Source organism: Fluviirhizobium alvei, from assembly GCF_030551875.1.
Classification (GTDB): domain Bacteria; phylum Pseudomonadota; class Alphaproteobacteria; order Rhizobiales; family Rhizobiaceae; genus Rhizobium_E; species Rhizobium_E alvei.
This window is the reverse complement of record NZ_JAUOZU010000022.1, coordinates 1-56821: the sequence shown is the minus strand read 5'-3', so window position 1 is coordinate 56821 and position 56821 is coordinate 1. Positions and strand designations below refer to the sequence as shown.

The 56821-nt window shown below is 61.3% G+C and carries 53 protein-coding genes (1 of these 53 cut by a window edge); 29 read left to right on the top strand and 24 right to left on the bottom strand.

Annotation, left to right across the window (positions count from 1 at the left end; translation table 11 throughout):
• Window positions 1-295, top strand: partial view of an AraC-like ligand-binding domain-containing protein gene (locus Q4481_RS23140; protein ID WP_304378790.1) — the 3' portion only. The gene continues 674 nt to the left of window position 1, outside the view; the window shows 295 of its 969 coding nt (coding positions 675-969); its start codon lies off the left edge, out of view; its stop codon occupies window positions 293-295.
• 57 nt (window positions 296-352) lie between these two features.
• Here the strand turns inward: Q4481_RS23140 and Q4481_RS23135 are convergent, their stop codons facing one another.
• From Q4481_RS23135 to Q4481_RS23115, 5 genes are read right to left on the bottom strand one after another with little or no spacing between them, the layout of a single operon-like run.
• Window positions 353-1324: a 5-oxoprolinase subunit C family protein gene (locus tag Q4481_RS23135; RefSeq protein ID WP_304378789.1), complete on the bottom strand. Its 972-nt coding sequence runs from the start codon at window positions 1322-1324 to the stop codon at window positions 353-355.
• Entirely contained in the window at window positions 1321-2190 is an 870-nt protein-coding gene (locus Q4481_RS23130; protein WP_304378788.1) for a 5-oxoprolinase subunit B family protein, read from the bottom strand. The genes Q4481_RS23135 and Q4481_RS23130 overlap by 4 nt, the downstream gene beginning before the upstream one ends.
• Entirely contained in the window at window positions 2187-3572 is a 1386-nt protein-coding gene (locus tag Q4481_RS23125; RefSeq protein WP_304378787.1) for an acetyl-CoA carboxylase biotin carboxylase subunit, read from the bottom strand. The genes Q4481_RS23130 and Q4481_RS23125 overlap by 4 nt, the downstream gene beginning before the upstream one ends.
• Window positions 3573-3576: 4 nt before the next feature.
• The gene (locus Q4481_RS23120) at window positions 3577-3813 is read right to left on the bottom strand and encodes an acetyl-CoA carboxylase (protein WP_304378786.1); all 237 of its coding nucleotides are present in this window, start codon (window positions 3811-3813) and stop codon (window positions 3577-3579) included.
• Between the two features lie 28 nt (window positions 3814-3841).
• Window positions 3842-4555: a LamB/YcsF family protein gene (locus Q4481_RS23115; protein WP_304378785.1), complete on the bottom strand. Its 714-nt coding sequence runs from the start codon at window positions 4553-4555 to the stop codon at window positions 3842-3844.
• A gap of 121 nt (window positions 4556-4676) precedes the next feature.
• On the opposite strand from Q4481_RS23115, the gene Q4481_RS23110 reads away from it, so the two are divergent.
• Window positions 4677-5591, top strand: coding sequence for a LysR family transcriptional regulator (locus Q4481_RS23110; protein WP_304378784.1), 915 nt, complete (start codon window positions 4677-4679; stop codon window positions 5589-5591).
• 11 nt (window positions 5592-5602) lie between these two features.
• On the opposite strand, the gene Q4481_RS23105 is transcribed toward Q4481_RS23110, so the two are convergent.
• A complete protein-coding gene (locus Q4481_RS23105; RefSeq protein ID WP_304378783.1) occupies window positions 5603-5998 on the bottom strand; it encodes a nuclear transport factor 2 family protein in 396 nt (131 codons plus the stop codon).
• Between the two features lie 69 nt (window positions 5999-6067).
• Window positions 6068-6973: a LysR family transcriptional regulator gene (locus Q4481_RS23100; protein ID WP_304378782.1), complete on the bottom strand. Its 906-nt coding sequence runs from the start codon at window positions 6971-6973 to the stop codon at window positions 6068-6070.
• A 98-nt stretch (window positions 6974-7071) separates the two neighbouring features.
• On the opposite strand from Q4481_RS23100, the gene hglS reads away from it, so the two are divergent.
• The 4 genes from hglS (at window position 7072) to Q4481_RS23080 (ending at window position 12981) form a co-directional block, all read left to right on the top strand.
• Window positions 7072-8454 (top strand): 2-oxoadipate dioxygenase/decarboxylase HglS, encoded by a 1383-nt coding sequence (hglS, locus tag Q4481_RS23095; protein ID WP_304378781.1) that lies wholly within the window; start codon window positions 7072-7074, stop codon window positions 8452-8454.
• 2 nt (window positions 8455-8456) lie between these two features.
• Window positions 8457-9875: an FAD-binding oxidoreductase gene (locus Q4481_RS23090; protein WP_304378780.1), complete on the top strand. Its 1419-nt coding sequence runs from the start codon at window positions 8457-8459 to the stop codon at window positions 9873-9875.
• Between the two features lie 132 nt (window positions 9876-10007).
• The gene (amaB, locus tag Q4481_RS23085) at window positions 10008-11543 is read left to right on the top strand and encodes an L-piperidine-6-carboxylate dehydrogenase (RefSeq protein ID WP_304378779.1); all 1536 of its coding nucleotides are present in this window, start codon (window positions 10008-10010) and stop codon (window positions 11541-11543) included.
• A 172-nt stretch (window positions 11544-11715) separates the two neighbouring features.
• On the top strand, window positions 11716-12981 hold the full coding sequence (locus tag Q4481_RS23080) for an NAD(P)/FAD-dependent oxidoreductase (RefSeq protein ID WP_304378778.1): 1266 nt from the start codon (window positions 11716-11718) through the stop codon (window positions 12979-12981).
• 110 nt (window positions 12982-13091) lie between these two features.
• Here the strand turns inward: Q4481_RS23080 and Q4481_RS23075 are convergent, their stop codons facing one another.
• Window positions 13092-13736 (bottom strand): TetR/AcrR family transcriptional regulator, encoded by a 645-nt coding sequence (locus Q4481_RS23075; protein WP_304378777.1) that lies wholly within the window; start codon window positions 13734-13736, stop codon window positions 13092-13094.
• 124 nt (window positions 13737-13860) lie between these two features.
• On the opposite strand from Q4481_RS23075, the gene Q4481_RS23070 reads away from it, so the two are divergent.
• The 12 genes from Q4481_RS23070 to Q4481_RS23015 all read left to right on the top strand — a co-directional run bounded on the left by Q4481_RS23070 (window position 13861) and on the right by Q4481_RS23015 (window position 28155).
• Window positions 13861-15054: an efflux RND transporter periplasmic adaptor subunit gene (locus Q4481_RS23070; RefSeq protein WP_304378776.1), complete on the top strand. Its 1194-nt coding sequence runs from the start codon at window positions 13861-13863 to the stop codon at window positions 15052-15054.
• Window positions 15051-18185 carry an efflux RND transporter permease subunit gene (locus Q4481_RS23065; RefSeq protein ID WP_304378775.1) on the top strand — a complete coding sequence of 1045 codons (3135 nt, stop codon included), beginning with the start codon at window positions 15051-15053 and terminating at the stop codon, window positions 18183-18185. Before Q4481_RS23070 ends, Q4481_RS23065 begins: the two co-directional genes overlap by 4 nt.
• A 261-nt stretch (window positions 18186-18446) precedes the next feature.
• Window positions 18447-19286, top strand: coding sequence for a GntR family transcriptional regulator (locus Q4481_RS23060; protein WP_304378774.1), 840 nt, complete (start codon window positions 18447-18449; stop codon window positions 19284-19286).
• Entirely contained in the window at window positions 19207-20238 is a 1032-nt protein-coding gene (locus tag Q4481_RS23055; protein WP_304378773.1) for a BMP family lipoprotein, read from the top strand. Before Q4481_RS23060 ends, Q4481_RS23055 begins: the two co-directional genes overlap by 80 nt.
• Window positions 20239-20254: 16 nt before the next feature.
• Window positions 20255-21796, top strand: coding sequence for an ABC transporter ATP-binding protein (locus Q4481_RS23050; protein ID WP_304378772.1), 1542 nt, complete (start codon window positions 20255-20257; stop codon window positions 21794-21796).
• A 32-nt stretch (window positions 21797-21828) separates the two neighbouring features.
• A complete protein-coding gene (locus Q4481_RS23045; RefSeq protein ID WP_304378771.1) occupies window positions 21829-22845 on the top strand; it encodes an ABC transporter permease in 1017 nt (338 codons plus the stop codon).
• A complete protein-coding gene (locus Q4481_RS23040; RefSeq protein ID WP_304378770.1) occupies window positions 22842-23738 on the top strand; it encodes an ABC transporter permease in 897 nt (298 codons plus the stop codon). Before Q4481_RS23045 ends, Q4481_RS23040 begins: the two co-directional genes overlap by 4 nt.
• Window positions 23735-24298 (top strand): cysteine hydrolase family protein, encoded by a 564-nt coding sequence (locus Q4481_RS23035; RefSeq protein ID WP_304378769.1) that lies wholly within the window; start codon window positions 23735-23737, stop codon window positions 24296-24298. The genes Q4481_RS23040 and Q4481_RS23035 overlap by 4 nt, the downstream gene beginning before the upstream one ends.
• Window positions 24295-25161, top strand: coding sequence for a carbohydrate kinase family protein (locus Q4481_RS23030; RefSeq protein WP_304378768.1), 867 nt, complete (start codon window positions 24295-24297; stop codon window positions 25159-25161). Before Q4481_RS23035 ends, Q4481_RS23030 begins: the two co-directional genes overlap by 4 nt.
• Window positions 25162-25166: 5 nt before the next feature.
• Window positions 25167-25928, top strand: a complete 762-nt coding sequence (locus Q4481_RS23025) for a nucleoside phosphorylase (protein WP_304378767.1) — start codon at window positions 25167-25169, stop codon at window positions 25926-25928.
• Window positions 25929-25939: 11 nt separating this feature from the next.
• Window positions 25940-26707: a sugar isomerase domain-containing protein gene (locus Q4481_RS23020; protein ID WP_304378766.1), complete on the top strand. Its 768-nt coding sequence runs from the start codon at window positions 25940-25942 to the stop codon at window positions 26705-26707.
• A 2-nt stretch (window positions 26708-26709) separates the two neighbouring features.
• Window positions 26710-28155, top strand: coding sequence for an aldehyde dehydrogenase family protein (locus tag Q4481_RS23015; RefSeq protein WP_304378765.1), 1446 nt, complete (start codon window positions 26710-26712; stop codon window positions 28153-28155).
• A 62-nt stretch (window positions 28156-28217) separates the two neighbouring features.
• On the opposite strand, the gene Q4481_RS23010 is transcribed toward Q4481_RS23015, so the two are convergent.
• From Q4481_RS23010 to Q4481_RS22990, 5 genes are all read right to left on the bottom strand, one after another.
• Window positions 28218-29270 carry an MBL fold metallo-hydrolase gene (locus Q4481_RS23010; RefSeq protein WP_304378764.1) on the bottom strand — a complete coding sequence of 351 codons (1053 nt, stop codon included), beginning with the start codon at window positions 29268-29270 and terminating at the stop codon, window positions 28218-28220.
• A gap of 172 nt (window positions 29271-29442) precedes the next feature.
• Complete coding sequence (locus Q4481_RS23005) at window positions 29443-30831, bottom strand: NAD(P)/FAD-dependent oxidoreductase (RefSeq protein WP_304378763.1); 1389 nt, start codon at window positions 30829-30831, stop codon at window positions 29443-29445.
• A gap of 106 nt (window positions 30832-30937) precedes the next feature.
• Complete coding sequence (locus Q4481_RS23000) at window positions 30938-31717, bottom strand: AraC family transcriptional regulator (protein ID WP_304378762.1); 780 nt, start codon at window positions 31715-31717, stop codon at window positions 30938-30940.
• 132 nt (window positions 31718-31849) lie between these two features.
• Window positions 31850-33007, bottom strand: coding sequence for an iron-containing alcohol dehydrogenase (locus Q4481_RS22995; protein ID WP_304378761.1), 1158 nt, complete (start codon window positions 33005-33007; stop codon window positions 31850-31852).
• A gap of 295 nt (window positions 33008-33302) precedes the next feature.
• Window positions 33303-34043 carry a FadR/GntR family transcriptional regulator gene (locus Q4481_RS22990; protein ID WP_304378760.1) on the bottom strand — a complete coding sequence of 247 codons (741 nt, stop codon included), beginning with the start codon at window positions 34041-34043 and terminating at the stop codon, window positions 33303-33305.
• A gap of 169 nt (window positions 34044-34212) precedes the next feature.
• On the opposite strand from Q4481_RS22990, the gene Q4481_RS22985 reads away from it, so the two are divergent.
• From Q4481_RS22985 to Q4481_RS22970, 4 genes are read left to right on the top strand one after another with little or no spacing between them, the layout of a single operon-like run.
• On the top strand, window positions 34213-36039 hold the full coding sequence (locus Q4481_RS22985; RefSeq protein ID WP_304378759.1) for an acyl-CoA dehydrogenase: 1827 nt from the start codon (window positions 34213-34215) through the stop codon (window positions 36037-36039).
• 30 nt (window positions 36040-36069) lie between these two features.
• Entirely contained in the window at window positions 36070-36576 is a 507-nt protein-coding gene (locus Q4481_RS22980; protein ID WP_304378758.1) for a MaoC family dehydratase, read from the top strand.
• Entirely contained in the window at window positions 36573-37463 is an 891-nt protein-coding gene (locus Q4481_RS22975; RefSeq protein ID WP_304378757.1) for an SDR family NAD(P)-dependent oxidoreductase, read from the top strand. Before Q4481_RS22980 ends, Q4481_RS22975 begins: the two co-directional genes overlap by 4 nt.
• 13 nt (window positions 37464-37476) lie before the next feature.
• Complete coding sequence (locus Q4481_RS22970; RefSeq protein ID WP_304378756.1) at window positions 37477-38679, top strand: acetyl-CoA C-acyltransferase; 1203 nt, start codon at window positions 37477-37479, stop codon at window positions 38677-38679.
• A 63-nt stretch (window positions 38680-38742) separates the two neighbouring features.
• On the opposite strand, the gene Q4481_RS22965 is transcribed toward Q4481_RS22970, so the two are convergent.
• Genes Q4481_RS22965 through mtnK form a run of 5 tightly spaced genes read right to left on the bottom strand, consistent with a single transcriptional unit; the run spans window position 38743 to window position 44153 of the window.
• Entirely contained in the window at window positions 38743-39858 is a 1116-nt protein-coding gene (locus Q4481_RS22965) for a RuBisCO large subunit C-terminal-like domain-containing protein (protein ID WP_304378755.1), read from the bottom strand.
• Window positions 39858-40859: a transketolase family protein gene (locus tag Q4481_RS22960; RefSeq protein ID WP_304378754.1), complete on the bottom strand. Its 1002-nt coding sequence runs from the start codon at window positions 40857-40859 to the stop codon at window positions 39858-39860. Before Q4481_RS22960 ends, Q4481_RS22965 begins: the two co-directional genes overlap by 1 nt.
• On the bottom strand, window positions 40852-41799 hold the full coding sequence (locus tag Q4481_RS22955) for a transketolase (protein ID WP_304378753.1): 948 nt from the start codon (window positions 41797-41799) through the stop codon (window positions 40852-40854). Before Q4481_RS22955 ends, Q4481_RS22960 begins: the two co-directional genes overlap by 8 nt.
• Before the next feature lie 3 nt (window positions 41800-41802).
• Window positions 41803-42897, bottom strand: a complete 1095-nt coding sequence (mtnA, locus tag Q4481_RS22950) for an S-methyl-5-thioribose-1-phosphate isomerase (RefSeq protein WP_304378752.1) — start codon at window positions 42895-42897, stop codon at window positions 41803-41805.
• Complete coding sequence (gene mtnK / locus Q4481_RS22945) at window positions 42894-44153, bottom strand: S-methyl-5-thioribose kinase (RefSeq protein ID WP_304378751.1); 1260 nt, start codon at window positions 44151-44153, stop codon at window positions 42894-42896. The genes mtnA and mtnK overlap by 4 nt, the downstream gene beginning before the upstream one ends.
• A 139-nt stretch (window positions 44154-44292) precedes the next feature.
• Here mtnK and Q4481_RS22940 point away from each other — a divergent pair, with 139 nt between their 5' ends.
• From Q4481_RS22940 to Q4481_RS22930, 3 genes are read left to right on the top strand one after another with little or no spacing between them, the layout of a single operon-like run.
• Window positions 44293-45822 carry a sugar ABC transporter ATP-binding protein gene (locus Q4481_RS22940; protein WP_304378750.1) on the top strand — a complete coding sequence of 510 codons (1530 nt, stop codon included), beginning with the start codon at window positions 44293-44295 and terminating at the stop codon, window positions 45820-45822.
• 5 nt (window positions 45823-45827) lie between these two features.
• Window positions 45828-46847: an ABC transporter permease gene (locus tag Q4481_RS22935; RefSeq protein ID WP_304378749.1), complete on the top strand. Its 1020-nt coding sequence runs from the start codon at window positions 45828-45830 to the stop codon at window positions 46845-46847.
• 56 nt (window positions 46848-46903) lie between these two features.
• Window positions 46904-47953, top strand: a complete 1050-nt coding sequence (locus Q4481_RS22930; RefSeq protein ID WP_304378748.1) for a substrate-binding domain-containing protein — start codon at window positions 46904-46906, stop codon at window positions 47951-47953.
• 131 nt (window positions 47954-48084) lie between these two features.
• Here the strand turns inward: Q4481_RS22930 and Q4481_RS22925 are convergent, their stop codons facing one another.
• Window positions 48085-48768: a class I SAM-dependent methyltransferase gene (locus Q4481_RS22925; protein WP_304378747.1), complete on the bottom strand. Its 684-nt coding sequence runs from the start codon at window positions 48766-48768 to the stop codon at window positions 48085-48087.
• Between the two features lie 114 nt (window positions 48769-48882).
• On the opposite strand from Q4481_RS22925, the gene Q4481_RS22920 reads away from it, so the two are divergent.
• Entirely contained in the window at window positions 48883-49284 is a 402-nt protein-coding gene (locus tag Q4481_RS22920) for an Rrf2 family transcriptional regulator (protein WP_304378746.1), read from the top strand.
• A 132-nt stretch (window positions 49285-49416) separates the two neighbouring features.
• Here Q4481_RS22920 and Q4481_RS22915 read toward each other — a convergent pair whose 3' ends face one another.
• On the bottom strand, window positions 49417-50124 hold the full coding sequence (locus Q4481_RS22915; RefSeq protein ID WP_377353627.1) for an SDR family oxidoreductase: 708 nt from the start codon (window positions 50122-50124) through the stop codon (window positions 49417-49419).
• 96 nt (window positions 50125-50220) lie between these two features.
• On the opposite strand from Q4481_RS22915, the gene Q4481_RS22910 reads away from it, so the two are divergent.
• The 3 genes from Q4481_RS22910 (at window position 50221) to Q4481_RS22900 (ending at window position 51731) form a co-directional block, all read left to right on the top strand.
• Complete coding sequence (locus Q4481_RS22910; RefSeq protein WP_304378744.1) at window positions 50221-50850, top strand: TetR/AcrR family transcriptional regulator; 630 nt, start codon at window positions 50221-50223, stop codon at window positions 50848-50850.
• A 222-nt stretch (window positions 50851-51072) separates the two neighbouring features.
• Window positions 51073-51318, top strand: a complete 246-nt coding sequence (locus Q4481_RS22905) for a type II toxin-antitoxin system VapB family antitoxin (protein WP_304378743.1) — start codon at window positions 51073-51075, stop codon at window positions 51316-51318.
• The gene (locus Q4481_RS22900) at window positions 51318-51731 is read left to right on the top strand and encodes a type II toxin-antitoxin system VapC family toxin (protein WP_304378742.1); all 414 of its coding nucleotides are present in this window, start codon (window positions 51318-51320) and stop codon (window positions 51729-51731) included. Before Q4481_RS22905 ends, Q4481_RS22900 begins: the two co-directional genes overlap by 1 nt.
• 277 nt (window positions 51732-52008) lie before the next feature.
• Here Q4481_RS22900 and Q4481_RS22895 read toward each other — a convergent pair whose 3' ends face one another.
• From Q4481_RS22895 to Q4481_RS22880, 4 genes are all read right to left on the bottom strand, one after another.
• Window positions 52009-54063: a bifunctional aldolase/short-chain dehydrogenase gene (locus tag Q4481_RS22895; RefSeq protein ID WP_304378741.1), complete on the bottom strand. Its 2055-nt coding sequence runs from the start codon at window positions 54061-54063 to the stop codon at window positions 52009-52011.
• Between the two features lie 60 nt (window positions 54064-54123).
• A complete protein-coding gene (locus Q4481_RS22890; RefSeq protein WP_304378799.1) occupies window positions 54124-55044 on the bottom strand; it encodes a sugar-binding transcriptional regulator in 921 nt (306 codons plus the stop codon).
• A gap of 154 nt (window positions 55045-55198) precedes the next feature.
• On the bottom strand, window positions 55199-56221 hold the full coding sequence (locus Q4481_RS22885) for an LLM class flavin-dependent oxidoreductase (protein ID WP_304378740.1): 1023 nt from the start codon (window positions 56219-56221) through the stop codon (window positions 55199-55201).
• Window positions 56222-56440: 219 nt separating this feature from the next.
• A partial coding sequence (locus Q4481_RS22880; protein ID WP_304378739.1) for a hypothetical protein occupies window positions 56441-56821 on the bottom strand: 381 nt, incomplete at its 5' end.

Here is a 56821-nt window from a genome sequence, read left to right as displayed (position 1 = left end):
TGCCGAGCTTGATCCCGAAACGGTGGCGCGCGCCTGCGGCCTGTCCGTCCGTTACCTGCATGAACTGTTCCGCGACACCAACCAGACGCTGGGCAGCTGGGTACGCGACCAGCGACTGATGGCGTGCCGGTCGGCGTTGGCCGATCCTTCCAACAGGCAGACGGTGGCGGAAATCGCCTATCGTTTCGGTTTCAGTGACCATGCCCAGTTCTCGCGTGCATTCAAGGCGCACTACAGCATCACGCCCAAGGAATTCCGGGATCAGACGCGCGCACGAATGCGCACGGCAAACTGATGCTTGCTTGCGATCCCGTCAGGCAGAGGCCACGCCATCGGCGTGGCCATTTTGGTTTCAGACCAGTGCCTCACGTATGCGGTCGATCAGCGCCGCACGTTCGCGGCGGGCGGCAAGAGCCTCATCCATCGTGACTTCGACGAACTTGGCCGGCGTATGCGGCTGCAACTGCCCGATCAGGTCCATGTCGGCGGAAATCACCGCACCGACCATGAAATAGCCGCCGCCAGAGACGGCATCGCGATGGAGCACGATCGGCTCGGTGCCGCTCGGAACCTGGATCGATCCGTAGGGATAGCAGGCATCGACGATGTTGGACGGGTCCGATCCGGCTCCGAAAGGCGGTTCGCGTGGCACAAACTCGAGCGGCTTGCCGCCGCGGAAACGGTAACCGATCCGGTCGGCTTCCGGCGCCACCTTCCAGGTATCTTCAAGGAACTGTTTGCCGGCGGCTTCGGTTATGCGGTGCCAGTAGAGGCCCGGCAGCATCCTCAGTTCAGCCGGCGCCCCCGGCGCGCGTCTCAGGGCTTCCGGAACGGTGCGACCGGCGGCGGCACCCTTGCCGTCGCCCAGAAGCAGCACATCGCCTGCCGCAAGCTTGCGCCCTTCATGGCCGCCGAGGGCGCCCAGCGTGTAGGTCGAACGCGAACCGAGAACGACCGGCACATCGATGCCGCCGGAGATCGCCACATAGGCACGGGCCCCCTTCTTCAGAAAGGCGAAGGAGAGCGTGTCGCCGGCCTTGACGGTGAAGGATGTCCAGGTCGGGCGCTCCTCGCCATTGACCTTCGGCGGTAGTTCGGCGCCGGTGACGGCTACAGTGGCGGCCTTGCGAAACTCGATTTCCGGACCCATGAAGACGACTTCGAGAAGTGCATCACTCTCGTCGTTGCCGACAAGCAGGTTGGCGGCGCGGGCGGCGAGCCGGTCCATGGCGCCCGAGATCGGAATGCCGATGTGATAGTAGCCGGGGCGGCCGAGATCCTGCACGGTGGTGGACAGGCCAGGTGTGATGATCCGGATGCTCATTTCAGCGCCCCCATCAGTTTGGTGTTGTAGCCATCCATGTCTGCCTGGAATTCCGTGAGCGAGAAGGGCACTTCGCGGATAGTCGGCGCAAACTTGCCCTGGTCGACATCGGCGACGGTCGCGTCATATTCATCGCGGCCGATCGGCTTCCACTTGACGATGTCACCCGGCTTGAACAGGCACATGAAGTCGCGGAGATACTTGATCGTCTGGTTGGGATCGTAGATCGGCATCGGCGTGATGCCGAACATCTGGTAGCCGCCGGCACCGCGCACCGAATAGATGCAGCCGAAGCAGCCGCCATGGCCGACGGTGAGGCGCGGCGTATCGGTGCGGGGACGCAGATATTTCGGCGACTGGATCTGCCGCGAGCGGTCGACCATCTGGTAGAGGAACGGCAGGCCGGCGACGAAGCCGACCATCGAGACGAACCAGGGCGCACCCGAATGCGCCTTGATGAAGCCGTCGACGCCGTCGAGATTGTTGATGCGGGCGGTATATTCGATATCGGTGGAGCTCGGATCCTGATGGCGTTCGCGGAAACGCATCAGCGTCTCATGGGTCCAGGGATCGTTGTAATAGACCGGGATCTCGATGATGCGCGTCTTGATCGAGGATTCGCCGCTGGCGGCCGAGGCTTCGATCGATTTCAGTTCGCGCAGCATGTCGTCAGGCGAAATGACATCCGGATTGAACTTGATCTGGAAGGAGGCATTGGCCGGGCAGATCTCGGTGACGCCCTTGATCTGCGCTTCCTTGACCGCCGTGGTGATGGAAAGCGATTTGAAGAAGGCTTCGAGTGACATTTCCTCGTCGCATTCGACGAAGATATGCTCGTCACCCCCAAAGGAGTAGCGTGTCTTCATGAACCTGTTCCCTCTTGTTCTTGCATTTTTGCAGCATTGATTTCCAGCCAGGGCTCCAACCAGCGCGTGTGCACGGCGCCCGCCCGGACATCCGGATCCGCGGCCAGCAGGGCAAAGAGCGGCTTGGTCGTCTTCATGCCGCCGACTTCAAGTTCGCCAAGTGCCCGTTTCAGCCGCTCGATCGCCGCTCCGCGCGTCTCGTCCCAGACGATCAGCTTGCCGAGCAGGGAATCGTAGAAGGGCGGAACCGTGTATCCCTGATAGAGCATCGTATCGAAGCGAGTGCCGGCGCCACCCGGCACCGAGAGCTGGCTGATCGTGCCGGGCCCCGGCTGGAAGTTCTTCGCCGGGTCCTCGGCATTGATGCGAACCTCGATCGCGGCGCCCTTGAGCCGAACGTCTTCCTGGCGGAGCGCCAGCTTGGCGCCGCCGGCGATCTTGATCATCTCGCGCACCAGATCGATGCCGGTCACCATTTCGGTGACGGGATGCTCGACCTGGATGCGGGTGTTCATCTCGATGAAGTAGAACTCGCCCGACTGGTCGTCATAGAGATATTCGATCGTGCCGGCGCCGCGATAATGCACCGCCTTTGCCAGAGCCACTGCGGAAGCGCAGAGCTTTTCGCGGATATCGGCGGGCAGGGTGGCGGAGGGCGCTTCCTCCCAGACCTTCTGGCGACGTCGCTGCAGCGAGCATTCGCGCTCATAGCAATGGATGGCATTGTCGCCATCGGCAAGGATCTGCACCTCGATATGGCGGGCGCGCTGGATGACCTTTTCGACATAGAGGCCGCCATCGCCGAATGCGGCCTTGGCTTCCGCACTTGCCTGCGCCATCAGATGTTCAAATTCCTCCGGCGTTGCGGCAATGCGGATGCCGCGCCCACCACCGCCGGCAGCGGCCTTGATCATCAGCGGAAAGCCAATGCGGGCAGCGACTTCGCGTGCTTCCTCGGCACTGTCGATGCGGCCATCCGAACCGGGCACGCAAGGGACGCCTGCGGCCAGGGCTGCGGTCCGCGCCATGGCCTTGTCGCCCATGGTGCGGATCTGCTCGCCGGTGGGGCCGACGAAGATCAGGCCCGCAGCTTCCACAGCATCGGCAAAGCCGGCATTTTCGGCCAGGAAACCATAGCCGGGGTGGATGGCATCCGCACCCGTCGCTTTGGCAGCGGCAAGAATGGCATCGATGTTGAGATAGGATTTGGCGGCATGGGGTGGGCCGATATTGACGGCCTCGTCGGCCATCTTCACGGCCAGCATTTCGGTATCGGCGGCGCTGTGGACCTGCACTGTCTCGATGCCGAGTTCGCGCGCTGCACGGATGATGCGGACTGCAATCTCACCCCGGTTGGCAATCAGAAGCTTCCGGATTGCCATCGGCCTATTCCAGTTCGGCAAGCGGCTGGCCGGCCATCACCGGTTCTTCGTCGTCGGCGGCAAAGGCCTTGATCGTGCCCGCCTGATCGGCATGAACCTCGTTGAAGCTCTTCATCACCTCGATCAGGCCGATGACATCGCCAACGGCGACCGGATCGCCGACATTCTTGTAAGGTGCGGCATCGGGCGAGGGCTTGCGGTAGAATGTGCCGGGCAGCGGGGAGAGAAGTTGCTTGGACATGATGGACCCCTTTTTGGTTTTCGTTCGTTCAGTTCTTGAGGACGTTACGCACCGCGCTCGCGATCTCGACGGCATTCGGCGTATCCGAATGGACGCAGATCGTATCCGCCTTGACCTCGATGTCGACGCCTCCCACGCTTTTCACCAGCCCCTCCGTCACAGCTCTGCGGCAGATTTCGGCGGCTTTGGCCGCATCCTTCGCCTCATGCTCGCGGGTGATGATCAGCCCCCCCTGATCGTTGTAATCGAGATCGGCATAGAACTCGGCCATGAACGTGTGGCCGCGCTCGGTATAGATCGTCTCGTGCAGCGTATTGATCATGCCGACCAGCGGCACGCGGAACACGTCTGCTGCATCGCACACGGCATGGGCGACATCCTCCATGCGCGCCGACATGCCGTAGAGCGAGCCGTGCGGCTTGATATGGTTGAGCGTCAGCCCCTCGGCATCGAGGAAGCCCTTGAGCGCGCCGACCTGATAGATGATGCAGTTAGCCAGTTCCTCGCGGCCGATCTTCATTTCACGGCGGCCAAAGCCCTGCAAATCAGGCAATGACGGGTGCGCACCGACGCGGACGCCATGCTTTCGGGCAAGCCGGACGGTGGAGCGCATATGGTTGAAATCCGAAGCGTGAAAGCCGCAGGCCACATTGGCAATATCGATCAGGGGCATCAGACCTTCGTCATCGCCCATCTTGTAAAGGCCAAAAGCTTCGCCCATGTCGCAATTGAGAATTGCCACAGTCAACCTCCGCAGATTTTAGGTTCCCGCCGTATTTTTTTCGGCTTTTTTTGGAGCTTGCCGCAAGTGCGAAACATAGTAAAATATGAAGAACTAATCACGCGTATCAAAAAAACAGATAATGCCCCTTTCGATCAAACAGGTCCGCTACTTCATCGCAACCGCTGATTCCGGCCAGGTTTCCCAGGCCGCGATCGCGCTCAATGTGTCGCAATCAGCGGTTACTGCCGCCATCAAGCAGCTCGAGGACAATCTCGGCGTCAGCCTGTTCCGGCGGCTCGCCACCGGCATGGTGCTGACGGCCGAAGGCACCCGATTTCTCTATCATGCGCGCAACGTCATGGCGGCCGTCAACTCGGCGGAACGGGCGCCGCTGACCGAAGATACCGCCCATACGGGTACGGTCAGGGTCGGTGTCACCTACACCGTGCTGGGCTACTTCCTGCCGCGGCTTCATGCGCGCTTTGCCCGTACCTATCCCAAGATCAATGTCGAATTGCAGGAGTTGCCGCGCCATCTGCTCGAAGAACGGTTGAACGATGGTTCGCTCGATATGGCGGTGATGCTGGTGTCCAACCTGAGGGACAAGACGCATCTGGCGTTTGAAACTTTGCTGCGGTCGCGAAGACGCTTGTGGCTGCCGGCCGAGCATCCGCTGCTTTCCAAGGAAACCATCACGCTCGAGGATGTCGCCAACGAACCCTATGTGATGCTGACCGTCGATGAGGCGAGCGAAACGGCGGGCCGTTACTGGCACAATGTCGGGCTCGAACCGCGGGTAATTTTCAAGACATCCTCGGTCGAGGCCGTACGCAGTTTCGTTGCCGATGGGGTCGGCATCACCATCCTGTCCGATATGGTCTATCGCCCCTGGTCGCTCGATGGCCAGCGGATCGAACTTCGCAATGTCGTTGCCGATATCCCGACCATGGATATCGGAGTGACCTGGAATAGGTCGATCCCCCAGTCGCAAGCCACACGGACCTTCTCGGAATTTCTCAGCCTGTCCTTCGGCGGTGGTATGGCAGGAACCTGACGGGGTCGGGTTCAATCGGCTATCAACTCGAAATCCCAGACCTTGGAGACGATCTTCCAGTCGTCGCCCGCCTTCACCAGCACCAGTTCGTCGGTGAACATGCGGTCGAAGAAGCGTTCCCGCACGCGGACATGGGCGGTCGTCGGCGTCGGAATGTCGATCGACAGGATCTGTTCGTCGCGTGGCGCCTTGCTTGCAGCCGGGGCAGCGCGATTGGCCACGATCCTGAGATAATCGGGGATCTCGATCACGGTTACGCTGCCGTCCGGCTGATCCTTCGGCACGGTATAGAGCCGCGCCATAGGGTGGAAAATCGCGGCAAACAGCGCGCTGTCGCCTACGTAGAGCGCCTGGAAATAGTCTGCAATCACGCTTGAGATTGCGGCCTTGTCATCGATCTGCGCCATGAATGGGTCCTCCCGCTTCTGTCTATACGCCCCGGCCGCCCCCAGACAAGCCGTCCGGTCAGGCGGATTTCAAGCGCGGGGCCGGCTGACCTGTCCGAGCAGCCACTGCTGGAACGCCATGGCGACATGGTTGTGCTGGCGGTCTTCGGGCATGACCACGTAATAGCCGAATTCCGTCGCCATCGGCAGGCCAAGCACCGGCACCAGTGCACCGCTGCGCATATCCTCTTCGATCAGGTAGGACGGAAGAAGGGCGACACCCATGCCGGCAAGTACGGCACCGATCACCATCGAGAACTGGTCGAAGCGGTTGCCGCGAAAACTATTGTCCACCTTGAGCCCCTGCGCCGAAAACCATTGCGACCAGAGGCGCGGCCGCGTCGTCAGATGCAGAAGCGGCGCGCCAAGCAGATCGGACGGGTTTTCGATCCTGAGATTTGCCGCCACCGACGCATTGGCCACGGGCAACACGATCTCGCTGCAGAGAAAGGTGGAGATAGCCTTCGCCCAGGTCGGCTGGCCATAATGGATGGCGAGGTCGAGCCCCTCTTCGTGGAAATCGAACGTATCGGAACGCGATTCGACATGCAGTGCCACCGATGGCCGTTCGGCCAGAAAACCCGGCAGGCGCGGCATCAGCCAGCGTGAGCCGAAGGTCGGCAGCGTGGCAATGCTGAGCGATTCCTCCTTCTCTGCCGAAGCGACGGCACGTATCATCAGCTGTTCGGACTGGGCGAGCAACCGGCGAACTTCCGGCAGCAACCGCTTGCCGGCATCCGACAGCAGCACCCGCTGCCGCACCCGTTCGAACAGAAGCAGGCCCGTCTGCTGTTCGAGATCGCGGATCTGACGGCTGATCGCGCTCTGGGTCAGGTTCAGTTCTTCTGCTGCGCGCGTGAAATTGCCATGGCGGGCCGCACATTCGAATGCTTGCAGATTGGCGAGGTCCGGCACCAGGCTTCGACGCATGTTCATTCCATTTCCGCATCAACTTAGGTGATGTTGTCATGAGACAAGCCGATATTCAAGCGATATGGTGCAAATCAGGAATGAACTTGAGAAAAGAGACAGACGTGGCTGACGTTTTCCGCTCCCCCGACCAGATCCGCTCCGCCTTTTCCGCCGCCATGTCGGACATGTACCGCACCGAAGTGCCGGCCTATGGCACGCTGATGGAGCTGGTTTCGACCGTCAATGAAGAGACGCTTGCTGCAAACCCGGCGCTGCATGAGCGGCTGGATGCGACGGACTCGCTCAGCCGTATTACCGAGGAGCGCCATGGTGCGATCCGGCTCGGCCTGCCGCGCGAGCTTGCCATGATGCGGCGTGTCTTTGCCGTCATGGGCATGTTCCCGGTCGGTTATTACGATCTGTCGACGGCCGGGGTACCGGTGCATTCCACCGCCTTCCGCCCGGTTGGCGATGAGAGCCTGAAGCGCAACCCGTTCCGCGTCTTCACCTCGCTTCTCCGTCTCGATCTGATTGCCGATGCCGGATTGCGCGAGGAGGCGCGTGCCGTTCTCGAAGCGCGCGAGATCTTCACGCCGGGTGCCGTCGCTCTCGTTGAAAAAGCAGAGCGTGACGGCGGTCTCAAAGCCGACGATGCCGACCGGTTCGTCACGGAAGTGCTCGAAACCTTCCGCTGGCATGATCAGGCAATTGTCAGCGCCGACATGTACAAGCGGCTGCATGCCGCCCACCGGCTGGTCGCCGATGTCGTGTCCTTCAAGGGTCCGCATATCAACCACCTGACACCGCGCACCCTCGATATCGATCTGGTCCAGGCCCGGATGCCCGCCTATGGCATCGCGCCGAAGGCGATCGTCGAAGGACCGCCGACGCGCCAGTGCCCGATCCTGCTGCGCCAGACCTCATTCAAGGCGCTTGAAGAAGCCGTGTCTTTCAAGGCTGAGGACGGTTCCTGGCAGGAGGGATCCCATACTGCCCGTTTCGGCGAGATCGAGCAGCGCGGTATTGCGCTGACGCCAAAGGGCCGTGCCCTCTACGACCGGCTCCTGGATCAAACGCGCGCGCGCATCGTACCGGCCGCTGACGGTTCCAACGCAAGCGCCTATGAAGCGGCACTGGCCGAAGTCTTTGCGGCCTTTCCGGATGGCTGGAACGAAATCCGCAAGGCGGGGCTCGGTTATTTCAGCTATTCTCTCACCGGCAAGAAGGGCAGGGCCACGGATATCGAGACGGCGATCGCCGAAGGCCTCGTCCAGTTCGATCCGCTGGTTTACGAAGATTTCCTGCCGGTCAGCGCGGCCGGCATCTTCCAGTCCAACCTCGGCGACGATGCGACGCAGGAATTTACGGCGAGCCCCAACCAGGTCATGTTCGAGCGCGATCTCGGTGCTTCGGTGCTCGATGAGTTCGCCCATTATGCCGGCATTGAGAAAGCCTCGATCGACGATTGCCTGATGGCGCTGGGGCGCCTGGCTGCTGCGGAGTGACAATGATCGAACCTCGCCACCGCGAAGCGCTGGAAACGTTGCTGGGTCCGAAGGCTGTGCTTTCAGACCCGAGCGACATGCAGTCCTATGCGACTGGCGCCCGCTACGATCGCGGTCAGGCAGCACTCGTCCTGCGCCCGGCTTCCGTTGCCGACCTTTCGGCGGCGGTAGCCTATTGCGTCCAGAACGGGTTGGCGCTGGTGCCGCAATCCGGCAATACCGGTCTTGTTTCCGGTTCGACGCCGGATCAGAGCGGCGCCCAGCTGGTCGTCAGTCTCGATCGGCTCACGGAGACCTTCGAGCTCGATCTCGACAATCGCTCGCTGAAGTTGAGCGCCGGTCTACGCCTGTCGGACATCAACCGCCGGCTTGAGCCGCACGGGTTGTTCTTCCCCATCGATCTCGGGGCCGATCCCTGCATCGGCGGCATGGTGGCGACCAATACAGGTGGATCGCGCTTCCTGCGCTATGGCGATGTACGGAGCAACGTGCTTGGGCTGACCGTGGTGCTGGCCGACGAGGCCGGCACGGTGCTCGAACTCGGCGGCAGCCTGCGCAAGAACAATACCGGCGTCGATTTCAAGCAGATCTTCATCGGCACCTCCGGTGCCTTCGGCATCGTGGCCGAATGCACGATCAATCTCGAACGGCTGCCGGCCCAGACGGCGACAGCCTATCTCGTGCCGGCGAGCGGGGCCCATGTGATGCCGCTGCTCCGGGCCATGGAAGAGCGGCTGGGTTCCTATCTTTCGGCATTCGAAGGCATGTCGCGCAATGCGGTTGCCGCAACATTCTCGCATGTGCCGTCGCTGCGCAATCCGTTCCAGAACGGCAACATTCCCGATTATGTCATCCTCGCCGAAGTCAGCCGCAGCTGGCAGCCACGCGAGGGCGAACAGAGCCTTGATGCCGTGCTCGAAAGCGTGCTGGCCGAGGTCTTCGAAACGGACGATGCACCGCTTGCCGATGCCTTCGTTGGTCCCGCTGCCGAAATGTGGTCGCTCCGCCATGCGCTCTCGGAAGGCGTCAAGCATAGCGGCCGGCTGATTGCCTTCGACCTTTCCTTCCGGCGCGGCGATATCATGGCCTTTTGCGACCATATGAAGGCGGAAATGCCGGCGCAGTTCCCGGGCGTCACCATCTGCGATTTCGGCCATATCGGCGATGGCGGTGTCCATTTCAACCTCGTCATCGATCCTGATGGACCGGATGCGAAGGATGTCGCCTTCGAGGGTCAGCTGCGCGATTATGTGTTTAAGGTGGCCGTCGAACGGTTTGGCGGCAGTTTCAGCGCCGAACACGGGATCGGCCGCAAGAACCAGACCTATTACGACCACTATACGCCCACCCGGATTCGTGAGATGGCATCGGGCCTGAAGGCCATCACATCTCCCGGCCCGCTGGGCGCCATGCGCTTCTAGTGCAATTCCAGCAAAAGTGTGAAGCGGTTTTGCGTCCGGAATTGCGTGAAAACAAAGAGATAGAGGATTGAAGGCGACTCTGTTTTCGCCGGAAATGCTCAAGAATTCGACCGAACAGGACAGGAGTTTTACATGACAAATGCAGCCAACAAGGTGGATGTCGCGGCCGAAGCCGCAGCAATCCTCGCAAAGCTCGGCGTCGACAAGGCGCTCTATACCGGTGGCGACATGGCCTCCTTCTCGCCGGTCAGCGGCGAACAGATCGGGGCGCTGAAGACCGTTTCGGCTGCGGACGCCGCCAAGGTCATCGAAACGGCTGACAAGGCATTCCGCGCCTGGCGGCTGGTGCCGGCACCCAAGCGCGGTGAACTCGTCCGTCTGCTCGGCGAAGAATTGCGCGCCGCCAAGGCCGATCTCGGCCGTCTCGTGTCGATCGAAGCCGGCAAGATTGCCTCCGAAGGCCTCGGCGAAGTGCAGGAAATGATCGATATCTGCGATTTCGCCGTCGGTCTCTCGCGCCAGCTTTACGGCCTGACCATCGCCACCGAACGCCCCGGCCACCGTATGATGGAAACCTGGCATCCGCTCGGCGTCGTCGGCATCATTTCGGCCTTCAACTTCCCGGTCGCCGTCTGGTCCTGGAATGCAGCGCTTGCGCTGGTCGCCGGCAATTCCGTGGTCTGGAAGCCGTCGGAAAAGACGCCGCTCACCGCGCTCGCCTCGCAGGCGATCCTCGAACGCGCCATCGCCCGCTTCGGCGATGCGCCGGAGGGCCTGAGCCAGGTGCTGATCGGCGATCGTGCCATCGGTGAAGCGCTTGTCGATCATCCGAAGGTGGCACTCGTCTCGGCAACTGGTTCGACCCGGATGGGTCGCGAAGTCGGCCCGCGTCTGGCCAAGCGCTTTGCCCGTTCGATCCTCGAGCTCGGCGGCAACAATGCCGGCATCGTCTGCCCCTCGGCCGATCTCGACATGGCGTTGCGCGCCATTGCCTTCGGCGCCATGGGCACCGCCGGCCAGCGCTGTACGACGCTTCGCCGTCTCTTCGTGCATGAAAGCGTCTATGACCAGATCGTGCCGCGCCTGAAGAAGGCCTATGAGAGCGTTTCGGTCGGCAATCCGCTCGAAACGTCTGCCCTCGTTGGCCCGCTCGTCGACAAGCAGGCCTTCGACGCCATGCAGAAGGCCATCGCCGCTGCCAAGGCGGAAGGCGGTGTCGTTACCGGCGGTCACCGGGTCGAAGACGCCGGCAAGGCGACGGCTTACTATGTCAAGCCGGCGCTCGTGGAAATGCCGAGCCAGTGCGGTCCGGTTCTCGAAGAAACCTTCGCGCCGATCCTCTATGTGATGAAATACACCGATTTCGATGCGGTGCTCGACGATCACAATGCGGTTGCCGCCGGCCTGTCTTCCTCGATCTTCACGCTCGACATGCGCGAAGCCGAGCGGTTCCTCGCCGCTGATGGCTCCGATTGCGGTATCGCCAATGTCAATATCGGCACGTCGGGTGCGGAAATCGGCGGTGCCTTCGGTGGCGAAAAGGAAACCGGCGGTGGCCGCGAGTCCGGCTCCGATGCCTGGAAGGCCTATATGCGCCGCGCCACCAACACGGTGAACTATTCCAAGGCGTTGCCGCTGGCCCAGGGCGTCTCCTTCGACATCGATTGATGCCGGCGGAGCTCATTTGAACACACTGGAAGGCGGGTTTTCGACCCGCCTTTCGATCGTTCCGCGGAAGCAGCGTCAATGTCCGGACCTTCCCTGCGTCCCTTCGCGCTCTTTCCGACGATACTCTAAGTCTTTAGCATTCAGCGAACCAACGATCCGGAACAGGTGACCCATGGCGAACAATCGCGCTTCCATCCTCTGGCGGGCCAGTGCACGCACGCCCTTCGAGGCGGCTCCTCTCAACAATGATCTGTCTGTGGATCTCGCGATCATCGGCGGCGGCTTTACCGGTTCGGCGGCGGCGCTGGCGGCTGCGGGCAAGGGGGCCTCGGTCTGCCTGCTCGAATCCGACATCATCGGCCATGGCGGTTCGGGCCGCAATGTCGGTCTCGTCAATGCCGGATTGTGGTTGCCGCCCGATACGGTGCTGGCGCAGATGGGCGAAGCTGCCGGCAGCAAGCTGGTCGAAGTTCTTGGCGAGGCACCGCGCCGCGTGTTCGAAATCGTCGAACGCGAAGGCATCGATTGCGAGGCGACCCGCAAGGGAACGCTGCATCTGGCCCATTCGCCGTCCGGCCTCAAGGATCTCGAGGAGCGCTGTCGGCAGGGCAACCGGTTCGGTGCACCGTTGACGGTCATCGATGCGGCAGAGACGGCGCGCCGCACTGGTACTTCGGCCTATTACGGATCGCTCTTTGATCCGCGCGCCGGCACCATCCAGCCTTTCGCCTATTGCCGCGGCCTGGCTGCGGCCGCTATCGCCAAGGGCGCCATGATTTGCGAACGCTCGCCGGTGACGGCGATAACGCGTTCCGGCGAGGACTGGATCGTAACGGCAAACGGACATAGCGTGCGGGCCCGCAAGCTCATTCTGGCAACCAATGCTTACCAGCATGGTATCGAGACGCCGTTCAAGCCCGAATATACCGCCATGCATTATTGCCAGTTCGCCACCGCCCCGATGCCGGAAGCCGCTCGGCGGCAGATCCTTGCCGGTGGCGAAGGCTGCTGGGATACCGCACTCGTCATGTCCTCGTTCCGGGTCGATCAGGCCGGCCGGATGATCGTCGGCGGTGTCGGCAATTCGGATGGTCCGGCTTCGGGTATTCACTATGCCTGGGGACGCAAGAAGCTGAAGGCACTCTTCCCGTCGATCGCCGATCTGCCGATCGAGCATGGCTGGAGCGGTCGTATTGCCATGACCGCCGATCATGTGCCGAAGATCGTCGAATTCGGCCCGGGCGCCTATGCCTGCTTCGGCTATTCCGGTCGCGGCATCGGTCCGGGTACCGTTTTCGGTACGCAAGCGGCGATCGCGCTGCTCGATGGCAATGAAGAAGCGCTTCCGGTCGCCCCGATCAAACACTATTCCGAGCGCTTCACCGGGATCAAAGCTGCCTGTTACGAGTTCGGTGCGGCTCTGACACACGCGCTCTGATTTGCCGGTTACGGGCGACGGCATCTCCGCGAAAGGGGTGCCGTCGCGCAGATGCTCCAGATTACTGTGCAAGCCCGATCTGCTTCATGAAGTCCTGATTGTCCGCAAATTCAGCCGGTGCGCGGCTTCAAGCCATCGGCCAGCATCCGGAAGCACTGCCGCAGATAGGGTGCGCGGTCCGGGAATCGCGGCTTTGGCGGCGCGCCATCATCGTTCGGAGGCCGGGCGCCGAAGACCACATCCATCAACATCGAAGCGGCAACCGTGCTGTCGGTGATCGTCATTCGACCTTGCGCCCGTTGCTGCTCCAGCCATCCTGCAAGCAGGGATTTGGCCTGACGCGGGCCATTTTCGAACAGAACCGGTTCGAGTTCCGGAAACTGGCGGGTGGCCGCAATCAGACGGTCCAGAAGTTCATGGCGCGTCTGGCTTTGCTGATCATCCTCTTCGATACCGAAGATGCGCATCAGGGCGTCTTCGATCGGCAGACCGTCGTAATCGCCGGGCAGTGCGAGAATGCTGAAGCGATGCAGTGCGACCACAGCCCCAAAAAGCTCGGATTTGCTGGAAAACAGCCGGTAGATGGTGCTGAGCGAAACGCGCGCCGCAGTTGCGACATCGTTCATCGATGTTCCGGCATAGCCATTCACGCGGATGAGTTCGGCCGCAACCTGTGTAATCTGGTCGCGATGTGCATCGTCATTGGCGGTCTTGGGCCGGCCGCGGAGCCGCATCGGCTTTCGTTCGTCGTCCATCAGCATTTCACAATTGACATAAGACAGTTCGCAAAATAACAGTAATTACGGTTACTGTAAATCATGGTTGCGTCTCCGCGTCGATTTGCCAGCGGTGAAAATCGGAAAGAATGAGGTTGTACCCATGAACTGGGTCAGAAAAATCGGCGTCTTCACCCTTGTTGTGCTCCTCGCAGCCTGCAGTCAGGAACAGCAGCCGACAGGGCCGCGTGCGGCAGCAAAGATCGAGGTCGGCTATATCGAACTCAAGTCGCAGCCGGTACCGCAGACGCTGGAGCTACGCGGGCGAGTGGTGGCTTTCGCGACAGCCGAAGTGCGGCCGCAGGTCAACGGCATCGTCCGTAGCATCGCCTTTGCCGAAGGGCGCGAAGTGAAGGCGGGCGATATCCTCTACCAGATCGACGATGCGACCTTCCGCGCAACCGTTGCCGCGGCCGAAGCCGCCGTCAAGAAAGCGGAGGCGGCGACCGTCAGCGCGAAGACGACCTACGAGCGCAACAAGGCCCTTGCCGAAACCAAGGCAGTGAGCGAGCAGACCGTCGAGGATGCGCGGTCGACCCTGTTGCAGGCCCAGGCGAGCGAAGAAGCTGCGAAAGCCGATCTGGAGATCGCCCGTATCGATCTCGGCAATGCAACGATCCGTGCGCCGATTGGCGGCATGATCGGGGTCTCGTCCGTCAGTGTCGGAGCGCTGGTGACCGCAAACCAGACCGCTGCTCTGGCGACCATCCGCCAGATCGATCCCGTCTATGTCGATCTTGTCGATACGAGTGCCAACTTCCTGCGCATCCGCGAGGCTTTCGAAACCGGCCGGCTAGAGCGCAAGCAGGGGGTGCCGATGAGCGCCGGCCTCACGCTTGAAAATGGCACCCCATACAAGCCGAAAGGCGAAGTCTCGCTGGCTGACATGGTCGTCGGCCAGACAACCGGAACTTTTACCGTGCGCGCCAAATTCGCAAACCCGGAACGGATTCTCATCCCCGGCATGTTCGTTTCCGCCTCGATCGAACTCGGAACGCTGGCGAATGCCTTCCTGGTGCCGCAACGGGCTGTGACGCGTGGCGATGACGGCAAGGCGACCGTCTTCATCGTTTCGGCCGATGAGAAGGCGGTCCGTACCGAAATCGACACCGACGGTACATCGGGCAATGACTGGATCGTTACGGCAGGCATCAAGGCGGGAGATCGGCTGATCGTTGACGGGTTCCAGAGCCTCTCGGATGGACTTGCCGTGACGCCCGTACTTGCCACGATCGACAGTGACGGAGTGGTGGAACAGAAGCTTGCGACGGAGACTGCGCCGGAGGCCGGCAAATGACGCTTCCATCACCGCGCAACGCGCTTGCAAGCTTCTTCATCGCGCGCCCCGTCTTCGCGATCGTGTTGGCGATTTCGACGCTGCTTGCCGGCGTGATGGGCATCTATTCGCTATCGATCTCGCAATATCCGGAAATCTCTCCCGTCACGGTCCGTATCAACGCGACCTATACCGGTGCGACGGCGGAAGCAGTCGAAAATTCGGTTACCAAGAAGATCGAAAGCGCCATGACCGGTCTCAACGGTCTTCTCTACATGGAATCGACCTCCAGCACGGGATCAAGCTCGATCTCGCTGACATTCGCGAACGGAACCGATCCGGAACTGGCGCAGGTCGAAGTGCAGAACAAGCTGGCGCGCGTTGAATCGCAGTTACCGGAAGCGGTGCAGGATGCCGGTGTCCGCGTCAACCGTTCGCCTTCCGGCATCCTGATGATCGGCAACATCGTTTCGCGCGATGGTCGTTACACGTCCGATCAGCTGTCCGACATCATGGCGAGCCAGATCGAGGAGCGGATCGAACGTCTCGATGGCGTCGGCTCGGTGCAATCCTTCGGGTCCGGCTATGCAATGCGCATCTGGCTCGATCCCGCGCTGATGGAAAAATACCAGTTGCAGCCGTCGGATGTAACGGCGTCGATCTCGGCGCAGAATGTCCAGATCGCTGCCGGTTCGATTGGCGCGACGCCGGTGGTCAAGGGCCAGCAGCTCAAGGCCAGCATCATAGCGCGTACCCAGATGACTTCGGTCGACGAGTTCCGCCGGATCATTCTCAAGACCGCGAGCGATGGTGCCGTGGTGCGGCTTGCCGATGTGGCTCGGGTGGAAATCGGCCTTGAATCCTATGGCCAGAGCTCGACCTATAACGGTATGCCGGCGGCGGGTTTCGGCGTCCAGCTCGCTTCCGGGGCCAATGCGATCACCACCGCAAATCTTGTCCATGCCGAGCTCGACAGTCTGGCAGGCTCGCTTCCGGAAGGGGTGGAGATCGCCTATTCCTACGAAACCACGCCGTTCGTGGAACTGTCGATCGAAAAGGTCATCCACACTCTGATCGAAGCGATCGTGCTGGTGTTCGTCGTGCTTCTGCTTTTCCTGCAGAATTTCCGGGCCACCCTCATTCCGATGGTTGCCGTTCCGGTGGTGCTCGCCGGCACGTTCGGGGTGCTTGCGGCGCTCGGTTATTCCATCAACATGCTCACCATGTTCGCGATGGTGCTGGCCATCGGCCTGCTTGTTGATGACGCGATCGTCGTCGTCGAGAATGTCGAGCGCATCATGCGGGATGAAAAGCTCTCGGCACGCGAGGCGACCGAAAAATCGATGGGCGAGATTACCGGCGCCTTGATCGGCATCGCGCTCGTCCTCACCGCCGTCTTCATTCCCATGGCCTTCTTCTCCGGCTCGGTCGGCGTTATCTATCGGCAATTCTCGGTCACGATTGCGAGCGCCATGCTGCTATCGGTGCTGGTCGCAATCATTTTGACACCGGCGCTCTGCGCCCTCATGCTGAAGCCGAGCCATGGCGGCGTTCTCAACCGCCTGCTGGGATGGTTCGACCGTGGGTTCGACAGGCTCACCAACGGTTATGGCGGGTGGGTCGCAAGGCTGGTGGTGCGGCCACTCCGCATGCTGGTGCTATTTGCTGTCCTGCTCGGTTCGGCCTACGGGCTCTATTCGAAACTGCCAACGTCCTTCCTGCCGCAGGAAGACCAGGGTGTGCTGATAACCCAGATCACGCTGCCGGCCGGTGCCAATGCGGCCCGCACCAAGGCGGTGATCTCCATGGTGCAGGATTATTATCTCAACCAGGAGAAGGATGGAGTCCAGAGCGTGTTCATGACGCTCGGTTTCGGTTTCAGCGGCAGCGGCGAAAATGTTGCCATGGGTTTTGTCCGCCTCAAGGATTTCGATCTTCGAACGGACAGCAATCTATCAGCGTCGGCCATTCAGCAGCGCGCGTCGGCCTATTTCCGCAAGATTCGCGATGCGCAGGTTTTCGTGCTTGCGCCGCCGGCCATCCAGGGTCTCGGCATGACCAGCGGTTTCTCGATGTATCTTGAGGATACCGGCAACAAGGGACGCAATGCTCTGATCGCAACCAGCAACAAACTGGCCGACAGTGCTCAGGGCAACAGTATCGTTGCCGATATTCGTGGCAACAGCCGCACGCTCGAAGCCCAGCTCAAGATCAATATCGATCAGGAGAAGGCAAGTTCGCTCGGTATCGGCCTTGGCGACATCAACAGTCTGATCACGACGGCCTTTTCGGGCTCACAGGTCAATGACTTCGTCTACAAGGGCGAGATCAAGCCGGTCTATGTCCAGGCGGATGCGCCGTTCCGCATGCAGCCAAGTGACATCAACCGCTGGTCCGTGAAGAATTCGAGCGGTGATATGGTGCCGTTCTCGGCCTTTGCCACCACCGAATGGGTGCAGGGTTCGCCTTCGCTCGAACGGTTCAACGGAACGGCGGCAATCGCGATCAATGGTGTGGCCGCACCGGGCGCAAGTTCCGGCGATGCGATGACGGAGGCCGAACGGCTGGTGAGTGGGCTCGACGGTGGCTATACGGCAGGCTGGACCGGTCTTTCCTATCAGGAGCGGCTCGCCGGCTCGCAGGAGGCGATGCTTTACGCTGTCTCCATGGTCGTGGTCTTCCTGTGTCTGGCCGCTCTCTATGAAAGCTGGTCGATCCCCTTCTCGGTCATCCTTGCGGTTCCCGTTGGCGTGCTCGGGGCATTGCTCTTCGCGCAGCTGTTCGGGCAATCGAACGATGTCTATTTCAAGGTCGGGTTGCTGACGACCATTGGGCTGACGGCCAAGAATGCGATCCTGATCGTCGAATTCGCCAAGGATCTTGTCGATCGCGGCGCCGGCATGGTCGATGCCGTGGTCGAAGCCGCCCGGCAGCGGTTGCGGCCGATCGTGATGACATCGCTTGCCTTCATCCTCGGCGTTCTGCCGCTGGCGCGTGCCACAGGTGCAGGATCGGCTGCCCAGAATGCCATCGGTTTCGGCGTGATGGGCGGGATGATCTTCGCGACGCTGCTCGGCATATTCTTCGTGCCGCTATTCTTCGTCACGATCGGGCGGCTGACCCGGCGCACCGCGAATGGTTCCACAGAATAGACGGCTGACCTGGCGATCTGAGCGCGCCAGGTCATTGCCAAATGCCGAAATACAAGAGGCCGTATCCGAAAGGGTGCGGCCCTTTTTCTTGGCCGTCCACATTTTTTGCAGGGGGACGCAAGCTCGACATTTCCAGCCGTTCGATGGAAAACGGCAGGCATTACCCCGGCATCGCGGAATGGTCCGCATGGCGGGCGATAAAAATCGCGCTTGCAGCGCATTCGATAATATGTACAGTTGACTGGACAACATGAGGGCAACATGCGGAGTTTGAAAGACAGCGGCGAACCTTTTTACCTGCAGATCGCGGAACGGCTCCGCGAGCTGATCGGCACACTGAGCGCGGGCGAGCGCCTGCCAAGCGAGCCGCAGCTTGCCAAGCAATTCAGCGTCAGCCGCTTTACGGTGGCCAAGGCCGTGGAGCAGCTCGTCAATGATGGTCTCATTACGCGCAAGCAGGGCAGCGGGACCTTTGTTGCCGAAGCGCCGCTTCGTCGCGAACCCGGTTATCTTCTGTCCTTCACCGAGGCGGTCGAGGCAGCAGGCCACAAGGCCACGCACCAGGTGCTGGCGCTGAAGCCGACAGCCTGGGAGCCGGACCTGCCCTATGGCGAGGGGGAATCGCTTCTGCTTTTCGACCGTCTCCGCCTGGTCGATGGCGTGCCGGTCGCGCGCCACCGCTCGATCCTGTCGGCACGGATTGTTGCCGAGATCGGGCTCACGCAGGAGCTCGCAGCGACTGCCGATTTCTCGCTTTATCGCCGCTTCGAACAGTGCGGCCTGACGGTGGCGACCGCCCGCGAGCGGCTGGTTGCGCGTCTTGCCAGTGCCGAGGAGCGCCGGCTTTTGTCGCTGAACGAACGCTCGGTCGTCGTGTCCGTGCAGCGCCAGACCTATTCGGCCGATGGCATGGTCCTCGATGCCGTCAATGCCGTCTATGACGCCCGAAGCTACGCCTATGAGGCACGGCTCTCGCGGCAGCATGACCTGGGGAACCAAAAGATCAAAATGGAGAACGGAAATGAAATCAGCTCTTTACAGCATGATGATCACCACGGCCCTCGTCTCGGGCCTTGGGGCGACGGCCAGCGCAGCGGATAAGCCGGCAGCGTTGATCATTGCCCAGGGTGGTCTGGGAGACCAGTCCTACAACGACCTCGCCTATGCCGGCTTCGAGCGTGCGCTCAAGGAAACCGGCCTTGAAGGCAAGCCGGTCGAATCCAAGGATGTCGTGGCCCAGGCGGCCGATATCCTGCGCCGCGCTGCCGATGCCGATTTCGGCCTCGTGGTCGATCTTGAATACTCGCATGGCGAACCGATGCTCGAAGTCGCCAAGGATTACCCCGACACGACCTTTGCGATCCTCAATCAGGTCCAGAAGGGCGACAACATCGTCTCGGTCCTGTTCCAGGAGCAGGAAGGTTCCTACCTCGCCGGCATGCTTGCAGCCCAGGTAACGACCGATACGTCGATCAAGGGCATCAATGACAAGCCGATCATCGGCGTCATCGGCGGCACCAAGTCGTCGGGTATCGACAAGTTCATCGCCGGCTATATCGAAGGTGCCAAGGCGGTCAATCCGGCCATCGAGGTCAAGGTTGCCTATTCCAACAATTTCGGTGATCCGGCGCTCGGCCAGCAGATGGCGAAGGCCATGTTCGAGGAAGGCGCCGACATCATCTATCAGGTCGCCGGCGGCACCGGTATCGGCGTCATCCAGGCGGCCAAGGAAGAGGGCCATTATGCCATCGGCGTCGATGGCGACCAGGATGGTCTGGCGCCCGGCAACGTTCTGACCTCGATGATCAAGCGCACCGACGTCGCCGTTGAAAATGTCGTCAAGCAATATGCCAAGGGCGACAAGCTCGGTGGCACGATCGTTGCAGTCGGCCTCAAGGAAGATGGCGTCGGCCTTTCGGAAATGAAGCACACCAAGTCGCTCATTCCGGCCGCCTATCTTGAAAAGGTCGATCAGGCCAAGGCCGATATCATTTCCGGCAAGATCAAGGTCTGGAATGTCGTCGACCAGGGCTATCCGGACTGGCTGAAGTAAGGTCCGGACCAACCGCATGATACCGAACCCTGTCTCCCTGCAGACGGCACCCGTCGTGCGCCTCGGCGCACGCGGCATCTGCCGCCGCTTCGGCGATGTCGTTGCCAATGACGGCGTGGATTTTTCGGCCCGCAAGGGCACGATCCATGCCATCGTCGGCGGCAACGGCGCCGGAAAGTCCACCCTCATGCGCATGCTGCAGGGCATGGACCGGCCCGACGAGGGTTCGGTGATCATCGATGATGCGCCCGCCAGCCTTTCGGGTCCGGCGGACGCTTTCCGGCGCGGGATCGGCATGGTCCACCAGGAATTCATGCTGGTGCCGGGCCTGACGCTGCTCGAGAACCTCATTCTCGCTCGCGAGCCGGTTTCCGCGCTCGGGCGCATCGATCGCAAGACGGCGCTCGCGGCAGCCCGCGATCTTGAAAAGCAGGCCGGGGTGACGGTCGACTGGGATCTTCCTGTCGATAATGCCCCGGTCCATGTCCGCCAGATTGTCGAAATCCTGAGGCTTCTCTATCGCGGCGCCGATGTGCTGATCCTCGATGAGCCGACAGCCGTGCTCGCGCCCTCCCAGATCCGCGAACTGATGGCGCTGCTCAGGCGCCTGCGTGACGAGGGTCGCACCATTCTGTTCATCAGCCACAAGCTCGATGAGGTGATCGGCGTCAGCGACGAGATCACCGTCATGCGGCTGGGCCGCGTCGTCACCAGTCTCAAGGCTTCCGAAACCTCGAAAGAGGCCCTGGCCGAACTGATGATCGGGGCGGTGATCGATCACCCAACCGCACGAACCGGCAGCCCGGGAAAAACCATCATCGACATCGAAGACCTGGCCGTGGCCGATCCGCGCGGCATTGTCCGCGCCCGTTCGATCAGCCTCAAGGTCCGGGCCGGCGAAATCGTTGCGCTGGCCGGGATTGCCGGTAACGGACAGGATGAAATCGTTGCTGCCATCGCCGGGCTTGCAAAGCCTGTCGCCGGTCGGATTCGACTGAATGGCGAGGTGATCGACGGCCTCACCCTTTCGGAACGTCGTGCACTCGGCCTGTCCTACCTGAGCCCGGACCGGGCGGGCGAAGGGCTTTGCCTTGATGCCTCGATTTCCGACAATGCCATTGCCGGCCACCATCGCAAGGCGGCCTATTGCCAGGCGGGATTTCTGTCGCTGCCGGCGATCGGTCGCCATGTTGAAGCGCTGCTCGACCAGTATTCGGTTAAGCGCGGGTCATCGTCGGACCGGATCGGCAGCCTTTCGGGCGGCAACCAGCAGCGGGTGGCGATCGGTCGCGAACTCGATGGCGATCCGGCGGCTCTCATCTGCTGCCAGCCGACCCGTGGTGTCGATATTCGCGGCATCGCCTTCATTCACCAATGCCTGCTCGATTATAGCGATCGCGGCGGCGCCGTGCTGCTGGTGTCGGAAGAGCTCGATGAAATCATCACGCTCGCTGACCGGATTGTCGTGATCTACAACGGCGCCATCACCGGCGAGATCGCACGCGGTGACGGCGATATCGACCTGATCGGCCGGCTGATGCTGGGAGGTGTGGCATGAGCACCGCCACCGTCTCATCCGGAAATCGTTTGATGGCAGGTTTGAAAGCCTTTGGCGGCGCGCTGCTGCCGCTTGTCATTGCGCTCGTGCTGGCCGCAATCGTTCTCATCATTGCCGGACACAATCCGCTCGAGGTCTATCGGCTTCTGCTGATGGAGTCCTTCGGCTCCACCAAGCGCGTTGCGGCGACACTGGCCGCGGCAACGCCCTTGATCTTCACCGGGCTTGCGACCGCGATCGCCTTCCGCACCGGTGCCTTCAATGTCGGCGTCGAGGGCTCGGTCCATATGGGCGGGTTGGCGGCGGCCTTTGTCGGCTTCACCTTCGTGTCGCTGTCCTTCTATCTGCTGGTGCCGGCCGCCCTGATTGCGGCGGCACTCGCCGGCCTGCTCTGGATGGTGGTGCCGGGACTGCTCAAATCGCGCCTCGATGTCGATGAAGTCGTGACGACGCTGATGCTGAATTTCATCGCCATCAGCATCGCGGCCTGGCTGGTCAATGGACCGCTCTTGGCACCCGGCTCGGCCAATTCCGCCACGCCAATGATTGCGGAAGCCGCCCGACTGCCGAAGCTCATGCGCGGCTCGACGCTCAATGCCGGGTTCCTCATCGCGCTGGCGCTGGTGATCCTCTACTGGCTGTGGGGCAAATATGCAGCCCTTGGTTTCGAAACAAGGATCGCCGGCCTGAACGGCCGTTTCGCCACCGCCACCGGCATGAATGTGCCCGGTCTCGTGTTGCGCATGATGCTGCTGTCCGGCCTGATCGGCGGTCTCGCCGGCGGCGTCCATGCGCTGGGAACCGTGTTCCGTTACGTTTCCGGTTTCTCGCCCGGCTATGGTTTCGTCGGCATTGCGGTGGCGCTGCTCGGTCGCGGCAATGCCTGGGGCATGCTGCTTGCGGCGATCCTGTTCGGAGCGTTGGCGACATCGGGCGCGACGATCCAGCTCTTCAGCGATGTTCCGATCGAGATCGTCAATATCCTGCAGGGCATGGTGATGATCTTCGCCGTTGCCCGGCTGTCGAAACTGGTGGGGAAGGCGTCATGATCGATAACATCCTCCATGCCGCCATCCTGATGACGACGCCGGTGCTGCTGGCAGCCCTCGGCGGCCTCATCAACCGAACCGGCGGGCTCGTCAATATCGGGCTCGATTCGATGATGCTGACCGGTGCTCTGGTTGGCCTGATCGTCGCGGCTCACAATGGAAGCTGGGTGCTGGCGCTTGCCGCCGCCGGCGTTTCGGGTGCCATCCTCGGGCTTCTGATGTCGCTTGTCGTCACCCGGCTCGATGCCAACGAGATCATCGTCGGTCTCGGCTTCAACATTGTCGCGGCGGGTCTGGTCCGCTTCTTCCTCAAATCGACCTATGATACGTCCGGCACCCTCAACCTTCCCGATGTCACGCGGCTGCCGCGCTGGGACATTCCGGTGGTCGCAGATATCCCCATCCTGGGCGCACTTCTGTCGGGTCATGATATCCTCACCTGGGCGGCCTGGCTGCTGGTGCCAGCCACCATCTGGTTCTTGTCATCGACCCGGGCGGGATTGCGCTTGCGCGCGGCTGGTGCCGGTCAGAAGGCCGCGCGTGCCCTGGGGCTCGATCCCTTGCGCATCCGCGACGCCTCCTCGGTCTATGCCGGCATGATGTCCGGCCTTGCCGGGGCCTATCTCTCGATCGGGGTCGTCGGCGTCTTCAATGAAGGCATCACGGCCGGGCGTGGCTTCATAGCCATGGCAGCCTTCTATTTCGGCCGCAATCATCCGCTCGCCACCGCTTTCGGGGCCCTGCTGTTCGGCTTCTTCGATGCCTTCCAGATCCGTCTTCAGGGACGTGGCCTGCCGGCCGAACTGGTCCAGACGCTGCCCTATGTCATGGTCATCGTCATCCTCACCTTCATCGCCATCATGGCCCGCCGGAAACGTGGAATACGCCTATGATTGAGAGACCCAGAACCGCGCTGATTTTGGTCGACGTGATCAACTCCTTCTTCGAGCCGGGATTGCCGAACCATTATCCGGGCGTCGAAACCGTGCTGGAGCCGATGCGGGCGCTGCGGCGGAAGGCGAAGGAAAGCGGCGCGCTGGTGGTCCATGCCGTCGAGCGCCACCGGCCGAATGTCGATGATTTCGAATGGCGCAAACTGCCGGTCCATCATCTCGAGCGGGCCCATGATGCGGATTATTTCGAGGATTTCCGGCCAGAAGGCGACAACGAGACCGCTGTCTTCAAGCGCCGTTTCAGCGCCTTTTTCGCCACCGATCTCGCGCTGCTCCTGACCGAGCAGCGGATCGAGCGGGTGATCATTGCCGGCGTCAAGACCAATGTCTGTATCCGCGCCACGGCGCAGGATGCGTTTGCCAACGGTTTCGAGCCTGTCGTGGTGCGCGAGGCGACCAACTCCAACCGTCCGCATCTGGCAGATGCCTCGCTTGAGGATATCGATCGCTATATGGGCCGGGTTGTGAGCCTGGCCGAAGGGCTGGAGCTGCTGGCATGAGCGGCATCGTCATCACCGGTTATGCCAGCCTCGACCATGTGATCGTCCTTGATGGCGACGTCCGGTCAGGTCGGACGACGACCATCACGAGGCGACCGGAAAAGGCCTGGCCCCGGCTCGGCGGTGGCCCTGCCTATGTGGCGGCGGCCATTGCCGCGCGGCATGATGGCAAGGTGGTCGCCGTCAGCTGGGTCGGCGAAGACAATCAGGGTGAGGTCTATCGCGAGCAGTTGCGGCAGGCGGGCCTTTCGGTCGATGGCATTGCCGCGGTACCCGGTGCCCGCACGCCGGTTTCGGTTCTCGCCTACGATCCGCAGGGCGATTGCGCCTGTCTTTACGATCCCGGTTTGCCGGCGGAGCTTACGCTTGATGAGAACCAGCGCCGGCTGGTGCGCGAAGCCGATTTTGTCTGCATCACCATCGGTCCGAAGGCGATTACCGACGAACTGATCGACCTGATCGATGATCGTCAGATCTTGGTCTGGATCGTCAAGAACGATCCGCGTGCGATCACGCCCGAACAGACCGCATGGCTTGCCGCCCGCGCCGACGCGATCTTCTGCAACGGTCGTGAAAAGGCCTTTCTTGAGCAATCGCGGCCGACCGGACAGGCAATCCGCGCCGGCCAGTTGATTGTCGAGACGCAGGGCCGCAGCGGCGCCTCCTTCCACCGCGACGGAATTTCCCATTTCGTCGCTGCCGAACCGGTGGATGTGACAGATCCGACCGGCGCCGGCGACACCTTTGCCGGCGGCGTTCTTGCCGCCATGATGAATGGTTCCACCGATCTCGAGAGCCTTGGCCGGTCCGGCATTGCCGCTGCCCGCGCCCTTCTCGACGAACGCCTATCCGAGGAAAGCTGAACGACATGAGTGCTGAACAACAAACCAACCGTGCCTGGTATATCGGCGCAAGGCGCGATGAGGTGGGCGAGGCTGCCATTCTCGTCGGCGATCCCGCCCGCATCGCCCGCATTGCCGAACATATGAGCGATGTGCATTTCGTTTCCGAACAGCGTGGCCTCAAGACGGTGACGGGAACGCGCGGCGGTCGTCGCATCACAGCAACTGCTTTCGGCATGGGAGCGCCGATCGCCACCATCGTCATGCATGAACTCAATGCGCTCGGGATCCGCAACTTCCTGCGCATCGGCACGGCCATGGCCGTGGCGCCGGCAAAGCTCGGCGATTTCGTGCTCGCCGATGGCGCGCTCAGGGCCGACGGCACTTCGCCGAGCTATGCGCCGCTCGGCTTTCCGGCGATTGCCGATTTCGATCTCAATCTCACGCTTCGGGAGCGGCTGGCAGACAGTACGCGGGCCTGGCATGCGGGCATCTTCGGCACCTATGACGGGTTCTATACCGAAATGTTCGCGCTCTCCGGCGAACGGCGCGAAATGATCGACGCGCTCAAGGACGATATCCGCCGGCTGGGCCTGATCGGCACGGACATGGAAACCTCGGCGCTGCTGACGGCTGCCCGCATTCTGGGCGCCCGCGCCTCAACCCTCTGTGTCGCAACCGTCGATGCGGCGACCCAGGAGAAAATCGATGACGCCCTGATGGCCGAGCTGGAACGCGAAATGTTCGAAATCGCGCTCGACGCGATGCAGACCATCAGCGGCCTTTGAAGGAGTAGGAAATGACCGTTTTATCCACCCGATATTTCGATACGCTGATCGAGCGTCTTGCCAAGGTTCGCGACGAACAGGCCGAGGCGATCGAAAAGGCTGCCGAACTCTGCGCCAAGTCCATTGCAGCCGAAAAACTGGTTTTCACCTTCGGAACCGGGCACGGCGCCATTCCGGCGCTTGAAAGCTTCCCGCGTACCGGCACGATCGTCGGCTTCCGTCCGATCGTCGAAAGCACCATGATTTCGTTTCACCATGTATGGGGCGATATGGGCGCTCGCCAGTATCGCTTCATCCATGCCCAGGAAGGCTATGGCAAGGCGATTATGCGTTCGCATCAGCTCGATCCAGCCGATACGATGATCCTGTTTTCGCATTCGGGCATCAACGCGGTCATTCTCGATATCGCCATGGAATGCAAGGACCGCGGCATCGGCCTGATCGCGGTCACCTCCATGCCGCATTCATCGAGCGTGCCTTCGCGCCACTCGTCCGGCAAGCGGCTCTATGAGGTTGCGGATGTCGTCATCGATACCGGCATTCCCAAGGGCGATGCCGCAATCCATATCGATGGGCTGGATTATCCCGTCGGCGCCAGCTCGACCAGCGTGACGATCGCGATCGCGCATGCCATCGTTTCCACCACGGCGGAGAAACTGGTCAAGCAGGGCATTACCCCCGGTGTGATGGTCAGCCCCAACACGACGGAAAAGGCCGAAGCCGACCGTCAGAACGATGCCAATTACGAGGCTCTCTGGAGCAGGTTGAGGGCGCGCTGATCATGGACCGCAAGCTTTATATCGATGGTCGCTGGTGCGATGCCATCTCCGGTGAGACAGCCGTGATCCATGATCCGGCCACCGGTCAACCGGTCGGCACGAGTGCGATCGCATCCGCTGCCGACGCTGACCGTGCCGTACAGGCCGCACGAAAGGCCTTCCCGGCCTGGGCCGCCATGCATCCTGACAAACGCGCCGAGATTCTTCATTGCGCCGCAGATCTGATCGCCGAACGCATCGATACGATCGCCGACATTCTGACCCGCGAACAGGGCAAGCCGGTGCCGGATTCCAAAAAGGAAATCGCCTTCGGGGTCGAGGTCATCCGTTATTATGCCGAGGAAGGCCGCCGCGTCGGCGGCTCTCTGCGCCCGGCCTCGCGTGGGGATATCCGCAACCTCGTCACCTCGCACCCGGTCGGCGTTGTCGCCGGTATCATCCCGTGGAACTATCCGGTCGATCTCTATGCTTGGAAGGTTGCTCCGGTTCTGGCTGCAGGCTGCGTTCTCGTGGCCAAGCCGCCGCATGAAACGCCGCTCGCGATCGGCATGGTCGTACGTTGCTTCGAGGAGGCCGGCCTTCCGGCGGGCGTCCTCAACGACATTCCGGGCACCGGGCCAGAGGTCGGTGCGGCCCTTTCGGCGCATCCCGACGTCAATATGATGACGGCGACCGCGTCGGTTCCGGCCGGTCAGGCGATCATGCGGGCGGCGGCTGGCAATCTCAAGCGCCTGTCGCTCGAACTTGGCGGCCAGTGCCCGTTCATCGTTCTCGACGATGCCGACCCCGTCGAAGCGGCGGCGGCAGCAGCGCGGCGGTCCTATTCCAACATGGGGCAGATCTGCATTGCCGTGAACCGTATCCTGGTGTCGGAAAAGATCCATGATCGTTTCGTCGAGGCGCTTGTGGCGGAAGTCGCCAGGATCAAGCCCGGCCATGGCGTCGACCCCGGCGTACTTTACGGTCCGGTTTTGAATGATTCCGTGCGTCAGCGGGTCCGGCGCCATGTCGAGGATGCGGTCCATCGCGGCGCGAAACTCCTGACCGGCGGCGATAACCTCAAGGGTGACGCCTTCGATCGCGGCTTCTTCTTCGATCCGTCGATCGTCGACGATGTGCCGGACGGGGCGCTTGCCGTGACCGAAGAAACCTTCGGGCCGCTTGCGGCGATCCGCCGGGTTCGGAACGACGCGGAAGCGCTTTCGGTGGCCAACGCGCTGCCGTTTGGCCTTGCGGCCTACGTCTATTCCGGTGATCTCGAACGGGCCTGGACGCTGGCTGAAAAGATCGAGGCCGGCGCGATCGGCGTCAATGTCAACGATACCAGCGAGTTGCAGGCGCCGTTCGGTGGCTGGAAGATGAGCGGCATCGGCCGCGAACTCGGCCCGGAAGGCCTGCACGCCTTCCTTGAGAAGAAGCATCTCAAATTGCGGCTGCGCGGCGCCTGATACCATCGGCGGATTAAGCATTATGATGCCCGACCCCCTGTCTGAGGGCCGGGCATTTTCACTCAGGCGGACAAATTGACGATCCGGGCGCCGTTGCGTTCCGTGCGGATCTCGCCGCGACGGATCAGCCGGTTCACATGCGCGATCGCCTCGGTGAAGGCGAAACTCATTTCATGCGGATTGAGGCTGCGATGGAAGAGAAACGGCACTAGTTCGGCAACCGTGTGCGGGGCCTTCGCGCAAGCCGCGCGAATGGCATCGCAGCGTTCCTCATGGTGCCGTTCCAGTTCCTCGCAACGCTGTTGCAGGCCGATGAACGGCCGCCGGTGCCCTGACAGGACGAGCACATCTTCCGGCAGGTTGGCGCGCAGAAAGCGGAGCGACCGGAGGAAATGGCCGAGCGGATCGCCATTCGGGTCGCTGGCATAGACGCTGATGTTCGGCGAGATCTTTTCGATCACCTGATCGGCGGCAAACAGTAGTTTCTCATCCTCGCAATAGAGCATGATCTGCTCAGGCGCATGGCCATCGCCGCTCAGGATGCGAAAGGTGCGGCCACCGATATCGATCACGTCGGCCATCAGCAGCCGGAGATACGAGCCGGGCAGGGCGTCGACCATCTTGAGATAGTCGTTGCCCTGAATGGCGACGATACCTGCACCCTCCTGGCTCATGCCATGGCTGGTGTAGAAATCGAAATGCTGGCGCAGGAAGGCTTCGTCACGCGGAAAGGAAATCAGGAGACTTGCGGCATAGCTCGAATAGCTGGTCAGCAGCGGACAATCGAAACGTTCGCAGAGCCAGCCCGCAAGGCCGATATGGTCGGGATGATAGTGGGTAACGATGACACGGCTGATGCGGCTGCCCTTGAGAGGACCTTCAAAAATCCGCTCCCAGGCTGCCATGGCAGCTTCCGTCTTGATGCCGGTGTCGATCACCGCCCATCCATCGCCATCCCTGAGCAGGTAGATATTGACATGGTCGAGCTGGAACGGCAGCGGAAGCCGGGTCCAGAGAATACCGTCTGCGATTTCAACGACATTCCCGAACTCCGGCATGACGGCATGTGGAAAGACGAGGCCGCGTCCAGCATCGGGAACCTTACCTTGGCTCATGGTGTTTCCTTCTCCAAAGGCGGCCGTCAGGTCAGGGGCGAGAAACGTCCCTGCCACGGCTCATGACCGCTCCGGCCGGGGCGGATCTTGTTTTCAGGGCTACCATCCGCATATTCGCGGGTAAAAGCAACGATACCTGGAGCGTTTCCCCATCGAACGGGGTCGGTTCGGATCAGCCGATCAAGAGTTCCGGTGCCACCGCACGGCTGACGCCATCGGCAACCGCAATGGCGAATTTGCGGTAGGTTGCCGGGCTTCTGGGATTGGCCAGCACCCGGTCTTCCCAGGTGAAGGCATTGACCACGGCGCTATAGCCGAGCCAGCGGAAGGGTTCGGGTTCCCAAGCCTTCAAGGCCTCATCGAGGCTTTTGTTCCGGATTGCCCAGGGCGCTCGCGTGAGGAGACTGTCCTCGCCGAGGATCAGATCGGCCAGCGTGCGGCCCGCGAGGTTGGATGCGCCGACTCCTTCGCCGCCATAGCCGCCGGCAGAGGCGATGCCCGATCGGTGATCGGCGAGCATGAAGGGGCGGAAACGACGCGTCATGCCGAGATTGCCGCCCCAGCCATGGGTGATTTTCACTCCGGCGAGTTGCGGGAAGAGTTCGGTGACCAGCCGACGGCGATAGTCGATTTCCTGCTGGCTGAGGGTGAAATCCTGCCGCAACTTGCCGCCGAACCGGTAGGAGCCGCGGGCACCGAACACCAGCCGGTCATCGCGCGTACGATGGAAATAGGTCACGACCCGGCTCATTTCATGCACGGCCTCGCCTGCCGCCATGCCGATTTCGTTCCAGAGATCGGCGCCCAGCGGTTCGGTTGCCACCTGCAGGCTCTGGACGGCGAGCTGGTAACGACCGAGCGGCGCAAGTTCCGCCGCATGACCCTCGACGCACGGTACGACCCATTTTGCCCGTACGCGATGGTCGTGTGCCGTCAGTTCGCCGGATGTCCAGGCGGAGACGGGGCTGTTTTCATAAATCTCCACCTGCATGCGTTCGAGCGTTTCGGCGAGACCGAACACGAGTTTGGCCGGATGGATCGTGGCGCAATGCGGCGAAAAGATCGCCCCCTCGACATTGTGGATGCGCACATGGCGGGCGATTTCCGCTGGTGTCAGGAAGCGGTTGTCCTCATCGGTCAGGCCGCGGGACCGATAGAATTCCAGCTCTGCGGCCAGCCTGTCGGCCTGTTCCGGATAGCGGGCCGCGCAGGTCAGCATGCCGCCCTTGCGGAAGCCGCAGTCGATGCCTTCGCGGGCGAAAACATCGCCGGCCTCATCGGGGATCGAGCTGACGAGGTGATGGAAGGCATGCCGGTCTTTTTCCGGCAGCGCTGAAAGGAAGGCGAATTCGCCCAGCATATGGCCCATCAGCCAGCCGCCATTTCGACCGGAGGCGCCAAAGCCGAGATGCCGTGCTTCAAAAAGCGCGATCCTGAGATGCGGTGCCTTGCGCTTGAGATAATAGGCTGTCCAGAGGCCGGTATAGCCGGCGCCGATGATGGCGACATCGACCTCCATGTCGCGCTCGATGGCCGGGCGGGACGGCAAATCGGAGCCCATCTGCTCCATCCAGAGGCTGACCGGTGTGTTCTGTGCGGAAGGATACTGGTTCATCATGGGCGGCAGGATAAAACGGTTTTCCTCTCCTGTCTTGCCTGCGGGTCCGTCAGGAATCGCGATCGCGCGTGCCTGCAAGCCAGGCCTTGGGGGTGGTTCCGAACCGGTCGCGGAAGGCGCGATAGAAGACCGAGACCGAATTGAAGCCGGAAGCGAAGACATGTTCGTTCATCGGCTGTTCGGGACCCGCGCGCAGACGCTGGCAGAATTCGTCGAGACGAGCATGGTTGAGGAACTGGTAGAAGCTCTGGCCGATCTGGCGGTTGAGCAGGTAGGAGACCTGGTTCCGGGTATAGCCCAAAACGCGCGCGACCGTCGTAAGATCGAGATCCGGATCGAGGAAGGGACGGTCCTTCTCGAAATACTGGCTAAGTTCGAGCATCATCAGTTCGAGGCTGCGTCCGGAAAGACCGAGACGCGGTTCGCCGAGATGTTCGTCCTCGGTCTGGATGCGTGACGCATATTCGTTGACGCGGCGGACGAGACCGTCGGCAATCGTGATCGCTTCGCAGACCCGCAGGGTCGCATACTGTCCGCGCTTGAGCGGCAGCCGAGCGAGATATTGCACGAAGGCGGTATCGCCATCGACGCGAATGCGATCGGTATAGGCGAACTGGCCTGTTTCGGTGTCGGGCAGGGCGTTTTGTATATAGTCGCGCAGGTCGTCGCGTGGAATCTGGCGATTGTTGTGGAAGTCGAAATACTCGATCTCGGGATGAAAGAGCGCCAGGATCCCCTCGACATCGCGGGCAATCCAGCATTGGTGGTAGCGCTCCACCACGCTTGCGGCCGGGTGCTCTTCGTCGGGTCGGTTGGCTATGGCTGTCATCGGCTGGCTGGTCGGGTCGAATTCAATCGTCCATGCCTAAGCCAAGCGCAGCGCTCGGTCCATCCTGTCGTCAGGATGAAACGAAGAAACCCGCCATCTGGCGGGTTTCAAGAATGATTCCGGATCTGGCAATCAGAAGGCCGCGCGGTAGATCGCAAGCGCATCCTCTTCGGTGAGCGGGCGCGGATTGTTGACGAGCAACCGCGTCTGGTTCATCGCATCGCGGGCGAGCTTCGGCAGCCAGTCCTCGGTGATCTTCATCTCGCGCAGCGTCTGGGGCAGGCCGCAATCCTTCGACAGCGTCGCCAGACCATCGCAGAAGGCGGCAACCCGCTCCTGACCCTGAAGCTTTGAAAGCTCGGGGAAGACATGCGGTGCCAGATCGACATAGGACTGATGGGCGGTCACCGCGTTGAAACGCAGCACATGCGGCAGAACGAGCGCATTCGACAGGCCGTGCGGAATGTGGAAATGGCCGCCGAGCGGATAGGCGAGCGCATGGACAGCCGCCACCGGCGAATTGGCGAAAGCCTGCCCGGCCAGCATGGAGCCCAGCAGCATGTCACCGCGGGCAGCTTCGTCACGACCGTTGCGGACAGCGCGCAGCAGCGCCGGTGCCATCAGTTCGAGTGCCTGGATGGCGAGCGTCCGCGACAGCGGATTGTTGTTGGCATTTGCCGAGGCATAGGCCTCGATCGCATGCACCATGGCATCGATGCCCGTCGCTGCCGTCACATGAGGCGGCAGGCCGAATGTGAGTTCCGGATCGAGAAGGGCGACATCCGGCAGCAGAACCGGCGACACTACACCCATCTTCTCTGAAGTGCCGGTGGTGACGATCGAAATCGGCGTGACTTCCGAGCCGGTGCCGGATGTGGTTGGAATGAGAACCAGCGGCAGACGCGGGCCCTTGGCCTTTGCGACGCCATAGACGTCTTTCAGCGTCTCCTTGCCGACCGCGAGCAGCGCGACAAGTTTCGCGACATCGAGTGACGAACCGCCGCCGAGGCCAATGACGCCATCGACTTTGTATGCGCATGCAATCTCTGTCGCTGCCTCAATCACTGCTTCCGGCGGATCGGCCTGCACATCGGCATAAAGGCTCGGCTCGACACCGGCCTCTTTGAGGATGCCGAGTGCGCGTTCGACGATGCCGGTTGCCACCATGCCTGGATCAGTCACCAGCAGCACGCGCTTGCCCATGCTGGAGAGAACGAGTTCGCCCAGTCTTGCGAGCGCGCCATGGCCGAACTGGATGCTTTTGGTGGTATTGAAACTAAAGGAATTCATATGCTTATCTCCAATAGAAGTCCACCAGCACTCCGCGTGATGAACGAACCCGTCGAGGATCGCCGCAGAAACGGTGGCATCGGCTAAGCCTGTTTCGCCTGTTATCCGAAGATCCCGATGAAGGCGTAAACCGGCCGGAATGGGCGATCGTCACCCAGGTGTTCCGAACATTTCTTTTAAGGCAGGATCGGGACGAGGCCAAGCCTTCCCGACAGAGAAGTTTGAGATTCATGATGCTGTAGTGCTCGAAACTACAGATGTGAATGCGTATTCAATTGTGTGCGCTTGCTGCTTCTCAATCCTGTTCGCGATGCGCCACCGGTTCATCGACATCGAAGCCGCAATGATCATAGCCGCGGCGGAAATCGGCAATATGCCGGCGCATCCAGGCTTCGGCCTCGACAGCGTCGCGCAGCTTCATCGCCTCGATGATCTTGCGATGCGCATCGATCAGACGCCGGGGACCGGTCAGCCGGTTGCCGGGATGGTCGAACAGCCGCGACAATGCCGGATAGAAGAGTTGCGATATCGGCTCGCGGGCGAGCAACAGCGCCTTGTTGCCACCGATCTCGGCCACCAAAGTGTGGAAGGCGATATCGAGGGCGATGATCGACCTGTCCTCGGCGAAAGCCTTTTCCATGGCGGCGAGATTGTCTTCCAACGCCTTGATGTCGGCATCGGTCACATGCCTGGCGGCGCGGTCTGCTGCGGCCGGCTCGAGCGACATCGACACTTCCCAGAGTTCGCGGAAGGTCACGCGCTGCATGATGAGCGCGCGCGTCGCACGCGGTGCGGATTCGGCATAGTGCGGCTGTTTGACAAACAGGCGCCGCCCGGCCTCGCGCCCCACCAGTCCGCCTTCTTCGAGGATGCGCAGGCCTTCGCGAACCGTATGGCGCGTCAGGCCAAACTGCTGCGCCAGCTCGGTTTCGGTCGGCAGCTGGTCGCCGGGACCCAGCCTGCCGGTCATGATCTCCTTTTCGATGGCCTCGCAGACGGTACGGTAGGCGGGCACGATCTCCAGTCGATCGAACATTGCGGCGGGTCACTCCTGTTGACGGCTGAGGGTCTGATAGCATCCGGGTTGCAAAAATGCAATTGTTGGCTTGTTGAACAAACGAACATCGGCTATGACCTTTTCCCATTGAGAGGATTGGCGATCGATTGCCTGGCGTATCGTGGCATTCGACGCGAGGAGGCGGTTCATGGGTCAAAATGCAATCGATCGGGACAATCTCGATTTCCTCGTTTTCGACTGGTTGGGGCTGGAGGCGCTGTTTGCGCAGCCCCTGTTTGCCGATCACAATCGCCAGTCGGTCGCAGCGCTGCTGGATCTGGCGGAAAAGCTGGCTGCCGATCGTTTCCTGCCGGTCTACAAATTGTCCGACCGGGTCGAGCCTGCATTCAGCGATGGTGAAGTGACCGTTCTGCCCGAGATCGCGGCTGCACATATCGCCTATGCCGAAGCCGGCTTCATTGCCGCCCCGTTCAGCGCCGAACTCGATGGGCTCCAGGTTCCCGAAACGGTGCAGACTGCGGCGATGGCGCAATTCATGGCCGCCAATGTCGCTGCCTCCGCCTACGGTATGCTGACCACCGGTAACGCCCGCCTGTTGGCGAAATATGGCACGCCGCTGCAGATCGAGCATTTCGTGCGGCCGCAGCTTGCGGGGCAGGCGACCGGCACCATGTGCCTTTCCGAACCGCAAGCCGGTTCGTCGCTCGGTGATATCCGAACCCGCGCCGTGCCGGATGGATCCGACGCGCTCGGCGCGCGCTTTCGGATCATCGGCAACAAGATGTGGATCTCCGGTGGCGATCACGACATCACTGACAATATCGTCCATCTTGTGCTGGCGAAAATCCCGGAAGCGGATGGAACATTGCCGGTCGGCACGGCGGGCATTTCGCTCTTCATCGTGCCCAAATGGCTCATCGATGCCGAAGGCAAACGTGGCGATCGCAACGACGTGATCGTCGCCGGCCTCAATCACAAGATGGGCTATCGCGGCACGTCAAATTGCCTGCTCAATTTTGGCGAAGGAACACGCTTCCGGCCGGAAGGGCAGGCCGGCGCGATCGGCTATCTGGTCGGGGAGCCCGGTCAGGGGCTCGCCATCATGTTCCATATGATGAACGAGGCGCGCATTGCGGTGGGCCTCGGGGCGGCAGCAATTGCCATGCGCAGCCATGCGCTCTCGGTCGACTATGCGCGTGAACGCGCCCAGGGGCGGACGTCGCAACAATCGAAAGAAGCCCCGCCAACCGCGATCATCGAACATCCCGATGTCAAGCGCATGCTGCTGGCGCAGAAATGTTATGCGGAGGGGGCATTCTCGCTGGTGCTTCTGGCATCGCGCCTAATCGACGACCGGACCGGTGCAGCCGACAAAGCGGCCTTTCAGGATGCGGACCTGTTGCTCGGGCTGCTCACGCCCATCGCGAAGACCTGGTCTTCCGAATGGGGTGTGAAAGCCAGCGACATCGCCATCCAGATCCATGGCGGTTATGGCTATACCCGCGATTTCGATGTCGAACAGCTTTACCGTGACAACCGCCTCAACCCGATCCACGAAGGCACGACCGGTATCCAGGGCATCGATTTTGCCGGTCGCAAGCTGATGCGCGAGGGCGACCGGGCGCTCGATCTGCTCGAATCCCGAGTTCTTGCGACTTGCCGGTCCGCGTCCGATCTGTCCGGGCTTGCCGTCCATGCCCACCGGCTTGAGAAGCTGTGGCGGCAATTCCACTCGGTCGCGAAGGCGTTACCGTCTGTCGATCGCGAGGCGCTGCTTTCCAACGCCACCGAACTCACCGACGCTTTCGGCCATATCGTGGTGGGCTGGATCTGGCTCGACCAGACGGTCCTGATCATGGGTGACGCAGCCCGCTCCGAAAGCCGTCTGGCCGCAGGCAAACGGGCGGCCTGCGATTATTTCTACAATCATGAACTGCCGCGCATCACCCAGGTTCTCGAACTGGCCCGCTCGATGCCGCGGGTGATTGCCGATACGCCGTCATCGGTCTTCTGACGGCCGCAATGGCCGCACTCTGAGAGGAGAATGGATTTGTCGACTGTTGCCGTAAACCCGCCCGGCGCCCGAACGATCGCCGAATTGCAGGCGCTCGAAGGGCAAGTGGTGGGCATCTCGCCCTGGATCAGCGTCGATCAGGCCCGCATCAACGCCTTTGCCGATATTACCGAGGACCACCAGTTCATTCATATCGATCCGGTGCGGGCGGCGCAAAGCCCGTTCGGCGGCACGATCGCGCACGGATTTTTGACGCTGTCGCTGATGAGCCGGATGGCCGAAACGGCTCTTCCCGCGATCGCGGAGGCGTCTGCGACCGTCAATTATGGCTTCGACCGGATCCGTTTCCTGTCGCCGGTTCCGGCGGGATCCGAGATCCGGGGCAAGTTCCAGCTCGACAAGGTAACGCCGAAAGCCGGCGGGCAGACCCTGTTTCAATATTCGGTCGATGTGGAAATCAAGGGAGCATCGCGCCCGGCGGTGGCCGCCAACTGGCTGATCCTGGCGCTTTCCGACAGCAAGGAGAATGAAGAATGACGGATTTCAACGGCCGTGTGGCCATCGTGACGGGTGCCGGCAACGGATTGGGACGCAGCCATGCGATGGGCCTCGCCAAGGGTGGCGCCCGCGTTGTCGTGAGCGACATCAGCCAGGCGGCGGCCGAACAGGTAGTTGAAGAGATCCGTTCGCTCGGTGGCCAGGCGATCGCCAGTGCCGCCGATGTCGCCAATATCGACCAGGTCAAGGCGCTGGTCGAGCGGGTCGGCAAGGAATGGGGCGGCGTCGACATTCTCGTCAACAATGCCGGCATCCTGCGCGACAAGAGCTTCGGCAAGCTTGAGCCGGGCGATTTCGAACTCGTCATCAAGGTTCATCTCATCGGCAGCTACAACTGCACCAAGGCGGTGTGGGACCAGATGCGCGAGCGCAATTACGGTCGCATCGTCTTCACCTCGTCGGCTTCGGGCATTTATGGCAATTTCGGCCAGACCAACTATGGCGCGGCGAAGGCCGCCATGGTGGGGATGATGAACTGCCTGCATCTCGAAGGCGCCAAATACAATATCCGTGTCAATACGCTGGCGCCGACGGCCGCGACCCAAATGACGGCCGGCCTCATTCCGGATGAGGCAGCTGCCCTTCTGTCACCGGAAACCGTTACGCCGGCCGTGCTCTATCTGGTCAGCGAAAATGCGCCATCGCGGATGATCATGGGCGCGGGCGCCGGTGTCTTCGCCGTCACTCAGATCTCAGAATCCGAAGGTGTCTTCCTGCCGGAATCCGAACGGACGGTGGAGGGCATTGCCCGTCATATCGAGGCGATCGCGAGCCAGGCGAATGCCCAGCCGATCGTCAATGCATTCGACCAGACCCGCAAATTCGTCGATATTGCCGCCCGCGCCCTTGCGGCCGGAAAAAACTAGGAGGAGGACTGACATGGCAGATGCTGTAATCGTATCCACCGCGCGCACGCCGATCGGCAAGGCCTATCGCGGTGCCTTCAATGATACCCAGGCGCAGACGCTGGGCGGCCATGCCATCCAGCATGCCGTGGCCCGCGCCGGCGTCGATCCCGCCGAAATCGACGATGTGATCATGGGTGCGGCCCTGCAGCAGGGCTCGACCCATATGAATGTCGCCCGCCAGTGCGCCATCAGGGCCGGCCTGCCGACCTCGGTGGCCGGCATGTCGCTCGATCGCCAATGCGCGTCCGGCCTGATGGCCATCGCCACCGCCGCCAAGCAGATCCTGCATGACGGTATGACGATCACGGTCGGGGGTGGTGTCGAATCGATCTCGCTCGTGCAGACGCCGAAGATGAATCTCGATCGCTACCGCGACCCGTGGATCGTCGAGCATCGCCCCGACATCTACATGACCATGCTGGAAACCGCCGAAATCGTCGCCGATCGCTACGGTATATCGCGCGAAAAGCAGGATGCCTATTCGCTGCAGTCGCAGCAGCGCACCGCAGCAGCGCAAGCGGCAGGCCGTTTCGATGCCGAAATCGTGCCTTTGAAGTCGGTCATGAAGATCAAGGACAAGGTGACCGGCGAAGAGAAAAGCGTCGAAGTGACACTTGATCGTGACGAGGGCAACCGTCCGGGTACGAAACTCGAGGATCTCGCCGGCCTCAATCCGGTCTTCACCGGCGGCATCAGCTTCGGTGCCGGCAAGTGCATCACCGCCGGCAATGCCTCGCAGCTTTCCGATGGTGCGTCCGCTGCTGTTCTCATGGATTCGCGCGAGGCGGAAAAGCGCGGGCTCGCGCCGCTTGGTATTTATCGCGGCATTGCTGTTGCCGGTTGCGATCCCGACGAGATGGGCATCGGCCCGGTCTTCGCGGTGCCGAAGCTTCTCTCAAAGCATGGTCTCAAGGTCGAGGATATCGGTCTCTGGGAGCTCAACGAGGCCTTTGCCGTTCAGGCGCTTTATTGCCGCGATCGCCTGGGCATCGACCCGGACCTCTATAACGTCAACGGCGGTGCCATCTCGGTCGGCCATCCGTACGGCATGTCCGGCGCCCGCATGGTCGGCCATGCGCTGATTGAAGGCAAGCGCCGCGGTGCCCGCTATGTCGTCGTCACCATGTGCGTGGGCGGCGGCATGGGGGCGGCTGGCCTGTTCGAGGTCTGCTGAACTAGAGGATTTCCAAAAATGCGAAGGCCGCCATCTCGGGCGGCCTTTTCCTGTCGGGATCGTTCAGGCTCTTGTCTTTTCCACGAGCGCTCGCGTGGCCGCGACCACACCTTCCGGGGCCCTCAAGAGCGCGCCACCGATCAGGTACATGATGTCATCGCCATAGGCCGATTGCATGGCCTCCACCCGCTCGATCGACATGCCGCCACCTGGGGCCGGCAGTGTCGTCTCAAGATCGCCGAACGGGTCGAGACCGGCGCGGGCGATCGACTGGCATTCCTCGCGGGTGAAACCGAAACGGCCACCAAAATTCGGAAACACCACGGCATCCGCACCCATCAGGCGATGAAGATGGCCGTAATAGAGCGCATGCGAAAAGCCGCAGTCTGGCCCGACCACATTGGCGCCGCCGAAGGCCGGATGGGTAACGATCGGCAGATCGAAATCCGGGTCCGTTGCCAGCTGGTAAGTTACATCCATCCCGGCAAGAGCGGGAGCGACCATGATGGCGCCGGCGCCCGCCTCCTTTGCCTTCCAGGCATTCTCGATCGTCCGACCGCCGGATGCTGTCACGTTCGGAACGAAGGAGCAGGCGCCGCCGGTCGTTGCATTCGCCTCCGCGATTGCTGTGATACAGGCTTTCAGGCGCTCATCGAATGGTGCTGTCTTCTGATTGGCGAGGCCGTGATCGTCCTTGACATAATGCATGCCGCCGAGCGCGAATTCTCCCGCCAGTTTGGCGAGTTCCGCAGTCGAAAGGCCAACCGGCTTGATCGCCGACATCAAAAGCGGCCCTGCCGAAATGCCGGCCCGCGCCCTGAGCCCGTTTGCGCCGAAGCGCGGACCCGGGCAGATCGCCCGGATCCCATCCGAAAGGCCAAGCGACAATGCCTTCACCCCGGCCTTGATCGACGAATTGCCGAAAATGACATTGAGAAGCTGCAGGAAATCGCCGCCGATATCGTCGTCACTGTAGGAGATATCGGCGAGATAGGCGCGATTGTCGCCGGCAGGTTCCAGATGTTCCAGCCGGCCAAGCATCACATCCTCGACATAACCCTTGGGCACCGCATCGCGGGGGATTTCGAGCGTCTGTTCGAGCGCGATGTCGAGTGCCTGGGCGCGTGCGTCGGAAAGGTCGTTCGCCACGATCCGGTAGCGGACGCTGAAACGATCCATCACAGTGCCTCCGCCTTGTGTTCGGAATGAACGAGATCGAGCCGGACCTGGGTAAGTTCGGTCTCGGTGATATCGAGGTTGCGACCCAACACCTGGCCGATGGCCTGGGTGAGCGCAAGCGCATCGAGTCCATATTTGCGCATCAGATAGGGCTTGGAGGCGCCATGCGCGAACGTATCGTCAAGACCGAGACGGCGCAGGCGGATCGCCATGCCTTCCTCGGCCATGATCTCCGCCACCATCGATCCGAGACCGCCATTGATGAGATGGTTCTCGAGCGTGACGACACCCTTCTTGCCCTTGGCTGCGCGAATGAAGCCATCGCGATCGAAGGGTTTGAGCGTCGAAACATGCAGGTGATGCACGGAAATGCCGCGTTCGTTCAAGGGGCCCAGCGCCCGCAGGGCTTCCTCGGTGCAGACGCCGGAGGTCAGCACCAGCACATCGTCGCCCTCGCTCAGGGTCCTGAGCTTGTTGAAGGCAAACGGCGTCGAGAAGAGCCGCGGCACTTCCCCGCGCAGGATGCGGACATAAACCGGACCGTCGATTTCGTCGGCCACCTCGAGCACGGTTTCAACTTCGGTCGCATCACCGCATTCGAGCACGGTCATGTTGGGGATCGCGCGCATGACGGCGATATCCTCGATGGCCTGATGGGTGATGCCGCCGGGCGTGGTGATGCCGGGCAGGAAACCCATCATCCGCACCTTGCGGTTGGAATAGGCGATCGAATTGATCAGCTGGTCATAGGGACGGCGATAGAGAAACACCGCAAATGTGTGGATGAAGGGGCGGAAACCCTGCATGGCCAGACCGCCGGCGAAGGACAGCATCGCCTGCTCGGCCATGCCGAGGGTGACGAACTGGTCCGGATGGCGGTCGCGGAACCCGTCGACCTCGCAGGACGAGGTGAGGTCTGCCGAAAGGCAGAGAACCTCGGGACGGGCGGCAGCAAAGGTTTCGAAGGCGCGGGCATAGGGTCGGGTGACGATCTCAACCATGAGCGGCGTTCCTTTCGATTTCGACGGGATCGAGGCCGAGTTCGCCCGCGATCGCCTTAAGCATTTCGGCGCGCTCGTCCCTGGATTTGAAGCGGACATAGTGCAGGCGCGGGAAGCGGCGCTTGAGGAAATCCATGCCCTGAAAGGGCGATGTATTGGCAAGGATCATCAGCGATTTGCCGCTTTCGGCGCTGGCAACCGCCTTGCGGAAGGCATCGAGGTCGTGCCCGTCGATCGAGCGAACCGGAACGCCAAAGCTTTCGACACGCGCCGGCAGATCGCCGAGATCGAGAACCGACGACATGGCGCCATCGCATTGCTGGCGGTTCACATCGACGACGATGCGGAGATTGTCGATGCCGTGATGGCTGATGGCTGCGAGCGTTTCCCAGGTCTGGCCTTCCTGGAATTCGCCGTCGGACATATAGACCCAGACCTTGCCCGGTTCCGTGCGGCGCGCCCGAGCCCAGGCGATGCCGGCAGCCATGGACAGACCCTGGGCGAGTGAGCCCGTCGTCACTTCCATGCCGGGGCTGTGCTCGGCGCCGATCATTTCGACGGAGGATCCGTCCTTGTTGAAATGATCGAGCGCATTCTCGTCCATGCGGCCGATCTCGATCAGCGCCGAATAGATCACCAGCGCATAGTGGGCCGGCGAGATGATGAAACGGTCATAGTCCGGTGCGAAGGGTCCATGGTAGCCGGCGCCGGTGAAGGCATCCGGATTGGTTGCCGAAGGCACGCCCCGGAACGGCAGCGGAATGCCCGGCAGCGTGGGGGCGCCGAGATTGAGGAACTCGTTATAGAGAATGGCGAGCGATTCGGCGGCCGAGCAGGCCTGGCTGAGATAGCCGCCATTGTGGCGCATCGTGTGGAGGAAGACGCGGCGGCGAATGCCGAGTGCGATCTCTTCCGTCGTCTTGGAATTGAGAGCGGGCATCGATCAGCTCCGTTCGGGAAAAAGGGCCTTGAGCCCCTCGGTCGAGGCGACGGCGATGCCACGCTCGGTGATGAGGCCGGTGATGAGGCGGGCGGGGGTGACGTCGAAGGCCGGGTTGGCGCCGGGCGTGCCCTCGGGCGAAATACGAACGCTCACGGTCTTTCCGTCTTCGGTCTTGCCCTGCACATGGGTAACCTCACGGTCGTCACGCTCCTCGATCGGGATTTCGGCGACGCCGTCATCCACGGTCCAGTCAATGGTGGGCGAGGGCAGGGCGACATAGAAGGGGACGCCATTGTCCTTGGCGGCCAGCGCCTTGAGATAGGTGCCGATCTTGTTGCAGACATCGCCGCGCGAAGTCGTGCGGTCGGTGCCGACGATCACCATATCGACCTCGCCATGCTGCATCAGATGGCCGCCGGCATTGTCGACGATCAGCGTATGCGGCACGCCATGGCCATTCAGCTCCCATGCGGTCAGCTGGGCACCCTGGTTGCGCGGCCGTGTCTCGTCGACATAGACATGCACCGGAATGCCTTCCTCTGTCGCAAGATAGATCGGCGCCGTTGCCGTGCCGTAATCGACTGTCGCCAGCCAGCCGGCATTGCAATGGGTGAGAATATTGACCGGTTCGCCGGGTTTTTTGGTGGCGGCGATCTTGCGGATCACTTCGAGGCCGTTGCGGCCGATCGAACGGTTGAGCTCGACATCCTCGTTGGCAATCTCGAAGGCGCGTTCATAGGCACGGGCGGCGCGGTCGCCTTCGGCCAGCGGCTTCAGCGTCGCCAGCATCTCATTGAGCGCCCAACGCAGGTTGATTGCAGTCGGTCGCGTCTCGTTTAGATATTCCCAGGTCTTTTCGAGATGAGCATCGGAAGCATCCTCGGCGGCGGCAATCGCCATGCCATAGGCGGCGGTGACCCCGATCAGCGGCGCACCGCGCACCCACATGTCGCGGATGGCGACCGCCACCTGCTCGACATTGCGCAGGTTGACGATGCGGAATTCATGCGGCAGCCAGCGCTGGTCGATGATGTCGATGGTGCGACCGTCATCATTCAGCCAGATCGTTCGATAATGGCGGTTTCCGACTTTCATTGGACGATCTCCTGTTCAAGGCGCTCCGCCAGGGTTGCGAGATCGGCGGGCGAATGGATGCGCGTGCGATTGACCGCGATATGACGGCCGAATTTAAGAGCCTTGGTCTCGCAGGCGGCCCGTTTGGCTTCATCGGCAATGGTTTCGAAATCGGCATTGTGAGCCAGGCCGAGAATACGGCGGTGCATTTCTACCCCGGCAAAGCCCAGCATGTCGGTCCAGATGTCGTGAATCACACCATGCAGCGCCTGTTCCGATGCGAGGCGATCGTTGCGATCCTCAAACAGGCTTGCCTGATAAAGGATGCCGCGCCGCTCTTCATGCCAGAGGCGGGTGAACTCGATTGTAAATGTGGTCCAGATTTCCTCGACCGTATCGAGCAGATAGGCCCGCATCGCATCACGAGGACCATGGGCCTCATGGCCCGATTGCGAGAAATAGCTCATCCAGAAATTGGCGATCAGCATGCCGACATCGAAGGCCATCGGCCCATAGAAGGCGAATTCCGGATCGATGACGCGGGTATCGTCCATCGTCACCATCACCGAGCCGGTATGCAGGTCGCCATGCAGCAGCGTTTCGGCCTTGGCGGCGAAGAGATGCTTCATCCGCTGCGCTTCCACCTTCATGTCGCGGTCGGCGCGCAGTTCGGTGACGATGGCTTCAAGCCCCGGCGTATGGCGGTTGAGCGGCGCCTCGAAATAGGGATCGGAAAAGACCAGGTTTTCGGTGATGTCGCAAAGTTCGACATTGTCGGCAAAGAGCGCCAGGTCCGCCTTCCGCTTGCGTGTTTCCATCGCAAGATCGGAACCGCGAAAGAGGGTGCGGGCAATGAAATTGCCGAGATCGCGACCGATCTTCGGCAGCTGCTGTCCCTCGATCAGGGCGCGGCGCAGGATGATGTGCGGCGACAGGAATTCCATGACGATGATAGCCTGGGCCTCATCGAAATGAAAGATCTCCGGCACCATTCCAGGGTCGCGTTCGGCCTGCCGGATCAGGGCATGATATTCGAAAAACGACCGCTTGAGCGGTAGAGGCCAGCTTTCGCCGACCAGCCGCACATAGGGCAGCGCCTGCTTGACGATCACCGCGCCGGCTGCGCCGCGCACGATGAAGACAAGGTTGAGATTGCCATCGCCCACCTCGTCGACGGACCATGCGGATGGATCATCGCCGACGCGCTGCCGGATGGCAGCTTCCTGCCCGAGACGGACAGGCAGGGTACTGACGGTCAAGGCTTCGAAAGCGGACATCGCTCTTCCTCCCAAATAGCTTGCAAGGGTGCTCCCGACACCCTTCTCGCTTTCTGTTATGCGCGCACTCTGTCAAATGTCAATGGGCTTGACATTTGACGATCATCCGCAATAGCATCGATTTCGGGTGGAGGAAAATATGGACGAAACTGCTGTTTTTCGTATCCAGGGCGTGCGCAAGTCGTTCGGACCGGTCCGGGTTCTGGACGGGGTGGAGCTGACGATTCCGGCCGGCAAGGTGACCGTGCTGATGGGCGCCAACGGTGCTGGCAAATCGACGCTCGTGCGCATCATCTCGGGCGTCTATTCCGCCGATTCCGGATCGATTCTCCTCGACGGCCAGCCCTTTTTTCCGCAGACGCCAGCCGAAGCGCTGCGAGCCGGCGTGGTGACCGTGCACCAGAACATCAATGATGGCGTCGTGGCCGATCTCGATGTCGCCACCAATCTCACGCTCGATCGTCTCAACGGAAAAGGCGCTCGCACGCTCTTCAATCCGCGCCGTGTCCGGCGCGAGGCGAAGGTGGCGGCAGAGCGCATGGGCCTCAATCTCGACATGAGCGCCAATGTCTCCGACCTTTCGCTTGCCGACCGGCAGATGGTGGCGATCGCACGCGCCATGATGCATGAGCCGCGGGTGATGATCCTCGACGAACCGACCTCGTCGCTTTCGTCGGCAGAAGCTGACCGGCTGTTCGCCTTCATCGACACGCTGCGCGCGCGTGGCGTCGCCATTCTCTATATTTCACATCGCATGTCCGACATCCGGCGTCTGGCCGACCGCATCGTGTCCTTGCGCGATGGACGTATTGCCGGGGTCTTCGATGGGCCGACGCTGGATTACGAAGGCGCCGTCGATGCCATGCTGGGCCGCTCGTCCTCGCAGAACCGCGTCGATGTCCGCCCGGGCACCGCACCGGTCTTTGCTGCCGAGGGCTTGAAGCTCGCGCCGCATGCGCAACCTTTCTCGCTTAAGCTTGGTGCCGGCGAAGTGGTGGCCATCACCGGCCTCGTCGGCGTCGGAAAATCGGCGCTTGCCGAAGCTCTGTTCGGCCTGACGCCGCCGGTTGCTGGGCAGATGACGCTCGATGGCTCAGCCTATCACCCGGCCACGCCGCGCGAGGCGATCAATCGCGGCGTCTTCATGGTCGCCAAGGATCGCGGCATCAACGGCATCGTGCCGGATTTCCCGATCTACCAGAATATGAGCCTGCCGTTCCTCAGGCACTTTTCCTGGCTTTCGGTCATGTCGCGCCGCAAGGAGCAGGCGAGCGCCCGCCAGCAGATCGCCGAACTCGGCGTCGTCTGCCGGTCCGAACATGACGAGCTTTCGACCTTGTCGGGCGGCAATCAGCAGAAGGTCATGGTGGGGCGCTGGCTGTCGAAGGCTTCGCGGCTCCTCATTCTCGATGAACCGTTCCAGGGCGTCGATATCGCCGCCCGCCGCGATATCGGCAACAAGCTGCGCCAGTCGGCCGGCGATCGCGCCACGCTGGTTTTCCTGACCGAGCTCGATGAAGCTTTTGAAATTGCCGATCGCATCCTCGTCATGTCGGAACATACGATCGTCGGCGAACATATCAATGACAGGCCCGATGTCGAAAAAATGCTGGCCCAGATTGCCGGCTATCACCACGGGCAACAGCAGAATTCCAGGGAGTTTGTTTAAGCATCATGTCGGCTCCGTCAAACAACAACAATTCCGCGCGCCAGCTGGCGATCCGCTACGGATTTCTCGTTCTCCTGATTGCACTGGTGCTGTTCTTCAGCGTCCAGACGGACGGATTTGCCTCGCCGCAGAGCGCGGTCTTCATCCTGCAGTCGGTGGCCATCACCGGTATCCTCGCGCTCGGCGTCACCGCGACGCTTGTCGTCGGCGGTTTCGACCTGTCGATCGGATCGGTCGCGACCACCGCCATGATGGCATCGGCCTATGTGATGGTCGTCATGGGCGGCGATGCATTGACGGCAACATTGGTGTGCCTGGCGATCGGCGTCCTTGTCGGCCTGATCAACGGCGTGCTCATCGTCTATATGCGGGTGCCGGATCTTCTGGCGACGCTCGGCATGATGTTTTTGCTCGTCGGCCTGCAGCGCATTCCGACCGAAGGCCGCTCGATTGCCACCGGCATGACCATGCCTGACGGCAGTGCCGCGACCGGCACCTTCAGCCCGAGCTTTCTGGCGCTGGGCCGTCACCGGTTCGATTTCATCCTGCCGAACCTGCTGCCGGTCTCGGTGGTGGTGCTGATCGTGCTGGCGATCCTGATCTGGTTCTTTCTCGAATATACCCGCTTCGGCCGCATGATGTATGCGGTGGGGTCCAATGAGCGCGCCGCACAGCTCGCCGGTGCGCCGGTCAACCGCTACAAGATCGGCGCCTATGTGATCTCCGGCGTCTTCGCCTCGATCGGCGGCATCCTGATGGCGGCCCGTCTCGGCCGCGGCGATATCGCCTCGGGCAATAACCTGCTGCTCGATTCCGTGGCGGCTGCGCTGATCGGCTTTGCCGTTCTCGGCGCGGCCAAGCCCAATGCTTTCGGCACCGCCATCGGTGCGCTCTTCGTCGGCATCCTGCTGCAGGGCCTGACGATGATGAACGCCCCCTATTACACGCAGGATTTCGTCAAGGGTGCTGTCCTTGTCGTGGCCCTCGTCTTCACATTCGCGCTGTCGCAACGCAGCCGGAAATAGGGGGCACGCCCCCCGACGCATGCCTTGGAGGAAACCAAATGGAGGAGACTAAAAACATGTCCTTTACCCGTAGAACGTTCGGCAAGCTTGCCGCCGGCCTGATGGCCGCCACCGCCTTTGCCGGCAGCGCGCTTGCTGCCGATATGCCGGCGCCGTTCAATGACCCCGGCAAGGTCAAGATCGCGCTCGTGCGTTATCTCTCGACCGGCGACTTCTTCCAGTCCTATCTCTCGGGCGTCGAAGCCCAGGCGAAGGCACTCGGCGTCGATCTGCGCGTGCTCGACAGCCGCCAGGATGCCGCTCTGCAGGCCGACATGGTCGACCAGGCGATTGCGCTCGGCGTCAACGGCATCATCATCCAGCACGGCCTGACGGAATCGATGAAGGAAGCCGCCCAGCGCGCGGTCGACGCCGGCATCAAGGTCGTCGCCTTCGACGTCAATGTCGAAAACGACAAGATCCCGCAGGTCGAACAGTCAGACCGTGACCTTGCCCGCCTCGCGCTCGAGCAGGCGATCAAGGACAATGGCGAAAGCTGGAATGCCGGCTATGTCTATGTTGCCGGTATCGCGCCGCTCGACCGCCGCGACGAGACCTGGAAGGAATTCAAGGCCAAGTATCCGGGCATCAAGGAAAAGGCGATGTTCGGCACGCTCGACAACCCGATCGCCAACTCGGTTGCCAACCAGGCCCGTTCGGTCATCTCGGCCAATCCGGATATCACGGTGATGTTCGCCCCCTATGACGAATTCGCCAAGGGCGTGAAGATCGCCGTCGATGAAGCTGGCCTCTCTTCGAGCGTGAAGATCTATTCGGCCGACATTTCGACCTCCGACATCGCTGCCATGCGCGAGCCGGGCTCGGCCTGGGCGGCAACCGCTGCCACCAACCCGGCCGTCGTCGGTCAGGTCTCGGTGCGTGCGCTCGCCATGATGCTGGCCGGTGAAGATCCGGGCCACAATGTGGTGGTTCCGCCGACGCTGATCACCCAGAAGGACCTGAACGACAACGACATCAAGAACATGGAAGAACTCTCGGCCAAGCTGCCGCAGTTCGCCCATGCCGATGTGGCCGTTCCCGCCTGGATGCCGCTGCCGGGCAAGTGATCATAGGGTTTTCCCTAGGACTGGCGGCTCTTCGGAGCCGCCTTTTTTCGTTTGGGGGGCTCCCGAGTCCATGATCAAACCAATCGCGAAAGGTTGTCGGAATTCGGCCCCTTCGAGTAATCAGGACAGCGTCAATAGGGGGCAGTCATGACCCAGCCGCGAAATGAAAATGCGGCAAAAAACATTTCGGGGGCACGGAACCCCGCCGCCAGAAACCCCGCTTCCTCCTCACCCGGTGTGAGGAGCGGCAGCAGCTGCGCCATCGTTTTGGCCGATGCTGCAATCGTGTCCGCATTTCTCCCGGCAACCCCGGAATATGCTGCAGAGCGCGCCAGCCATTTTTCTGCCTCGCCATTGGGTGCAGTGTGATGAGCCGCAACGAAGACACTGCCTGGCTTCAACCGCCTGCGAATCTCGACAAGCGTCTGTAATCTTTCTTCTCTGTTGAGGAAGTGAAGGGTGAGGAGGCAAACCGCGCCATCAAAGGGACCGGGCGGGGCATCCACTGCTGTTCCAAGTATAAGATCGGTTCGCGCGGCGTAAGGTGACGTTGTATTCCGTGCAACTTCCAACATGTTCGGTGAGGGGTCTACGCCGATGAACTGCCAGTTTGGACGAGCGATTGCCATCGCCTGGATTTCCAGACCGCCTCCCGCTCCGATGACGAGTATAGTTGAAGATGCCGATGCGCGCTCCGAAACGAGCTGTGTGGTCATGTCGTGAAGCGCCGCCAAAGCCGGGACTTTGCGCGGCGTGTCGAGCACATAGGCCGAAACAGAGCCGGGGTCTGTAAATGGGGTGAATTTGGTGTCCATGCCAACGAGTAGCCTTATGTAACAGATGAAGATACATAACATGATGTGGTTTCATGTAGCAACAAATGATACATGAATCTGCATAACTTGTTGCGACAGATGCAGGGGCAAGCGATGAACAAAGACACAAGATTGTCGGACGTACTGCATGTGCTGTTGCACATGGGACAGGTTGATGGAGCGCTCACCTCGGAAGAACTGGCCAAGACAATGGGAACAAACCCGGCGGTATTCCGACGAACTATGGCCGGGCTTCGCAAGGCGGGTTATGTCAAATCCTTCAAGGGTCACGGTGGTGGCTGGCAGCTTAACCGACCACTTCGCGAAATCACCTTGCTGAATGTCTACGAAGCCCTCAACCGGCCAACCCTATTCGCAATTGGCTCTCGTAGCAGGCACCCGGACTGCGTGATCGAACAAAATGTAAATTCCGCGCTCTCAAGCACCTTGCTGCGTGCAGAGAGCCTGCTTCTTGAACGTTTCGGAGAGATCACTCTAGACGTCTTAATCCCGTAGATGATCACCCCGCAAAGCATGGATCGCTGCAATTGACGGGTACTGCGACGACCACGAGTTCGTTGGTATGCCGACCCAAGGTATCCGCTTGCGCCATGGGTGGGGTGCCCCACCCATGACGGGCAGGATTGATTACCAGGCGACTTCGCCCTGCGGTTCGACGAAGCGACCCGAAACCGCATCATCGCCAAGCAGGGCATACTGCACAGGCAGCCGCGCACCTTCGGCTGGGGTCATGAAGCCCTGTCCGCCTGTAAGATCCGTTCTCACGTAGCCGGGCGCAACCGCGTTGACGACGATCTGTGTGTTCTTCAACTCCGCTGCCAGCTGTACTGTCAGCATGTTGAGTGCGGCCTTCGAAGCGTTATATCCAATGAGACGTGCCTCATAGTAGGGCGACGTCGGATCACCGTTTACTGTCAAAGACGCAAGGGTCGTTGACAAGTTAACGATGCGGCCGGCTTTCGACAATCGCAGCAACGGAAGCATGGCCTGTGTCACACACAGGGTCCCGATGAAGTTCGTTTCGATGAGCCGCCGAACTGCGGCGGCAGTCGCCTTTGACGGGGGGCCATCCTCGGCATCGACAATTCCCGCATTGTTTACAAGAATATCGAGGCGACCATACTTCGCGAGAATCGTGTTGGCAGCCGAAGCGATAGTGTTTTCCTTGTTGATATCCAACTCGATGGATTCGGCCTTCAATCCAGCTTCAGTCAGCTCTCTTGTCGCCGCTTGGCCGAGGCGCAAAACACGCGCGCCCATGATGACGGTAACGCCTGCTTCGGCAAGTTGGCGCGCAATCTCGCGCCCAATGCCCTTGTTAGCGCCGGTGACCAAGGCAATCTTCGTTATGTTATCCATTGTTGTCCTTCCTTATGTTGGCGTATTGCCTAAGAAAATATATGAAGGATGCTTCGCATTTTGGATTCGCATATGGACATCACAGCCCCTCGACATCTGAAAGCCCGCAAAAGACCGCGTCAGGCGCGCTCAGCCTCGACGGTGGACGCCATTTTTGAGGCGACTATTCAGGTTTTGATCAGTGGCGGGACCCAACGGCTAACCACCACGCGGGTGGCGGAGCGGGCCGGCGTTTCCGTCGGCACGATGTACCAGTATTTTCCGCACAAGCAGGCCCTTCTTTATGCGCTTAACGAACGATATCTCGATCTGTTGGCCGAACGCATGGAGAACGTATGCCGCAGTCAACATGGGAAAACATCGAGGGAAATGATCGAGGCGCTCGTTAACGCCTATTGGGAGGCAAAGACGGAGCGGAGCGATGTGACGCGGGCGCTTTACAGTTCCGCAGTTGAACTTGATAACGAGGCGCTGATCGACGCTTTTGCCAAGCGGATGGACGCGGCGACCCAGGAAATGCTGCGGAGCGCTCCATCTGCGCAATATAAGGACATCCAGCTTATAGAAATTACGCTGCTGTCCGTGATTTTCGGGACTGTTCGGAACGTTTTTGAGCGCAATCTGCCTGTCAAAGAACAGGCGGCGATCCGCGAACAGCTCATAGCGATGTGCTTGTCTTATCTGCAGTCCTGCGGCGGTTGAGATCCGATAGCTGAGCTTGCTTCACAGCCGCAGCTTTGCTCTATCTTCGGTTGCTATCTGTTTTTGCGACCCTCTGAGCAGATTGCTCCCTACCGCATCACCTCCTCAATGTTCCCCCATCCAATGTCTTCCCCTCCTTGGTGTTGCGATCGACCTTGCTGCTTGCCTCCTTGATACCCAAGATATACAATGATGATATCAATATATCTCATGGAGATATCCATGCCTCTCTTCATCCGCGATGATGCCGTTGATGCTCTTGCCTCCGAGCTGCAAAAGGCACTGAAAACACCGTCAAAGACAGCTGCCGTGCGGCAGGCGTTGGCCAATGAGCTTGCCCGGTCGAGGCAAAAGCTTCCGTTGCGCCAGAGGATTGCAAAATCGCAGGCTATGGCTGCCGCTATCGGTGAGGTCGATCCTGATTTCGATCTCAAGGCATTTTCGGATGAAATGTGGGGCGACGACTGATGTTTCTCGACGCTTCCATCATCGTTGCTGTCATCGCCAGAGAGGAAGGATGGGAGGAGATCGTCAAACTATTGGAAACAGTGGATGGTGGCTTTACCATTTCTCCCATTGTGCGATTTGAAGCGGTTCTCGGTCTGGCCAGGAAATTCAGCGCCGGTGGTACGAAGCGGCAGGCGATCGAGGCCTCAGGGCTGGCGGTCGATGAGTTCCTTACAGCCATTCAGGCGGTTGAGGCAGGCATAACGCCGGACGTGGGTCGATTGGCGGTCGATGCAGCGATGACCTATGGAAAAGTTGTCAACCATCCGGCGGCGCTCAATTTCGGTGATTGCTTCAGCTATGCCTGTGCCAAGGCACAGCAGGTTGCGCTGGGCTACAAGGGCAATGACTTTGCCTTGACTGATCTGGCCTGATGGGTCGTCGGCGCGCAGGCGTGCCCGTGGCACCCCCTCTGCCCTGCCGGGAATCTCCCTCTTGAGGGGGGAGATCGGCCGGGGTCACGATCCTCGCCCAGCCATTGACGTTGCTGCCTTGGGAAGCCGGCGCGGCTATGTAATCTCTCCCCTTGAGGGGGAGATGTCCGGCAGGGCAGAGGGGGGTGAAGGGTTCACTCATAGCAACATGAAAACCCCTCATCCGGCCCTCCGGGCCACCTTCTCCCCAAGGGGAGAAGAGGGCGTGTGCCGCCCCCTACCGCAACACGGCTGCGATATTGCCGCCATCGACCGTCGTCACGTCGCCGGTCGTGCGTTCGGCAAGCGCCTGATGCACGAAGGCCTGGGCGACATGGTCGGCGGTGACTTCCTGATGCAGCAGGTTGCCCGCCATATAGTCTTCCACCGAAACGCCGCGGGATTTCGAGCGCGAACCGATCATCTCGTCATTGAGCAGGCCGGAGCGGATACGGTCGGGGTTGACGGCGTTAACGCGGATGCCATCCTTGCCGTGCTCGAGCGCATATTGCCGCGACAGGAACAGAAGGGCGGCCTTCGGCAGGCCATAGGCGCCGAAATTCGGGCCCGGATTGACCGCCTGCTTGGAGACGTTGAACAACAGGCAGCCGCCGGTCTTCTGCGCTTTCATGATGCGCACGGCATTCTGCGCCACGGTCTGGTGGCTGAAGAAGTTGAGCTCGAAACTCTTGCGCAGCGTTGCCTCGTCGAGCGTCGCAATCGCGCCTTCCCAGGCGGCTCCGGCATTGGAAATCACGATATCGACACCGCCATAGGTGCGGACGGCGTGATTGAAGGCGGCCCGCACCGATGCAGGATCGGTGACATCCGAGGCGAGCCCTATCGACAGGTTGCCGGCGGCCTTGGCAACGGCGGCAGCCTTCTCGCCATCGAGATCGAGCACCACGACATGGGCGCCTTCGCGGGCGAAGGCCTTGGCCACGGCAGCCCCGATGGCGCCGGCGCCGCCGGTGACGACCGCGACCTGACCGGTGAAGGGTTTGGGCTTGGCGCCGGCGAGTTTCGCCTGTTCGAGCGACCAATATTCGAGGTCGAAGAGATCAGGCTTGCTTACCGGCTCGAAACGGCCGATCGATTCCGCATCGCGGGCGGTCTCGATCCAGGTCTCGGCAACGTCGGCGGCGATTTTCGCGTCTTTCAACGTGCGGCCATGGCCGAAGAGGCCAAGCCCCGGCACCAGCGTCAGCCGCGGCATCGGGTCGAGCATGATTTTCTTCACACCATCGCGGCCGTCATTGGCGTTGAAATAGGCGGTGTAATCCTCGATGAAGCCGGCAACGCGGGCATCGATTTCCGCACCGTAAGTGTCGAGCTTCGACGCATCGGGTGCGGGAAGTACCATCGGTCCGGTCTTGATGCGGATCGAAAGATCGGGCGTCGACACGCCACGGCGGGCCATGTCTTCGACCTCGACGGCATTGACGAAGGCGAGGATCTCCGGCGAACTGCGGAATTCGCTCACCATCCGGTCGAAACTGCCGGCACCCTTGGCCACGGCCACCGCACCGCGCAGCATCGGCGCGATCTCCTCGGGCTTTGCAAGCGTTGCGGGCAGGGTCACGGGCGTGAACGGGTTCTTGCCATGTGTGCGGACATAGTCCTCCGCCAGCGTGACATAATGGATCATCCGGTCATAGGCTTCGCGCGCGGTGGCGCCGAAGGTGAAGATGCCGTGCTTGTCGAGGATCAGGCCTTCGACGCTCGGATCCTGATCATAGACGTCGGCAGCCAGCTTGGCGAGGTCGAAGCCCGGCATCACATAGGGCACATAGCCCATCTTCGGGCCGAAAACCGCCTTGCTGCGTTCGATGCTGTCGGCAAGATCGGCGATCGCCAGCACGCCGGTCGAATGGGTGTGATCGACGAACTTGTGCGGGATGAATGCATGCAGCAGCGCCTCGACCGACGGGTTGGGGGAGGCGGGATCGACAAGGTTGGCGCGCTGGAGCGTCACCATATCCTCGTCCGAGAGCCGGTCGAGCTTGCGGGCCTTGAGAAGAGGCGCGATCTTCACCGCCGGCAGGCCTGCCGGTTCGATCGTACCCATGTCCCAGCCAGACCCCTTGACGCAGAGAACCTCATGCACGTCGCCGACCAGATCGGTGACGGTGGTCTTGACGGATGTGTTGCCGCCGCCATGCAGCACCAGCCGCGGTTCGCCGCCCAGCAGCCGCGTCGTATAGGTACGCAGGGCCAGATCGCGGTTGATGCCGAGCTTGCCGTATTTTTCGACATAGGCTTCGGCTTCATCGTCGCGCCAGAGATTGTCCATCCATTCCTCCATGAGAATTCGTCCGGGCAATGGCCCGGTTGTGCGGTCAAGTGACCGGGTTCAGCTTTGGAAACGTTGCATCAGCCGCTGGCCCATCGAGGCGGTCACGATCAGATGCGAGGCCAGCCCGCCCCTGATGGCGGCGACCAGCGGTTCGAATTTGGACTCTTCCTGCACCACCATCATCCGCTTGGGGATGGCGCGAATGGAAGAGAGATCAGCAGAAATGCAGCGGCGATTGTGGGCACAATCCATCGGCTGGCCATCGCCGTCGATCAGCTGGCCGGCAATGACGCCGGCGGCGCCGAGGCGGCCCATTTCCTGCATTTCGGCGGCCGAAAGCGCGCCGCATTTGACAAGATGGCTGTCATCCTCGATGCCGCCCACGGAATAGAGCGCCAGCTGGCAATCGGCAATCGAGGCGAGCTGTTCCTGGATCACCGGTTCGGCGCGCAGTTCGGCGGCCAGCCGTTCGGAACTCAAGACCAGCGGTGCATAGATGTTGATACCCTCGGCATTCAGCCGGCGGGCAATTTCCGTCGTGCACTGGTCGGGGCGGTAATCGTAAGGGGCGCCAAGATTGCCGCAGAGCTGGACGACGGTGACGCCATGCAGATCGGCAAAGGGCATCACATCGGCGATATGATAGACCGTGCGGCCCCAGGCCACACCGACGCGATCGCCCTTTTCGATCAGGTCGAGAAAGACGGTGGCGGCAAGAACCGGCATTTCGGACGCGGGATCGAGCGCCTGGCGGTCTTCCGGAACGATCCAGACCGATTTGAGGCCAAGCAGATCCTCAAGCTCGCGGGCCAGCGTCTCATGCTGAAAGAGCGAGGTCGACGTGGTAATGTTGACGATGCCGGATTCGCGGGCGCGCCTGAGATAGAGCGCCACGGAGGCCCGCGATATATCCAGCTGTTTGGCCACTTCGTCCTGGCGCAAACCATGCATATAGTAGAGCCATGCCGCCTTGTGCATGATCTGGTCGCTTGGGCGCACCGTTCCCTCCCTCGTTCCTCATTTTGACAATAGTCGAGGGCATTAGAAAAAGTCAAACCATTTGCGAGGGTCGCTGCATCCCGGAGGCATTTGACCTCCGGGTCCGGCAATCATAAAGGCTCGTTCCGAACGATCAGCGCCAGCCGAGCGCTGGCGCGACATGCTTGAGGATCGCCTCGATCACATGGGCATTGTAATCGACGCCGAGCTGGTTAGGAACGGTGAGAAGCAGCGTATCGGCTTCCGCGATGCCCTCGTCCTCCTTGAGCTGACGGATCAGCTCTTCCGGTTCGGCTGCATAGGATCGGCCGAAGATGGCTCTCGTCTTGTCATCGATATAGCCGATCGAATCCTGCTCCTTGCCGCCGCGGCCGAAATAGGCCCGGTCGCGATCGTCGACGAGCGCGAAGATGCTGCGGCTCACAGAGACGCGCGGCGTGCGCGTGTGACCGGCTTCCTTCCAGGCCTCACGATAGGCGCGGATCTGCTTGGCCTGCTGGATGTGGAAAGGCTCACCCGTTTCGTCGTTCTTCAATGTGGAACTCTGCAGATGCATACCGAGCCGAGCGGCCCAGATGGCGGTGGCATCCGAGCCGGCACCCCACCAGATCCGCTCGCGCAATCCTTCCGAATAGGGCTCGAGCCGGAGAAGGCCGGGCGGGTTGGGAAACATCGGTCGCGGATTGGGCTGGGCGAAACCCTGGCCTGTCAGAGCTTCGAGAAAGACTTCGGCATGGCCGCGGCCCATATCGGCGTCGCTTTCACCCTCTGCGGGCTGATAGCCGAAATAGCGCCAGCCATCGATCACCTGTTCTGGCGAACCACGGCTGATGCCGAGCTGCAGGCGTCCGCCGGCGATCAGATCGGCCGCGCCGGCATCTTCCGCCATATAAAGCGGGTTCTCATAGCGCATGTCGATAACACCGGTGCCGATCTCGATCTTCTTGGTCTTGGCGCCAACAGCCGCAAGCAGCGGAAAGGGCGAGGCGAGCTGGCGGGCGAAGTGATGGACGCGGAAATAGGCGCCATCGGCGCCGAGTTCTTCGGCGGCGACAGCCAGATCGATCGATTGCAGCAGCGCATCGGCCGCCGAACGGGTTTGCGATTGTGGGGAAGGGGTCCAGTGCCCGAAGGACAGAAATCCGATTTTCTTCATGTAAGGTACCTTTGTTGTTCGTGTCTTCCTAGCACAGATGGGGTGTGGCCGGGGATTGGGAAGGGGTTGAACGCTGTGTTCGGAGCTCTCTCGGGCGGCCCCTTATAGAGATCTCGACAGTCTCATCACGGCCTGCTTAGCGGGACGCCGGAAGTTCTCTGGTTGGACAAGGCGGGCTCAAGGGGGAACGAGCGTCGATGGTCGCTACCCAGGCGCGATTTATCCGGTGCAAAATCCACCAAAACGGGCGTTTGTGAAAATGTCATCAAAATATCTCTTTAATTTCAATAACATGTCATTTTTCTTGCGGTTCCTGTAATTGTGTTGTTGACAGCAAAAAGAGCCCGTCTTATAAGCCGCGACATCGAAGGGGGCGGCGGTTGCTTCTAGCGGCTGCGGCGCTCGCTCCGGGGATTGGGTTTCGGCCTGGTTGACCGGGGAACAGATAGAGAAGTGATTGCCTGAAATGGTTGATTGCTTTGGCCGGGTTTGACAGGGATGTTGGGTCTGGGGACGATTTATCGTCAGTTCTTTGAGATTGTAGGATAGGAAGAAAGAGAGACGTGGACGGCGGGTGTCTGCGGTGGCTTTAGGCTTTAG

Coding starts and splice junctions, on each gene's coding strand:
- Q4481_RS22905 (WP_304378743.1), top strand. CDS start 51,073: ATGCCTCTCTTCATCCGCGATGATGCCGTTGATGCTCTTGCCTCCGAG.
- Q4481_RS23000 (WP_304378762.1), bottom strand. CDS start 31,717: ATGACAGCCATAGCCAACCGACCCGACGAAGAGCACCCGGCCGCAAGC.
- Q4481_RS22885 (WP_304378740.1), bottom strand. CDS start 56,221: ATGAAGAAAATCGGATTTCTGTCCTTCGGGCACTGGACCCCTTCCCCA.
- Q4481_RS23060 (WP_304378774.1), top strand. CDS start 18,447: ATGCGGAGTTTGAAAGACAGCGGCGAACCTTTTTACCTGCAGATCGCG.
- Q4481_RS23125 (WP_304378787.1), bottom strand. CDS start 3,572: ATGGCAATCCGGAAGCTTCTGATTGCCAACCGGGGTGAGATTGCAGTC.
- Q4481_RS23020 (WP_304378766.1), top strand. CDS start 25,940: ATGACCGTTTTATCCACCCGATATTTCGATACGCTGATCGAGCGTCTT.
- Q4481_RS22955 (WP_304378753.1), bottom strand. CDS start 41,799: ATGCCCGCTCTCAATTCCAAGACGACGGAAGAGATCGCACTCGGCATT.
- Q4481_RS22895 (WP_304378741.1), bottom strand. CDS start 54,063: ATGGACAATCTCTGGCGCGACGATGAAGCCGAAGCCTATGTCGAAAAA.
- Q4481_RS23065 (WP_304378775.1), top strand. CDS start 15,051: ATGACGCTTCCATCACCGCGCAACGCGCTTGCAAGCTTCTTCATCGCG.
- Q4481_RS23045 (WP_304378771.1), top strand. CDS start 21,829: ATGGCAGGTTTGAAAGCCTTTGGCGGCGCGCTGCTGCCGCTTGTCATT.
- Q4481_RS22970 (WP_304378756.1), top strand. CDS start 37,477: ATGGCAGATGCTGTAATCGTATCCACCGCGCGCACGCCGATCGGCAAG.
- Q4481_RS22985 (WP_304378759.1), top strand. CDS start 34,213: ATGGGTCAAAATGCAATCGATCGGGACAATCTCGATTTCCTCGTTTTC.
- Q4481_RS23030 (WP_304378768.1), top strand. CDS start 24,295: ATGAGCGGCATCGTCATCACCGGTTATGCCAGCCTCGACCATGTGATC.
- Q4481_RS22940 (WP_304378750.1), top strand. CDS start 44,293: ATGGACGAAACTGCTGTTTTTCGTATCCAGGGCGTGCGCAAGTCGTTC.
- Q4481_RS22900 (WP_304378742.1), top strand. CDS start 51,318: ATGTTTCTCGACGCTTCCATCATCGTTGCTGTCATCGCCAGAGAGGAA.
- mtnK (WP_304378751.1), bottom strand. CDS start 44,153: ATGTCCGCTTTCGAAGCCTTGACCGTCAGTACCCTGCCTGTCCGTCTC.
- Q4481_RS23130 (WP_304378788.1), bottom strand. CDS start 2,190: ATGAAGACACGCTACTCCTTTGGGGGTGACGAGCATATCTTCGTCGAA.
- Q4481_RS23035 (WP_304378769.1), top strand. CDS start 23,735: ATGATTGAGAGACCCAGAACCGCGCTGATTTTGGTCGACGTGATCAAC.
- mtnA (WP_304378752.1), bottom strand. CDS start 42,897: ATGAAAGTCGGAAACCGCCATTATCGAACGATCTGGCTGAATGATGAC.
- Q4481_RS22990 (WP_304378760.1), bottom strand. CDS start 34,043: ATGTTCGATCGACTGGAGATCGTGCCCGCCTACCGTACCGTCTGCGAG.
- Q4481_RS23055 (WP_304378773.1), top strand. CDS start 19,207: ATGAAATCAGCTCTTTACAGCATGATGATCACCACGGCCCTCGTCTCG.
- Q4481_RS23025 (WP_304378767.1), top strand. CDS start 25,167: ATGAGTGCTGAACAACAAACCAACCGTGCCTGGTATATCGGCGCAAGG.
- Q4481_RS23040 (WP_304378770.1), top strand. CDS start 22,842: ATGATCGATAACATCCTCCATGCCGCCATCCTGATGACGACGCCGGTG.
- Q4481_RS23010 (WP_304378764.1), bottom strand. CDS start 29,270: ATGAGCCAAGGTAAGGTTCCCGATGCTGGACGCGGCCTCGTCTTTCCA.
- Q4481_RS22920 (WP_304378746.1), top strand. CDS start 48,883: ATGAACAAAGACACAAGATTGTCGGACGTACTGCATGTGCTGTTGCAC.
- Q4481_RS23005 (WP_304378763.1), bottom strand. CDS start 30,831: ATGGGCTCCGATTTGCCGTCCCGCCCGGCCATCGAGCGCGACATGGAG.
- Q4481_RS23090 (WP_304378780.1), top strand. CDS start 8,457: ATGATCGAACCTCGCCACCGCGAAGCGCTGGAAACGTTGCTGGGTCCG.
- Q4481_RS23120 (WP_304378786.1), bottom strand. CDS start 3,813: ATGTCCAAGCAACTTCTCTCCCCGCTGCCCGGCACATTCTACCGCAAG.
- Q4481_RS22980 (WP_304378758.1), top strand. CDS start 36,070: ATGGATTTGTCGACTGTTGCCGTAAACCCGCCCGGCGCCCGAACGATC.
- Q4481_RS23070 (WP_304378776.1), top strand. CDS start 13,861: ATGAACTGGGTCAGAAAAATCGGCGTCTTCACCCTTGTTGTGCTCCTC.
- Q4481_RS23080 (WP_304378778.1), top strand. CDS start 11,716: ATGGCGAACAATCGCGCTTCCATCCTCTGGCGGGCCAGTGCACGCACG.
- Q4481_RS22975 (WP_304378757.1), top strand. CDS start 36,573: ATGACGGATTTCAACGGCCGTGTGGCCATCGTGACGGGTGCCGGCAAC.
- Q4481_RS22935 (WP_304378749.1), top strand. CDS start 45,828: ATGTCGGCTCCGTCAAACAACAACAATTCCGCGCGCCAGCTGGCGATC.
- Q4481_RS22910 (WP_304378744.1), top strand. CDS start 50,221: ATGGACATCACAGCCCCTCGACATCTGAAAGCCCGCAAAAGACCGCGT.
- Q4481_RS23135 (WP_304378789.1), bottom strand. CDS start 1,324: ATGAGCATCCGGATCATCACACCTGGCCTGTCCACCACCGTGCAGGAT.
- Q4481_RS22890 (WP_304378799.1), bottom strand. CDS start 55,044: ATGCACAAGGCGGCATGGCTCTACTATATGCATGGTTTGCGCCAGGAC.
- amaB (WP_304378779.1), top strand. CDS start 10,008: ATGACAAATGCAGCCAACAAGGTGGATGTCGCGGCCGAAGCCGCAGCA.
- Q4481_RS23100 (WP_304378782.1), bottom strand. CDS start 6,973: ATGAACATGCGTCGAAGCCTGGTGCCGGACCTCGCCAATCTGCAAGCA.
- Q4481_RS23015 (WP_304378765.1), top strand. CDS start 26,710: ATGGACCGCAAGCTTTATATCGATGGTCGCTGGTGCGATGCCATCTCC.
- Q4481_RS22925 (WP_304378747.1), bottom strand. CDS start 48,768: ATGGACACCAAATTCACCCCATTTACAGACCCCGGCTCTGTTTCGGCC.
- Q4481_RS22995 (WP_304378761.1), bottom strand. CDS start 33,007: ATGAATTCCTTTAGTTTCAATACCACCAAAAGCATCCAGTTCGGCCAT.
- Q4481_RS23105 (WP_304378783.1), bottom strand. CDS start 5,998: ATGGCGCAGATCGATGACAAGGCCGCAATCTCAAGCGTGATTGCAGAC.
- Q4481_RS23050 (WP_304378772.1), top strand. CDS start 20,255: ATGATACCGAACCCTGTCTCCCTGCAGACGGCACCCGTCGTGCGCCTC.
- Q4481_RS22930 (WP_304378748.1), top strand. CDS start 46,904: ATGTCCTTTACCCGTAGAACGTTCGGCAAGCTTGCCGCCGGCCTGATG.
- Q4481_RS23110 (WP_304378784.1), top strand. CDS start 4,677: ATGCCCCTTTCGATCAAACAGGTCCGCTACTTCATCGCAACCGCTGAT.
- Q4481_RS23075 (WP_304378777.1), bottom strand. CDS start 13,736: ATGGACGACGAACGAAAGCCGATGCGGCTCCGCGGCCGGCCCAAGACC.
- Q4481_RS22960 (WP_304378754.1), bottom strand. CDS start 40,859: ATGGTTGAGATCGTCACCCGACCCTATGCCCGCGCCTTCGAAACCTTT.
- Q4481_RS22965 (WP_304378755.1), bottom strand. CDS start 39,858: ATGGATCGTTTCAGCGTCCGCTACCGGATCGTGGCGAACGACCTTTCC.